Here is a 57671-nt window from a genome sequence, read left to right as displayed (position 1 = left end):
TTTGCATCGGCAAATTCAGTTTGCTGACAAAACATTTGAAAGTTCGGATACATTCTTTCACATAGGCTTGCCATGAAAGTTGTATGCTGCCAGCTTTCTAATTTTTCCAACCTCAAATGAATGGGATTTCTTAACATAATTTCTGACTCATCAATCTTAATACTTCGCAGTTTACCTGAAAATCTGTCAATGCCACATATTTTGCTGATAATTAGCTGATTTTCTCATTCATTCGCTTAAAAAACGTTCGATTTGATGCAATTCCGTCAGCAAAACGCGTCGGTTCTGGCAACCGATAACCTTTTAGACACTGCTTTACCCACTCTAAGGAAGAGGAAAAACCTACTTTATGACCAGGTGAAACATATAATGGTTTGCAGCGTTTTTTGCTCCGCAATACCCAACCGAGTTGATTTTCACCTGCCATTAATGGCTGAACACTTTCGGGTTCTTCACTTAACTCAACCGCATCACCACATAAACGGCTTTTTGCAACGCCAATTGTGGCTATATTAGCTTGTAACCCAAAATAGCAGGCAACACCAAAGCGCCGTGGGTGTGCAATCCCTTGTCCATCTACGAGTACTAATTCAGGTTTATTTTGTATTTTTTCCCACGCCGCCATTAACCCAGGGACTTCACGAAAAGAAAGTAACCCCGGTATATAAGGCAATTGAGTCGGTATTCGTGCTATTTGATACTCAACAAGTTCTAACTGTGGCCAAGATAATACAGCTACCACTGCACGCGTAATAGCGCCTTGCTGTTCAAAGCCCACATCCGCTCCACCAATCAGTTTGAGTGGTGGAAGTTCATCATGCAAAATGATTTTTGAAGCTTGCCTAGTTTGTTCTTTTCGTAACAATTGAGTATCTAAAACCATCATGCGTCCATTGCTTATGAGATTAAATTATTCTTAATCATAGATGATAATGGTGTACTTACAAGATTCTATAAATACACCACAAACCTAGAAGATCAATAAACGATAATTATTGATGATATTGGCGGGATAAACGGTGAACTGCATCCACAAATGCACCTGCATGCTCAGGTGGAACATCCTGATGAATACCATGGCCTAAATTGAATACGTGCCCTTCACCTTGGCCGAAGCCAGATAGAATATTTTGCACTTCTTCTTCTATACGCGCAGGTGGTGCATATAACATGGATGGATCCATATTACCTTGTAAAGCGACTTTATCACCAACACGACGACGAGCATCAGCAATTTCAGTCGTCCAATCAAGGCCTAATGCATCGCAACCCGTTGCCGCCATTTCCTCTAACCACTGGCCTCCACCTTTAGTAAATAAGGTGACAGGAACACGGCGACCATCATTTTCACGAATTAAGCCATCAATAATTTTATGCATATAATTCAGTGAAAACTGTAAATAATCACGCTTAGTTAACACCCCACCCCATGTATCAAAAATCATCACGGACTGTGCGCCTGCACGAATTTGAGCATTCAAGTATAAAATGATACTGTCTGCCAGTTTATCCAATAACAAATGCAATGTGTTCGGGTCTTCGTACATCATCTTTTTGATTTTAGTGAATGCTTTGCTACTGCCGCCTTCCACCATATAAGTCGCCAGTGTCCACGGGCTACCAGAGAAACCAATCAGTGGCACATTACCTTCAAGGGCTTTACGGATGGCACGAACGGCATCCATTACATAACCAAGTTCCATTTCAGGATCAGGAATAGGGATGTTTTTTACATCTGCCGCGCTCATAATCGGTTTATGAAAACGTGGGCCTTCACCTGTTTCGAAATATAACCCAAGCCCCATTGCATCAGGGATAGTGAGAATATCAGAAAATAAAATTGCAGCGTCTAATGGAAAACGACGTAATGGCTGTAATGTCACTTCACAAGCCAATTCGGTGTTTTTGCACAGAGCAATAAAATCACCAGCTTCAGCGCGAGTTGCTTTATATTCAGGCAGGTAACGCCCTGCTTGACGCATCATCCATACAGGGGTCACATCTACAGGCTGACGTAGCAAAGCACGTAGATAGCGGTCATTTTTTAACTCAGTCATTATTTACTCCATTATTATAAGTGGCCGCCGCAAATGGCTAAGAGCGAAGTTCATTATTGTATCATGTTAATGATAACAATATCAGCGCTGTGCTATTTTCCCGTTTCATAATCACTTTGACGACACAATGCGACCGTATCTTCAATCAAACGCCTAGCTATGGTGTCCGCGGGTGGGATCAAAGGCAGTTCATTGTAATGATACCAATTTGCGCTCACTAACTCCTTCGGGTCTACTTTAATATCACCACTCTCATAATCCGCGAGAAAGCCCATCATTAAAGAATGAGGAAAAGGCCATGGCTGTGAAGATACGTAGCGAATATTTTTCACTTTTATATTGCTCTCTTCCATGACTTCGCGCATAACAGCCTCTTCTAGTGTTTCACCCACTTCAACAAAGCCCGCTAATACGGTAAATAATGGATTTTGCGAATGGCGCCGGTGCTGAGCTAATAGAATATGGTCATCACGTCGGATCCCCACGATAATACAAGGGGCAATCTGCGGGTAATAGCGCTCATGGCAATGGTCACACAAACACGCCCATTCTGTTTCACTATGGCGCATTGCAGTACCACAATAGCCGCAATAACGATGAGAACGATAAAACTCCGCCAATTGCACGCCTCGCCCAGCGAGACGAAATAAACCCTCATCTTGCGCAGCAACAATACGGGGAGATGCCATATCTGATGGCATTTTTTCGGCTATCAACCAGACAATTTCCCCTTGCCACTCACCAATTGGTGTCGCTATTTTTCCTTCTAACAAATAGTCCTTTGCCATGCCTCGTGGAATATCTCCATGAGGTAGCCACAAACGCCCGGAAAAACAGATAAACCACCAACCACTTTCAGTTCCTGATAATTTTAACTTATTCATTTTTCATATCTTTTGTTAGTTTTTATTGTCGAAAAAATAAATCTATTAATGACACAATACACTTCTTTGGCGCAATGTCATTCAAACGTTTGTTTCATTATTTTTCATTATCAATTTTGACACTTTTTAGACGTTCCATTCCATAAAATGTCTAAAAACTGTCATAAAAGGGTCAACTAACTGTCACCTCTTAAAATTAGGATGCTAAGTAACCAATACGGTTCACCGTTCTTCAAAAGTGAGAAAATAATGAAAACTATCGTTCCTGCGATTTTACTATCATTGACTGCATCCAGTGTGACATTAGCTGCTGATGCTAATTTAGCAGAGTTAATCGATGCAGCGAAAAAAGAAGGGCAAGTTTACAGCGTTGGAATGCCTGACTCTTGGGCTAATTGGAAAGGAACTTGGCAAGACTTAGCGACGCAATATGGGTTGAAGCATCAAGATACCGATATGAGCTCCGCCCAAGAAATTGCCAAATTTGCCGCAGAAAAAAATAATGCGACCGCAGATATTGGTGATGTAGGTGCCTCTTTTGGGCCTGTTGCCGTGCAAAAAGGTGTGACTCAACCTTATAAACCAACAACTTGGGCACAAATTCCTGATTGGGCAAAAGACAAAGACGGCCATTGGGCTTTAGCCTATACAGGGTCAATTGCTTTTATGATTAATAATGATCTAGTGAAAGATGCGCCGAAAAGCTGGGATGACCTATTAAAAGGAAAATATAAAGTCACCGTTGGGGATGTTGGAATCGCTGCACAAGCCAATAATGCTGTACTGGCCGCCGCATTTGCTCGTGGTGGTGACGAAAATAACCTAAACCCTGCCATTGAATTTTTTGCTGAACTCGCCAAACAAAAACGCCTATCCGTTAATGACCCAACTGTCGCAAATATCGAAAAAGGTGAAGTCGAAGTTGGCATCTTATGGGACTTTAACGCACTGAATTACCGAGATCAGATCAACCGCGATCGCTTTACGGTTGTGATCCCATCTGACGGTTCTGTCATTTCAGGTTACACCACTATCATCAATAAATTTGCCAAAAACCCAAATGCAGCAAAATTAGCTCGTGAATTTATTTTCAGTGACAAAGGCCAATTAAACCTTGCTGAAGGCTACGCTCGGCCAATTCGTGCACAATATCTAACATTACCTGACGATATTAAAGCCAAATTATTACCAGAAGAACAATATAAAAATGTTCAACCCATTAAGAATGCAGAAGGTTGGGAAAAATCGTCCCGTAATCTCCCTAAAATGTGGCAGCAACAAGTTTTGATCCACCAGCAGTAATTTAATGTATTGATTTTAGGAAAAGTTAATGTCTGAGAAAGTCATACTTGTTGTCCTAGACGGTTTAAGTTATTCAGTAGCCCATCATTGTATGGGCTATCTTAACGGCTTAATTAAAGCCGACAGTGCAACACTTTACCAATTAGAGTGCGAGCTTCCTTCGATGTCTCGCCCTTTATATGAGTGCATACTAACGGGAGTTCCTCCTGTCAAAAGCGGTATTGTGAATAACCAAATTATCCGTTTATCCCATTTTGACAGCATATTCTCTCTTGCGCGCCTTGCCGGCAAAACGACCGCCGCCGCCGCTTATTATTGGGTGAGTGAGCTGTATAACCGAGCGCCTTTCGTCGCAACAAGAGACCGCTTTACTCACGATGAATCGCTAGCTATCCAGCATGGCTGCTTTTATCAAGCAGACCATTACCCTGATGATCACTTATTTGTCGATGCGGAATATTTACGCACTCAATTTAACCCTGATTTTTTATTGATTCACCCTATGAATATAGACGACACCGGGCACAAGTTCGGTTTTGATTCGCCGCAATATCGTAATGCAGCACGCCATGCAGATATCATCCTGTCGAATTATATTCCCACATGGATTAAGCAAGGTTATCAAATCCTGATCACTAGTGATCATGGGATGAATAATGATCGTAGCCACGGCGGGACACTTCCTGAAGAGTGTTTAGTCCCATTATTTGTCGTCGGTTCGCAATTTTCTCATCAACCCTGCGATATTGAGCAAACCGCGATTTGTGGAACCATCTGTCGTTTACTTGGTGCCAACTCTCTCGATAAACCTGTTTGTGATGCGCTATTACGAGGAGGTTTGTAATGGCTGATATCCCTGCCCCCTGTGAGCAGACATTCCAACCACAGGGAAAAATTGCCATGTTAAAAAAACGCTTTGCTCGTTTTCATTGGCGTGCTGCACTGCTACTGCTACCATTCTTTGTACTGTTTAGTTTATTCCAAATCGCCCCAATGATTTGGGTGCTTATTAATAGCTTTATCTACGAAGAAGCATGGTCATTAGGTAACTATCTTGAAGTATTCAATAATGATTTTTACTTGCAAGCGTTTGAAAATACCTTATGGCTTTCCATTATTTGCAGTGTAATTGGCTTATTCATTTCGAGTATCACGGCATTTTCCATTTATAAAATGCAAGGGAAAATTCGCCGAATAATGATTTCCTTCACCACCATGGCCAGTAATTTCAGCGGTGTTCCCCTTGCTTTCGCATTTATTATTATTTTGGGCTTCAATGGGGCGATTACCTTGCAACTCAAGTCATGGGGGATTATCGAAGATTTCAATATCTATAGCGCCAGCGGGTTAATGCTGTTGTATGTCTATTTTCAGATCCCATTAGGTGTTCTGTTGCTCTACCCCGCCTTTGACGCACTAAAACCTGAATGGGAAGACGCAGCAAAAACGATGGGAGCAAGCAAGCTAACCTATTGGCTAAAAGTTGCTATTCCGGTGCTTTCCCCTGCTTTACTTGGCACCTTTATTATCCTAATTGCTAATGCAATGGGCGCATACGCCAGTACCTATGCGTTAACAAGTGGTAATTACAACCTTGTGACTATCCGAATTGCTAGTTTAGTTTCCGGTGATTTATTTCTCGAGCCGAATATGGCTGCGGCTTTATCAATTCTACTTATCGCTATCTTAGCTTTTATCACGGCTATCCATCATTGGTTAATCAAGCGGAGCTACCATGCAAAATAATAATGCGATTAGCCCAGTTATAACCAATAGCAATAAACCCTCTGGATTATTGCTTCATAAGTTAGTACTAATCAGTGTTGCTAGCCTATTAGCGCTACCTATTATTGCCACATTTTTGTATTCCATCGCCAGCTCTTGGGGAGCCACTGTGCTACCTGATGCCTTGTCGATTAAATGGTATCTACAATTGTGGCAAGACCCGCGTTTTCTCATGGCATTTGGTCGTTCATTAATAATTTGCTTTGGTACGTTACTGGTTAGCACATTAATTATTTTACCCATGACGTTTGCGGTATTTTATCGGTTCCCCAAACTCAAAGGGATGATGGATTTACTCATTATTTTGCCTTTTGCGATCCCGCCTGTGGTCTCATCGGTGGGCTTGCTGCAAATATTTGCTGATGAACCATTCATGTTGGTTGGTACACCTTGGATCCTGATTGGTACTTATTTCACCATCACGTTACCTTTTATGTATCGTGCTCTTGCGAATAGCTTTCAAGGCATTAATTTACATGACTTAATGGATGCCGCGCATTTACTCGGTGCCAGTACCTTCCAAGCCTTTATGATGATTGTGTTACCCAATATTCGCAAAGGTATGTTGGTCTCATTATTAATTTCATTTTCATTTTTAATGGGTGAATTTGTGTTTGCCAATATCCTTGTGGGAACACGTTATGAAACCTTGCAAATCTATCTTTTCAATATGCGACAAACCAGCGGGCATTTCACTTCTGCTCTGGTGATGTCATATTTTCTGTTTACCTTATTGCTGACATGGTTAGCAATGCGATTAAATCGTTCAGGAGATGAATGATGAGTTATGTTATTGCGGAAAATTTAGCCAAGTCTTTTGGCACTAATCAGGTATTTGCTGATATTCAATTTACTATCGAAAAAGGCGAATTTATTACCCTACTTGGGCCAAGTGGTTGCGGAAAATCGACTTTATTACGCTGTATCGCAGGGCTTGAACAACTTAATGATGGCGAACTTTATATTAATCGCCAGAATGTAACCCACCAAGCCGCACAGCAACGTGGCGTTGGCATGGTGTTCCAAAGTTATGCGTTATTTCCCAATATGACTGTGGTTGACAATATCGCGTTTGGTTTAAAAATGCGTAAAATTGATAGCCAAGCCAGATCTAAAGCAGTCGCTGAAGTGATTGAATTAGTTGAATTACAAGGAAAAGAACAACAATTTCCCCATCAACTATCAGGGGGACAACGCCAACGAGTAGCACTCGCAAGAGCATTAGTGATGAAACCGCAAATTTTGTTACTTGATGAGCCGCTTTCCGCTCTTGATGCACGGATTCGCAAGCACTTACGCCAGCAAATTCGCCAAATTCAACGTGAATTAGGCTTAACCACCATTTTTGTTACTCATGATCAAGATGAAGCGATGATCATGTCCGATAGGATCTTTTTGATGAATAAAGGGCAGATCGTGCAAAGTGATACGGCAGAGAATATTTATACCCAACCAGCAACAGAATTTGTCGCTCGGTTTATGGGCCATTACAACCTTGTTGATTCCGAAAAGGCCAATACGATGTTAGGCCTTAATTTACAAGGTACACTTGCTATCCGCCCTGAGTCTATATATGTCAAAGAAGCGGGGCGCCAATACGGTAGCCATATTTCTCACCCTGTTGATGCCGTGATATTGGACCATCAGTTGCTTGGCAATATTATTCGTTATAGTGTGAATACCCCTGCAGGTGATATGACGGTGGATTTACTTAACCGCTCATCTGAGCGTTTATTTGAACCTGGAACTCGCCTTGAACTTATGTTTAATAAAAATGAAATTCGCACACTTAGTTAATAAGTAGATAGGAATATAATGCAAAACCGACTGGCCATTTTTGACTTAGATGATACGTTAATTCAAGGTGATAGCAGTGTATTGTGGACACAATATCTGTGGGATAAGCAAATCATTAGCGACCCACAATTTGTGGAGGCAGATAAAGCCATGATGGCGCAGTATAATGCAGGCACTTTGGATATGCCGACTTACCTGCATTTTAACCTACAAACCCTCGCCAATGTAAAAGCTGAGCAAGTGGATATCTGGTTGGATGATTTCGTACAAAACGTGATTTTACCGCGAGTCTACCCTGACGCCATTAGAACGATCGCAAATTATCGAGCTAAAAGGATCCCAATTATTGTGATCTCCGCAACCGTTTCATTTATTGTGAAAAAAATTGCTGCGAAACTAGGTGCGGATGTCGCGATGGGGATCGATATCAAACAACAAGATGGTTGCTACACCACAGAGATCGACGGCATTCCAACCTTTAAAGAAGGTAAAGTCAAACGCCTATTAGCTTGGGTCCGCCACCAACCGATCACTGACGCCTATGTGTATTTCTACACCGACTCCGCCAACGATCTCCCGATGTGCCAATTCGCCGATGAAGTATTTATTATCAACGGTGACGAACGCCTAACGCAAGCCGCACTCGAACACAATTGGCCACAATATACTTGGAGTTTGTAAGCCCAATTTTAATTTCAAACTTGGTTTTAATTTTGGTTTTAACTAACTAATCTTTTCAAAGGTTCCTCTAAATTATTCGTGCTAGAGGAAGGAGATAAATAGAATTATCCCGATGAGCATACATAAGTATGTGACTCGGGTAAATCTATGAAATCGACTCACCTATCGCGCGAAGAATGACGAGGAAGCACTTATCCCTTGAAAAATAACAAGGAAATAACCTTATTCCATTTTACTTTCCTCTAAATTATTCAAGTGAGAAGAAGGCGGCAAATGAGGATATCCCAAGGAGCATACATAAGTATGTGACTTGGGTAGCCGAGAGCAGCCAACGCACTTATCGCTTGAAGAATAACGAGGAAAGCTTATACTGAAATCTCTTGTCGGAGTGCCTAGTATGCAATGCATCAGGCTGAGACCGTTAATTCGGGATCCGCGGAACCTGATCGGGTTAATACCCGCGAAGGGAACAAGAGTAATCACTCAGCGTTAGTTTATCACCTCACATTTGGTGAAAAATTAGCCGCAACGTCTTTTTATTACTCCTCCGAACTCCTGACAAGCAACTTTCTTTCGATAAACCCGCTACACATAAAACTGTGATAGCCGTGACAATGTCAGGAAATTGCTATGTCCAATAATACAGAACAAAATATCATCCCTACTGCTGATTTATCGCCACAAGCAGCACCCGTTCGTACCCGTAAAGCTCAACGTGATGCCGCTGAAAATTTTATTAATACCGTTTCTGGCGTTTCGTTTCCTAATTCACAGCGCATTTATTTACAAGGTTCTAGAGACGATATCCAAGTCCCGATGCGAGAAATCCAACTCTCTCAAACCTTGATTGGTGGCGATAAAGATAACCCTCAATTTGAAGATAACGAACCTGTTCCTATCTATGATACATCTGGCCCTTACGGCGACCCAGTTTCTGAATTGAATGTCCATAAAGGCCTTAAAAAAATTCGTGCGCCATGGATAAGTGAACGAGCTGATACCGTACCTGTCGAAAATTTAAGTTCCGATTTTACCCAACAACGCCTTGCTGATGCAGGTCTTGATCATCTGCGCTTTAACAACCGCCCCCACCCATTAAAAGCCCAAACTAACAAGTGTGTTACCCAATTACACTATGCACGTAAAGGCATCGTAACCCCTGAAATGGAGTTTATTGCAATCCGCGAAAATATGGGGCGTGAACGTATTCGTGGCGAAGTTTTATTGCAACAACACCCAGGCCAAGGCTTTGGCGCAAATTTACCGGAGAATATTACCCCTGAATTTGTTCGCCAAGAAGTGGCGGCGGGTCGCGCCATTATCCCAGCCAATATCAACCACCCCGAATCAGAACCAATGATTATTGGCCGTAATTTCTTAGTTAAGGTTAATGCTAATATTGGTAACTCATCTGTCACCTCATCCATTGAAGAAGAAGTCGAAAAACTGATTTGGTCAACACGTTGGGGGGCAGATACCGTCATGGATTTATCCACTGGCCGTTATATTCACGAAACTCGTGAATGGATTTTACGTAACAGCCCAGTGCCTATTGGTACGGTTCCGATTTACCAAGCGCTCGAAAAAGTGAACGGTGTCGCCGAAAATCTCACGTGGGAAATGTTCCGTGACACATTATTAGAGCAAGCAGAGCAAGGCGTCGATTACTTCACTATCCATGCCGGCGTATTACTACGCTATGTACCAATGACCGCCAAACGTCTAACGGGGATCGTCTCTCGCGGGGGTTCTATCATGGCAAAATGGTGTTTATCCCATCACCAAGAAAACTTTTTATATGAAAACTTCCGTGAAATTTGTGAAATTTGTGCTGCTTACGACGTTTCATTGTCATTAGGGGATGGCCTGCGCCCAGGTTCAATCCAAGACGCCAACGATGAAGCACAATTTGCCGAATTACATACCCTTGGTGAGTTAACCAAAATTGCGTGGGAATATGATGTTCAAGTCATGATCGAAGGCCCTGGCCACGTACCAATGCAAATGATCCGCCGTAATATGACGGAAGAATTGGAACATTGCCACGAAGCGCCATTCTATACCTTAGGTCCACTCACAACCGATATTGCTCCGGGTTATGACCACTTTACCTCTGGTATTGGTGCCGCCATGATCGGCTGGTTTGGCTGTGCGATGTTATGCTATGTCACCCCGAAAGAGCACTTGGGATTGCCGAATAAAGACGATGTTAAACAAGGGCTAATCACTTATAAGATTGCAGCCCACGCCGCTGACCTTGCTAAAGGGCACCCTGGTGCGCAGATCCGTGATAACGCGATGTCCAAAGCCCGTTTTGAATTTCGTTGGGAAGACCAATTCAACTTGGCATTAGACCCTGAAACTGCTCGCAAATATCATGATGAAACCTTGCCACAAGCTTCTGGGAAAATTGCCCATTTCTGCTCAATGTGCGGACCGAAATTCTGTTCGATGAAGATTTCTCAAGAAGTCCGTGATTACGCAGCCCAAAAAGAAGCAAACGAAAAAGAAGCGGGTATGGAACAGATGTCAGAAGCCTTCCGTGCCCATGGCAGTGAGCTCTATCACGGTGCTGAAATTGTGAACGCAGAGGTGGATGAAAATGCCAAAATTGCCTAGTGCTATATCTATTCCAAATACTATAGCTATCCCAAATAACCCTTTTCCTGCGACTGAACAACGCCTAGGTCTTTACCCTGTCGTTGATTCAGTCGAGTGGATTGAACGCCTGCTTAATGCAGGTGTTTCCACCATCCAATTACGCATCAAAGACAAATCTGACGCAGATGTTCGTGATGATATTCAACAAGCAATTGCGCTCGGAAAAAAACATAACGCACGTTTATTCATTAATGATTACTGGCGCTTAGCGGTCGAGTTAGGTGCTTATGGCGTACATTTGGGCCAAGAAGATTTGGAAACTACCGATTTATTAGCAATCCATCAAGCGGGTTTACGGTTAGGAATATCAACGCACGATGAGCACGAACTGGCTATCGCGAAATCCGTGCGTCCTTCTTACATTGCTATGGGACATATCTTTCCAACACAAACGAAAGAGATGCCATCTTCGCCTCAGGGTTTAGAAACGCTTAAGACCATGGTGGAAGCAACGCCTGATTACCCAACTGTCGCCATTGGTGGGATTTCTATTGATAAAGTCCCCGCAGTGCTAGCAACTGGGGTAGGTAGTGTTGCGCTGGTCAGTGCGATTACCAAAGCCGATGATTGGCGCGCTGCAACAGAAACGTTGTTGGATTTAATTGAGCGAAATACTGCCAACTAGCCAATTTTTAATCACATAACTCGCCCTGCTTTATCATCATAAAACAGGGTGAGTGATGATTTAAGGAATTCAATCATGTTAAGTGACCAAGAATTCATGCGTTACAGCCGTCAGCTACTACTCGAAGACATTAGTCCCGAGGGGCAACAAAAACTCAAAAATAGCAAAGTCCTCATTGTCGGCTTAGGGGGATTAGGCTCCCCCGCGTCCCTTTATTTAACGGGGGCTGGTGTCGGCGAATTGTGGCTAGCTGACCACGATGACTTGCACGTTTCTAACTTACAACGGCAGGTACTTTACGATACCGATGATATCGGCCAGCCAAAAGCCCAGCTTGCCGCAGATAGGCTGCATCGGCTCAATCCATTGGTAAGAACCCATGTTGTCGCACAGAAGTTGGATGTTGAGACTTTAATTCCTTTAGCTGAACAAGTCGATTTAGTGCTTGATTGCTGCGATAACATGGCCACTCGCCATGCGGTCAATACCGCTTGTGTCATGACCAATACAACCTTAGTTAGCGGTAGTGCGGTTGGGTTTGGCGGCCAATTAATGGTACTTGAACCGCCATTTAGTACTGGTTGCTATGCCTGTTTATATCCAGACAAAGATGAACCCGAGCGCAACTGCCGCACTGCCGGGGTATTAGGGCCTGTAGTTGGAATTATCGGCACGTTACAAGCACTAGAAGCCATTAAATTACTTGTCGGCCTTCCCTCTTCACTGAGCGGTAAATTGCGTTTATTTGATGGGAAACAGCAACAATGGAATACATTGCAATTAACGCCGTCATTGCAATGTCCAATCTGTCGGGAAGAAACATGCATATCATAATTAACGACCAACCTATGGAATTCGACGCCCCACTGACGGTTAATCAATTATTTTCCACTCTCAACCGGCCAATAGTGGGAACTGCACTTGCTATCAACCAAGTGATCATTCCGAAGAGTCAGTGGGATTCACACCTCATTAATGACCAAGACAATATCTTGTTATTTCAAGCTATCGCTGGGGGCTAATAATGTTAAAAATCGCAGATTTAACTTTTCACTCACGCCTGTTTACTGGAACAGGTAAATTTGCCAGCGCTAACCTAATGCAAGACGCCATTGAAGCATCCGGCAGTCAATTGGTGACAATGGCAATGAAACGTATTGACTTACGTGGGCAAGATGATGGTATTTTACAGCCACTGCAAGAATTGGGTGTGAAGCTATTACCGAATACCTCCGGTGCGAAAAATGCCCAAGAGGCGGTATTTGCAGCGCGCCTAGCTCGAGAAGCCCTCGGTACCAATTGGGTCAAACTTGAGATCCATCCAGATATGCGTTATTTGCTACCCGATCCCATCGAGACATTACTCGCCGCAGAGCAGCTCGTTAAAGAGGGATTTGTTGTATTGCCTTATTGCAGCGCAGATCCAGTACTCTGTCGTCGTTTGGAAGAAGTAGGCTGTGCCGCTGTGATGCCATTAGGCTCACCGATTGGCACAAACAAAGGCTTAGCAACTAAAGAAATGCTCCGTATCATTATTGAACAAGCTTCTGTGCCTGTCGTCGTAGATGCCGGAATTGGTGCGCCAAGCCATGCGGCAGAAGCCATCGAAATGGGTGCCGATGCCGTTTTAGTCAATACCGCAATCGCGGTAGCGAAGCAACCTGCACTTATGGCAAAAGCGTTTAAACTCGCGGTCGAAGCCGCTGAGTTAGCTTATCAAAGCGGGTTAGCTGCACCGAAGCAACAGGCGCAAGCGTCCAGCCCATTGACCCGTTTTTTAGGAGCCTTATCATGATCCCAAGTTTCCAAGAACGCTTACAAGCACTGGATTGGGACGATACGACACTGCGGATAAACAGTAAAACACCTGTCGATGTGGAACACGCTTTGGCGGCAGATATACTCACACTCGATGATTTTATGGCGCTGCTTTCCCCTGCTGCCCGTCCCTACATTGAGCTGATGGCACAAAAAGCCCAGAAACTCACCCGCCAACGCTTTGGCCATGCTGTTGGCTTTTACGTGCCACTTTATTTATCGAACCTATGCGCAAACGATTGTACTTATTGCGGTTTCTCGATGAGTAATAAAATTAAGCGAAAAACGCTAAATGACGCTGAAATCATCAATGAGTGCGAAACCATTCGCAAAATTGGTTTTGATAGCTTATTACTGGTTACAGGGGAGCACCAAAGTAAAGTGGGTATGGACTACTTCCGCCACACATTCCCCATCATTCGCCCTTATTTCAGTTCGTTAATGATGGAAGTGCAGCCACTAAGCACAGATGAATATAAGGAGTTGAAAACTTTGGGGTTAGACGGTGTGATGGTTTATCAAGAAACCTACCATGAGCCCACGTATCAACTACATCATCTCAAAGGTAAAAAGCAGGATTTTCACTGGCGCCTAGCCACTCCAGAACGTTTAGGAGAAGCAGGTATAGATAAAATCGGCCTTGGCGCGTTAATTGGTTTATCAAACAGTTGGCGTACCGATTGCTATATGGTTGCAGAACATTTGTTGTACTTACAGCAATACTACTGGCAAAGTCGTTATTCTATCTCTTTTCCTCGCTTGCGCCCTTGTGCAGGTGGCGTTGAACCAGCATCACTGATGAATGAAGCCGAATTAGTGCAATTGATTTGTGCTTTTCGCCTACTGGCGCCGAATGTCGAGCTTTCACTCTCAACCCGTGAATCACCTTATTTCCGTGATCACGTGGTGCCATTGGCAATTAACAACGTCAGTGCCGGCTCAAAAACCCAACCGGGTGGCTATGCAGATACCAAAGAAGAGCTAGAACAGTTTTCCCCAAATGATAACCGCAGTGCCGCTCAAGTCGCACATGCCCTTGTGCAAGCCGGTTTACAGCCCGTTTGGAAAGATTGGGATAGTTATTTAGGCCGTTAAATTTTACGGGCTAACGCAATGTTAGCCCGTAAATAACGATCAGTAAATGAATTAACATAATGTATAGTTTAATATCATTCATACTGTGTTACTGATCATAAGATATGAACAATACTCATACCATCACTAGGAAAAAATCAATTATATTTTTAACTTTTTGTATTAATTACGTATTATATTCTTATCACTTAATATTATAAATATAAGCACTTAATAGAACATTACTGTATTGTTCTATTAAGTTATAACACCATAATAAAAAATATTTCAAAAGCCATTACCTTTACACCATTATTCCACATAGAAAAAATTTACTATAGGAATATTTAATATGGGGCATCCAAGTATTTATCCTTCAGGAACGACTATTTTCAATAAAGAAAAAACATTTAGTGGTTATACCCTTTTTAACGCACCAGGAAAAGGTGCGCTATTAATTGATATGAATGGTCGAGAAGTGCATTTATGGCAAGGAGTTGATGGTTTCCCTAATAAAATTTTACCTGGTGGATATTTATTTGGTAGTCATGGTTTGCGATCACCTAAATATGGTGTTCAAGATCAAGTTGATTTAGTTCAATTTGATTGGGATGGTAACATTATATGGTCATTCAATAAATTAGAAAAAATACAAGATCCTAATCAAGAAATAATATGGATGGCAAGACAACATCATGATTTTCAACGTGATGGAAACCCTGTTGGTTATTATTCTCCTACATTAACATCACAAACCCATAGCGGAAATACTCTAATACTATGCCATCAAAATATTTACAAACCTGAAATATCAGATAAATGGCTACTTGATGATATTTTTATCGAAGTAGATTGGCAAGGTAATATTATCTGGCAATGGGCATTTAGCGATCACTTTTCAGAATTAAATTTCAGCGAAGAAGCTAGAAATGTTTTATATCGTGATCCAAATATGCGTAGTGCTGGTGGAGGCATGGGAGATTATCTACATATTAATACCATGTCTCGTATAGGGCCAAATCTACATTATGATAATGGAGACGAACGTTTTCATCCTGATAACATTATTTGGGATTCTAGAGAAGCAAATATAATCGGAATAACTAGTCGAAAAACTGGAAAAATAGTTTGGCAATTAGGACCAGATTATAACGACAAACAAGTTCATCATCTTGGTTGGATTATCGGACCTCATCATGCTCATATTATACCTCATGGCCTCCCAGGTGCAGGAAATCTGTTAATTTTTGATAATGGAGGTTGGGCTGGTTATGGAGCACCAAACCCTTCATCTGTATATGGCTTAAAAAATGCATGGCGAGATAGTTCTCGAGTATTAGAAATAAACCCAGTTACTCTCGAAATTATTTGGCAACATGATGCAGAAAAACTAGGTTTTGCATCTCCCATGGATTCGAGTCGATTCTATAGCCCATATGTAAGTAGCGCTCAGCGTCTACCAAATGGTAATACTTTAATTACCGAAGGCTCAAATGGGCGATTGATTGAAATAACAGCTGAACATGAGATTGTGTGGGAATATGTCTCACCTTACTGGCGAGAAGGAAAAAAACGCAATAATATGATCTATCGTGCTTATAGAATCCCTTATGATTGGATCCCTCAATTAGATATACCTGAAGAAAATAGCATAGCACCTATGGATGTCTCTCAATTTCGATTACCAAATGCAGCCCCTAAAGATACAATTACAGGAGTGTATATCGAAGGGATAATAAAACATAAAATTCCAGATGATGATATCTTATGTATTGCTCGCACTGGAGATAATCATTCCTCCAAAAAATCTGACATATTTTTCTTTTCCGATAAAATATATGAAATAGATAGTGAAACATTCGATTCAATTATTAATGAAAATAAAAATAATTTGATTTTCTTCGGTGCTAATTGGTGCAATAAATGTAAAGTATTGAATGAGTTATTACCTTCATTAGTAAAATTTTACTCAATAAATAAAATCAATTATCTCTCTGTAGATAATTCTGTTGAAATTCTTCAAAAGTATTCACTTAGAAGTATACCTATTATTGCAGTCTCAAATAATGGGAAATTAGTGGATAAACTCGTTGGATTACAGGATACAAAAACATATGTGAGCTTCCTCAATCAATATTTCGATAAAATAAGTTGAGGTTTATATATCATGTTGAAAAACAGTTTTTTTTTACTTCTACTTCCAGTCATTATTTTTACAATTTGGTATATTACAACAACAATTGGAGGTGTTTCTCCTGTTATTTTTCCATCTATTCCGCAAGCATGGCATTCTTTGAATTTCCAATTATATTCTGGGCAATTATGGCAAGATTTATCAATTAGTTTATCCCGAGTATTAATAGCCTTTGCTATCGCTGCTATTTTTGCTTTTTTTCTTGGTATTATCATGGCATTGTCGCTACGAACAAACCAAATTTTCAACCTAACATTAAATGCTATACGTCAAATTCCTCCACTAGCATGGATACCATTATTAATTTTATGGTTTGGGATTGGTGAAGTAACTAAAATTATTCTTATTATAAAAAGTGCCTTTTTCCCTATATTACTAAGTACCATCAATGGAATACAAACGACACCTATGACTTATATTGAATTAGGTAATCTTTATCAATTCAATCTCTGGCAAAAATTACGAAAAATTTATATTCCATCACTACTTCCCAACCTATTTACAGGTTTAAGGCTTGCAATGGGGTTATCTTGGGCAACAGTCGTTGCAGCAGAAATGATCGCAGCTAACTCAGGTATTGGCTATCGCATCAATGATGCCCGAATTATGCTAGATTCTCCAGTCGTTATAGTGGGTATTCTTGTTATCGGTATAGTCGGTTTATTATTAGATAAGATTTTATTAATTATATCTTATTACCTGCTGCCATGGTTAAGAACAGAAAGGAAATAAATATGCTGTCAATCAAAAATGGATTTAAAAACTTTACTATCAATAATAAGTTACTTCCTGTTTTAGAAGATATTAACCTTCAAGTTCAACAAGGTGAATTTATTGCTATCGTTGGCCATAGTGGTTGTGGGAAAAGTACTTTACTACGCATAATTGCAGGCTTAAACCAATTCAATAGTGGAAGTGTACTATTTAAAAATAAAGAGATAACCGAACCAAATATAGAAAGAGGAATGGTTTTTCAAGAAAATAGGCTTCTACCTTGGTTAACAATTGCTGATAATATCGCTTTCGGATTAGACCATATAGATAAAAAAACGAAGAAAATTCTAGTTGAAAATTATTTAAAACTCGTAAACTTGACTGAGTTTGCTAATGCTTATCCTAAACAACTCTCAGGAGGAATGGCACAACGTGCAGCAATTGCCCGTACAATAATCACCCAACCTGAACTATTGTTATTGGATGAACCGCTTGGCGCACTTGATGCTTTAACCAAAATTGAAATGCAACGAGAGATTTTATCTATCAAACAAGAAAAGCAACTGACGATGATTTTAGTTACCCATGATATTGAAGAGGCAATATATTTGGGAAATCGAGTAATTATAATGTCATCCCGCCCTGGAAACATAAAAAAAATAATTGATATTAATCTTCCTTATCCACGAAATCGAGGTAGTTCTGATTTTGCATATTATAAGAGAATTATTCTTCAAGAATTTTTTGATAATTCTGCAGAACTTTTTTCAAGTGAATATGAAATCTAGAAGGAACATATCATGACATTATTAAATTATATCAAATTTCCTATCATAGTATTAATTTCCTTCATTTTAGTTGGTTGTGGGGATGAAAGGCTACCTGACAGTAAAAATAATGAAAAAATTGTTCGTATTGGTACAGCAGATAATAATGGTCGTTTAAGTGGTTTGCTCGGTTTAGCAAAACAGCTAGGATATCTTGAAGAAGAGCTACAAAAAGTTGATTACCAATATTCTATTTCTGGTTTTGCAGGAGCAGGTCCAGCCGTCAATGAAGGCCTAGCGACAAATGCTATTGATATTGCTGTTTATGCTGATTTTCCGGGAATTATAGCCACATCGAGAGGTGTTCCCTTAAAATTAATCATGTCAGAGGATTCTTCCATCAATGCTAATATCGCAGTAAGAAAAGAGAGCAATATTCACTCGTTAGCTGACCTTAAAGGCAAGAAAGTTGCATTACCACGAGGAACGTATATGCAACGGTATTTCACGCTATTTATTGAACAACAAGGATATAAATTATCTGACTTCAATATTATTCAAATGACAAATGATGCTGAATCCGCATTATTAAACGGAGCAATTGATGCGATGGTATGGACTGAGCAAAGTACCGCCCGTTTAGAAAATAAATCTCCGACGATTACAACACTTTATTCAACCCGTACTGAACCTGAACTCTCAGGTATTTCTGTTATCGTAGGGCGAGAAGCATTCATAAATCAAAATGAGAAGGTGATTAAAGCAATGAATATTGCTTTATTAAAAGCAAGTAAATATGCGCAAAATAACCCCGATCAGGCAGAAATTTTACTTGCTAAAGAAAGCGATACTAATATTGAAATCATAAAAAAAATACATGATTTTCATAGTATAGATAGTTTTTCTAAACGCTATTCTGTTAATATTACGGATAATGACATCCGTAAGTTAAAGCAAACTCAACAATTTTTGATTGATGACAAAATTATCACTAAGCCTATTGATATAAAAAATTGGGTTTATACTAAAAAATAAATGCCCAAATGAAATCACATCCCTTTTTATTTCTTTTCTAGCAAAGATTTTCCTTCATCTTTGCTTTTTTTATCAAAACATTAAGCAATGTTATCCCACTTGATCGTATTTTCTAAAATAAGTGCCAATATAATGCCCATGAGTAACCCATTGCCCAATAAAGAACTAAACATTGTTGGCAAAGAATTTAATACCGCAGCAGGTGCTGACATCAAAAAGATGCCAATAAAAATAGGTAATGCGAGGCGATAAATATTACGTGCATTCAGTTTCATATCCGCAAGAAATGAAAATGAAGAAAATAGCAGCGGTAAATACGTCGCTAACATAACCGCGCTACCAATAGCTAACGGTAAAGAGCGGAAAAATTGAGTCAATACCGCAACGCCCCCCACACATAAGAAAATCAAGCTGCCAATAGTAAAAGAGATACGTGAACTGTCTTTTGTTTGAGTAATTAGACCAATAGATGAGACAAACGGTGAAAAAGGCACTACGCCTATCGGCGCGGCTAATATTGTTACAATCCCTGACATCATGAAACTACGCCGATATAAGGATTTAACGGGTAATGAATTGGGATAAAAAACATCAGTTCCTCGCATCGCTCCAAACGTATTGGATGTGTTTAATATTCCAGCCAAAATCGCTGTCAGCACAATACTTATATTGATTTCATCGGATCTACCTAATGGAAATAACACCCATTGCCCTGATGAAACAGGTGATACCGTGCTGCCAAATAACCCACTATAAGCAAGCCATCCGGTAATTGTTCCAATCAATAATGCATATTTACTGATACTCATAGGTAAATAAATGATCATCGCGATGACGAATATCAGTACTGCGAGGGCTAAAAAGAAGACAGGATAATTAACTGTAATATTTTCACTGCCAACACCAAATGGTAGTCCTAACATCCCTTTTAAAAAAATAGTGACCAGTTGAGCACCAAGTAAAAACATAAACACCACAAGCACTCCCGGCTTGAACAAACCAGCTAACCAACCACCAAGACCGCTTAAACCAATAAAAATGGTAATAATCCCAGATAGAAAAATCCCTATAGCCAAGCTCCATCCTATCGTCTCAAGAGAAGTTCCTTGCATAGATTCTGACAAGGTTACGGTTAAAATTGTTGCCCACCACAGCCCAGTTGGCCCTTCCATCACAGAGCGTTTATGGCCTATAAACGCTTGCAACAAGCAAGCCAGAGCCGTTAATAAAAAAGCATATTGGGTTATTACAAACGTGGTTTGTGGTGATAAATGAAACGCAGATTGTAAAGTCGGAGGAATAACAACCGTATTACAAAAGATAAAAAAGAACCATTGAAAACCAGAAATAATATTATTTTTTGTAATAGCAATATTCCGCATATTCATTCCTTACCGGCGATTATATATCTGACCAGCTTAATGTTTATAACGGAAAATTTCTAATTTAAATCCAGCTGTTATAATACTGATAAATTACAATTAATTCTTATCATGATGAGAACTAGCTTCATACACTATTAACTCTGATTTTTGATCATTATTCTGCTATTTAATATTAATAAAGCGGGAAAAAATATCATTCCCGCTTTATTTTTTATCTTGATCACCGATAAAAGTTATAGATAGGGAAGTGGCCAATGTTTAAAATATATATGCTTAGCTTGCCAATCCACTTTATCAACATTGTCAGCCAGCAAATGTTTTGCGACGGTAAATGCAAATTCAAAGCTTACACCAAGCCCTTTTGCACTGATAAGTTTCCCATCAACAACAACATCTTGGTCAACATAGATGCCATCATCAAATTTCTCAGCCAACTTGTCCCCTGTACTATAATGCCTTCCTTCCAGTAACCCATGAGCTGCTAATACTTTCGCACCAGAAGAACATAGCGCACAAATATACTTATCCTCATGTATATGCCGCCGAAGGAAATCAACTACTTTTTCATTCGCATACAAACGGTCAGTTCCTTTTGGCCCACCAGGCATCATCACTGCATCATAAGTATGGGATAACTTTTCGACTAACAGATAATCTGCACTAATTTTAGTACCAAAATACGTATTTAAAATAAGCGAATCCATGCAAGATAAGACATCGACATGAATATCTAACCGACGCATGATATCAATGAAAACGACCGCTTCCCCTTCCTCGAAGCCATCTGCGAGCAAAACAGCAACTTGTTTCATAATATTCCTTTTATTTTCAAAACGATTTATTGCGGTCTATCAACAATAAATTTGGGTTATACCCCAGCAAATCTAGATGATTTTTACTTGTTAAAGTGTTCCATCACTTTTGCAAACACGAATTTTATCCATCACCACCGCTTTCATCGCTGCCTTTCCTGGAACCAGATAATGGCGAGGGTCAGTAGCTTCTGGGTTCTCAATGAAATACTGCTTGATTGCATCAGAAAACGCGATTTTTAGCTCTGTCGCGACATTGACTTTACAAATTCCAAGCTCAATACAATGCCTGACATCTGTATCAGGGATCCCCGAAGCACCATGAAGAACTAAAGGCAAATTCGTTTTCTTACGGATTGCGTCCAGCCTAGCAAAATCCAAATGTGGCTCACTTTTATACATGCCATGAGCGGTTCCAATTGCAACAGCTAAGGAATCAATACCAGTTCTTTGAATAAAAGTAATCGCAACGTCAGGGTCGGTGAAAAGTGCATCTGCGGCATCAACAACTAAGTCATCTTCTTGCCCCCCTAGACGCCCCAGCTCAGCCTCAACTGTGCAGTCCCATTGATGGCAAAAATCAACAACCCGTTTAACTATTTGAATATTTTCTTCAAACGGAAAATGAGAAGCATCAATCATCGCAGAGCGCACACCCGCGGAGACTTTCTGGAAAATATCTGGAATATCTTCATGATGATCTAGATGCAAAGCCACTGGGACTTTATAGCGCTCAGCCGCTTGCTGGCAAATAGCTATCAAGTAGTCACTTCCTGCATAAGAAAACGTACTCGGGGTTCCTGCTAAAATAACGGGAGATGCCATTTCTGCAGCAGTTTCCATAACAACTTGAATGGTTTCTAAATTATGAATATTAAATGCAGGAACTGCATAGCCTCCCAGTTGGGCTCTGTTCAACATATTACGGGTAGATACCAAGTACATAATCGCCTCTCAGCTTTCGATTAATTTCGAATAATATTAAACGAAAGAAACAGAAAGGTAAAAGATCTAAATCACATTTCTATTTCTTTCGCACTGAAAGCAAATGAAAGGAAGATTAGAAGTAGTGAGTCATTTTAGAGCTATAACTTGTCACTCCTTTACGTAACAAGTTGTTTTTAGGTCGTTTTGATTGGCCTAGTAGCGTTTCAATTACTTTCTGAGAGCATAATTGTTTCTCTAAGCGACGCGTCAATGGGGATTGCTGTTTGAGGTAATCTTCACGAAATATCACGGTGACCTCTTGTGTTTCTTTCACACCAATAACCGTTACCGCAATTGATGGTATTTCGAAATGAAAGTCTGAGCTTTCAACTGGCAGTGGGCTACAAGGGCTATCCCAAAGTTGAATTCGATTGCCACAATACAAAGCAATAATTACAGCACGTAATGACCAAAAACTACTCGCAGGACCGCTGTAATTATCAACTAGGCGGGCATCATAGCTAAATAAACCTTGAGTTGGCGCTCCCGCTTTTAAGGCACCATGACCAATAAAATAACGCAAAGTACTTTCTAGTGCGTTTTTAGCCTCCCCCACACTCACAGCATCCCCACCTAAATCAACACCGGCTAATAAAGGCGCGGACACCGCGAGGCGATAACATGCACTGCGGCCAAAAAATGGAATGCCTTGCGGTGTCATAAAATAACGATAATGATGGTTAAACTGATTTAATGAACTACGAATGAATTCATCATCGAAGTGGGGGCAAATTTGGTTCAGCCAATATAATGAATAGTAAAAGCCCCATGCATTATAGTAATCAAAGTTACCTTTCGCGCCATCCCGAAACCAGCCATCACCCACGTAAAATTGTTTCACTCTTTCATACCGCCACATTGCAATGGTATCTCGACCTGTGAGAGCTCGGATCACAAATTGCACGGTAAGAGGGAAAAGGTGCCAGTTGTTATCAACGATATCGCAATGATTAACCTGTTCAAACCACTCAATAATGCGTTGTTGCGCAGAGTTATCCAATTTATCCCATACCCACTCACGACTCAACCAGAGAGTCAGCGCTAAATCTGCAGATTCACAAATTTTTTGGTCATAATTTTCAAGCCTTCCCCAATAGCCTTTATGAGCAGGGTCTGTACCATGTAAAAATGCATTTTTGATGATTTCAGAAAGGTCAATTGATGCTAAATTTAACCCATTCAATATTGCTTTTTGGCTATGAACTAGCCATGAAGCAAGTAAAGGCAGTACCCTACTAACCCCTTCAAGGGCATCTGTCCGCACCGTTTGCTGGCCTGGGCTGCCAGGATAGTATGCGTGAGAGTAACCCCATGTTTGATAATGAACAAAAGCTTCCGTGGTATAGCGCACTAATAATTCGCAAAGAACTGAAAGTGGTTGATTTTCATCTTGAAAGGCTTTGATGATGTGGTTATCGTTACATTGATAGGCTGACTTTCTAATTAATCTTCGAATGATATTCTCTTTGAATAACTTCTGATAAATTTTTATATCTGGGTGCTCATAAGGCAGCTTTGGGCGTTCAGTCGGTATTGTCATACGTGTTTCTCTATGATGCAAACTGGCGCATCCTTGCGCGCAGATTAGAACAAAAGTTTGTATTTATTTTGCTGATTCAATCAGGACTTGGTAACGGTCTTGTCCCCATACGACAGGTTTTGGTTTATCCTTAATCCATTGATAATAAGCAGATTTCAACTCTTTTACTTTTTCTGGGTATTGAGCTGCTAAATTATTCGATTCGGCTGGATTTTGTTTATCATTGAATAATTGGAGCTGGTTAGAACCATCATCATAAAAATAAAGCGCCCATTCCCCATCGCGGATAGCCCATGAGCCTTTCGATAGTTTTTCTAAATTAGGGTTGTTTGGAATTTCTTTGCGTTGATAAGTGATCCATTCATGGTAGCCATGCCAAAAATCTTGGTTTTCTTCGCTGTAATGTTTCGTCCCTGGACCTGTCCAATACAGATAGTCATGTGGTGACTTTTCTGTTTTACCCGTTAATAGTGGCATAATATTTTTGCCTTCTACTTTCATGCTATCGGGTATGGTGATCCCTGCACTTTGTAATGCAGTTGGTAAGATATCAATCGCAGAAACCATCGCATCACTGTGTTTACCTGCGGGAATATGCCCCGGCCAATAAGCAACAAATGGAACGCGTACGCCACCATTAAACATTTGCCCTTTAAAGCCTTTATCCATCGCATTCATTGGCATTGGCGACTCATGCACCGCACCATTGTCAGAAATAAAGAAAATTAGCGTATTATCTAATTCACCATTTTCCTTTAGTGTATTGATAATTTTACCAATTCCCTCATCGGCCGCATTTAGCGCAGCAAAATATTTATCGGCTTCAACATTACCAGTATTGAATTTATCCATGTATTTCGCTGGTGAAGCTTCTTCTAATGGGATGTGTGGTACGCTGTATGAAAGATTGATAAAGAAAGGTTTGTCTTTGTGCCCATCAATGAAATTAATGGCTTCATCCGTTAACAAATGCGTAGTATAGCCAGGAGCTGGCACATTTTCACCATTTCGCCACATTGCGGGGGAATTCCAAAGTGCCGCCCCTGATGCATAGAAACTATATGCATAATCGAAACCTCTTTCATGAGGTGCGAAACCTGGCTCCGGTGTCGAAATCATATTATCGTGATAATCGCGAGTTTGCTTTTCTGGTGCAATTTTAGGTTTTTTCAATACCTTCGCATTATGCCATTTTCCAATACTGGCTGTGGCATAGCCATTTTCTTGGAATAATGCGGGTAATAGTTTGATATCTTGAGGAATACCTAACATCGCATCATCGTTACTGTAAGTGCCAAAACTTGCAGGAGAGCGCCCAGTAAAAATACCCGCTCGTGATGGGCCACAAACAGGATGAGCCACAAATGCATTGGTCATCTTAATTCCGCCTGCAGCCATGTCCGCAACATTTGGCATCGCCGTTCTGGCCGCTTCCACCATCTTATTAATATCACCTTGATAACGCTGTGGTGATGGGCGCTGCGCAAGCTCTTTGACATCAAGGCTATCAAGCACAAAATCGAGCTGCCCTGTTCCTAAGTCATCCATAATAATCAGTAAAACATTCGGCTTTTCCGGTGTACCACCTGCATTCGCTGCAATGGGAGGTACTAAGCTACTTGCTGCTATCAGCCCTGCTAAGAGGCTTTTCTTCATAGAAGGTAATCTCACAAAAATATCTCCAGATAATATTATTATTGCTTGTAAGCACGCTGTATTACGCCAAGTGCATCACTAGCTAAAGCACCACCAGATATCGCTTGACGCATTAACTGCATACCTAAAGCGGTATGATGAAAAATCTTTTTATATGAACGACATAAATAGTTATGGCGATATTTTTCACCTTCTATCGCCGTGATCCGGTGCTTAGGGCAGCCGCCATAACAAAGGCTTTGAACCTCACAGCGCTGGCAAAGACTCGTTAGCTTGTCATATTTATTTTGTCCAAAACGGACTTGCTGTTTAGAGGAGACAATACGAGAAAGGGAGTGTTGTTGTACGTTACCTAACCGATTGGCAGGATACACATAGTGATCACAGGAGTAGACATCCCCATTAGATTCAATAATCAGCGCTTGCCCACACGTTTTAGATTGCACACAGGTTGATGCCGGATAGCCCATCCAAGTGCCTAATAAGCTATCAAATAGACGAATATAAATTTTGCCAATGTCTCCTTGGTGGATCCATTCATCAAAAACATCAGTCATAAACTGCCCATATCCCTCAGCGGGTACTGAAAATGGTGCCATCGCGGCATTTGGCCCAGGGGCATAATGGCCACCTTGAGTATGTGGAAAGCGCCTATCCACCTCAACAATGGGGATGAACTGAAAGAAAGTGGAACCCAATGCTTTCAAAGCTCGATACGTTTCTTTTCCTTTTCGCCAATTTTGGTCATTAACAACGGTTAAGGTATTAAATTCAACACCATATTCAATCAGGAGCTGAATCGCTTTCTTCACACGCTCAAAAGTTGGGTTACCATTAACGGAAATTCGATATTTATCATGAACAGCTTCTAAGCCATCAATAGATACACCGATTAAAAAACCGTGGTCTGCAAAAAACTGCGCCCATTGTCGGTTAATCGCAATAGCGTTAGTTTGCACACTATTCGTGATGATTTTTCCTTGGGCATATTGCTTTTGGTACTTAACAACACGCTCAAAAAATTCTAGCCCTGCAAGGGTTGGCTCCCCACCTTGCCATGAAAAGTCTACCTGTTCACCAGCATGGGACTGGATATAGTCTTTGATATAACGACGTAGTACGTTATCAGGCATAACGTCATGCAGGTCTTCCTTTGGTTGCTCGTGAAACACATTTTCTTTTTCAAGATAAAAACAGTATTCGCATTTAATATTGCAGCGATAACTGGTGGGTTTCGCCATCATATGAAAATAAGTGGGTTGGTTTGCAGGCATTTAAATTAATCCGAAACAGTCAGGTTATTTTTATAGCATTACGCAAAACACGAAAAACCAAAAGAGATTGAAATCACAAAATCAAAAAATGAAAGAATTTGAAAGCGTTTAATTTGAGTCAGAAACGTTGAAAAGCATATAAATAACACACAGTAGCCCAGTAACTTTTGTTTTTGCTTTAAAGAAACTTCTATTCCTTTCGAACTTCAATTACCACCATCGCACTTTATGCCAATTTTTGAGCTTATATTTAGCGAATTTTTTGCAAATATTGCTAATATTTATGCAAAACACAGGGGTTGCTTAGTAAAAGTACAATTATTGCTACTTTATTGATTGGATACTTTCTTATTCGAAGATATGATATTTAAAATTTGAAAATATCCGTAAGCAAACAACACACAAATCGAAACTTTGTGAAAGAGATCAAAAGTTTTGTTTTTTTTCGTTGTCGGTATTTTTTAGCGTAGTAAACTTAATTCGAAATCAAATGAAAGTAAATCATTTGGTTTCGTAAGGAGATGAAAGTGAAAGCGGCAGTTGAACGGCGCATGGAAATCCTCGACATGATTAACCAACAAGGTAAAGCACGAGTCGAAGATTTAGCCGAAATATTTAAAGTTTCAAGTGTCACCATCCGTAGCGATTTAAGCTTTCTTGAAAAGAATGGTTATGTGGTCCGCTCCCATGGGGCAGCAATTCCAAATACTGGGTTTATTGCTGAACTTAGCATCCATGAAAAACGTGGGCAGAATGCGGGCACAAAAACATTAATAGGGAAAGCAGCCGCCGCGCTCATTAATGATGGCGATACGATCATTTTAGACTCGGGGACAACGACACGAGAAATTGCGACACACTTAAAGTCGCGGGATAGCGTCGTTGTCATGACTAACGGTTTAGATGTCGCAATGGAGTTAGCAACAGCCGCTGGCGTTGATGTACTAATGACTGGCGGCGCATTGCGCAAAAATGCTTTATCGTTTTCTGGCTCACAAGCAGAAAATAGCCTCAGAAATTATCGTTTTGACAAGGTTTTTCTTGGGGTTGATGGGTTCGATTTACGCGTTGGTATCACGACACACAATGAACAGGAAGCTAGCCTTAACCGGTTAATGTGTGAAATCTCGGAAACTGTTATTGCGGTTGCTGATTCTACGAAATTTGGTAAACGCAGCTGTCATATGATCCGTGAATTCGCTGATATTGATGTTTTGGTGACAGACTCTGGGATCCCTGATGAATATGTCCAAGAGTTGAAAAACCATAAAATTGAAGTGATCATCGTCGATAAAGAGCAATAACTCGCTAACTCCATTAACAATACAACCGTGTTGATTGTGGAGTTAGTATTAATGCATCCTTTAGAAAAGATTGTTCAGCAAAATAAACTTGGTAAACAGAATGGCATTTATTCTGTTTGCTCAGCCCACCCATTTGTTATTGAAGCTTCATTGCACCAAGCGCTGGATAATGATTCCTTTCTTTTAATTGAAGCCACATCCAATCAGGTTGACCAATTTGGTGGCTATACGGGTATGACTCCGGCTGATTTTTTCAATTATGTGGTTGAGAAAGCAGAAAAAATCAATTTTCCTCTGAATAAGTTAATTCTTGGTGGTGACCATTTAGGTCCTAACCGTTGGCAAGGGCTTAATGCCGCTGACGCCATGGATAATGCCGATATCCTAATTGAACATTACGTTGCCGCAGGGTTCAAAAAAATCCACCTTGATTGCAGTATGTCCTGTGCAGATGACCCTGTTCCACTCACGGATGAAATCGTTGCACAACGTGCCGCCCGACTCGCAGTTATTGCAGAAAAAACCGCCAAAGAAAAATTTGGCTACAGCGATATCGTTTATGTTATTGGTACGGAAGTCCCCGTACCAGGTGGAGCAACTGAAGCGCTTGAAGGTGTTGAAGTCACAGACCCACAAGCCGCGAGAAAAACCTTAGACTGCCATGCGAAAGCGTTCGAAAAAGCAGGTGTCGGTGACTGCTGGACACGTGTTATTGGCCTCGTCGTTCAACCTGGCGTGGAATTTGACCATACCGGTGTTATTGATTATCAACCCGAAAAAGCACAAGCATTAAGTAAAGTTGTTGATGACTACCCTCATCTTGTTTTTGAAGCACACTCAACCGATTACCAAACACCAGATGCTTATAAGCAACTCGTTCAAGACCACTTTGCTATTTTAAAAGTGGGCCCGGCTTTAACATTTGCTATGCGAGAAGCCCTCTATTCTCTGTGTGAAATTGAGAATGAAATGTTCCCAGCAGAACAGTGTTCTCACTTAAAAGAGAAAATGGAACAGTTGATGTGCCGTGAGCCCGAATTTTGGCAAAAATACTACCATGGTGATGCCCAGCAGCAAGCTTTTGCACGCGTTTATAGTTTTAGTGACCGTATTCGTTATTACTGGCCTGATAAAGAAATTAACCAAGCCATAGAAACGCTGATGGCTAACTTATCTTCAAAACCGATCCCGTTACCACTTTTAAGCCAATACATGCCACATCAATTCCAACAATTAAGAGAAGGCATGATCGATGGCTCAGCGAAATCCTTTATTTTTGCAAAAATTCGCGACGTACTTTCGGTATATGCCGATGCATGTAAATTTAGTCACTGAGGTTTGACATGGAATATTTAAGCTATCAAACACCTGAACTCGAAAAGCTAAACGCATTCTGGACAGCAAAAGAAATTGAGCAACAACCTGAATGCTGGGAAAAAACAAACCAGCTAATACAAGAACAACGTGCTGAAATTGATACATTTTTAGCTAAAGTGCTTCAGGCACCAGACGCACGCATTATCATGACGGGAGCTGGAACATCGGCTTTCGCAGGCCGCGCCCTTGCCCCCGTTCTAACAGGCCATTTAAAACGCCGTATTGATGCCATTGCCACCACGGATCTAGTCGCCGACCCAAAAGAATATTTAGCGGAAAACGTACCAACGTTACTAATTTCTTTTGCTCGCTCTGGCAATAGTCCCGAGAGTGTTGCTGCTCTTAATGTGGCAGAAAAATGCCTAACTCAGTGTTACCACTTAGTTTTAACCTGCAACGAGCAAGGGCAGCTATATCGTTATTGCCAAAATAATACCAATGCATTAGCCATTTTAATGCCAGAAGAATCAAATGACCGTTCATTAGCAATGACGTCAAGCTTTTCATCCATGATGATGGCTGCGCTGTGTATTTTCTTAACCGAATCCTTCTATTTGAATGAAATTAAACCCTATTTCCAAGATTATCACGACAGTTACACTCAGTTTAACCGCCGTATCCGTGAAGATTATGCAGGTAAATTTAAACGAGTCATTTATTTAGGTAGTGGTGGCTTACAAGGCCTTGCACAAGAAGCTGCCCTAAAAATGTTGGAATTAACGGCTGGTAAGGTCGTTGCTAACTTTGACACGCCTTTAGGGTTTCGCCATGGACCGAAATCTATCGTCAATAAAGAAACGTTAGTCGTGCTGTTTCTGTCAAACGATAAATACACCAGACAGTATGAGACTGACTTATTAAGAGAGGTAATTCACGATAATGCTTCAGCAAAAGTGATCGCGGTCACCTCCTCTTCTGATGACACACAAATAGAGGAAAGTTTCGTTTATATTAAAAAAATGGAGCGGTGCTCAGACTCAGCCCTATTTTTTCCTTATTTAATGTTAGCGCAGGCCTTTGCATTCCATAGTTCCATTGCACTGGGGAATACACCAGATAACCCATCTCCAACTGGAGAAATTAATCGGGTTGTTCAAGGTGTCACTATTTACCCGTTCTCATATCAAGAAGATGGCTTCATGCCTTCTTAATGATAAATATAGCTAATAATAAGAGAGCAATTATATGCACACACCAAATATTGTCTGGACCCGAATCGATGAGCGTTTATTACATGGGCAAATTCGAATCACTTGGGGTAAACACACTGAAGCAAATTTAATTCTTGTCGCTAATGATGATGCTGCGGAAGGTCCTAATTCTGCTTTTATGCAAGCAGGGATGAAAGCGTCCGCAGGTGGAGAATATGCTGTCCGATTTTTCTCTATCGAAAAAACTATCGATGTCATTCACAAAGCGTCTCCTCGTCAAAAAATCTTTATTCTTTGCAATAACCCAACAGATGTTGCTCGCCTTGTCGAAGGTGGAGTTCCTATCACTCACTGCAATGTCGGCAATATGCATTTCCATGAAGGAAAGCGCCAAATTGCCAAAACAGTGTCTGTGGATGAGCGCGACTTAGAAGCATTTCGTCGGCTTGTCGACAAAGGAGTAGCTTGCACAATTCAAAATACTCCAGACCAAACCCCCGTTAATGTTCTTACTCTCGCAACAGCATAAGCAGATTGAGATAACAACTTAACACTAAGGCGTTTAAGGAAAACTATTATGATTTATGAAGCTTCTCTCGTGGCTTTATGGGCCTTCTTTTGCGGTATAGATAAGTATGACGTTGCACTCAATATCCATCGTCCACTGATCACAGGGCCTGTTGTCGGCCTGATTATGGGTGATATGCAAGTCGGTTTAATTGCGGGTGCAACATTAGAATTAGCTTGGCTGGGGCTTGTTCCAAATGCAGGGGCTCAGCCACCTGATGTTACCTTAGGCACTATCGCCGCCGTTGCATTCGCCATTATGACCAATCAATCACCAGCGGTAGCAATGGGAATTGGTATGCCAATTGCCGTTCTCATGCAAATGATCATTATCGGTTTTTTTGCAATCACCGCATTCACTATGGGGAAAGCTGATCGCTACGCTGAAAAAGCCGATGCGGCGGGGATCTCCCGGTTATTAATCGCCACAATTACCGTTCGTTCTTTACTCTACGCGATCGTCGCCTTTGTAACGGTTTACTTCGGTGAACACGCGGCACAGTGGATTGATGAAAATACACCAAAAGTACTCCTCGAAGGCTTAGGTATTGGCGCCAAAATGGTTCCAGCAATTGGCTTCGCGATGTTGTTGAAAATCATGTGGTCAAAAGAAGTGGCTGGTGTGTTCTTTGTTGGTTTCGTTATGACCACTTATCTCAAACTGCCAATTATGGCAGTAGCAATACTCGGCGCATCTGCGGCAGCCCTGTATTACTTCTTCAGCGGTAACAACAACAAGAATAACTCACAACAAAATGAGGATTTTGAAGATGGTATCTGATAACAAAACAGCAGTAGAAACCAAAAACTTACCAGTGGAATCCTACGTTGATGGCATTGATGAGTACCAAGATACCACTGTCCGCAAAGTCATCACGAAAGGCGATCTATGGCGTTGTGCATTTCGCGGGCTATTTATGGAAGGTAACTTTAACTTTGAACGTATGCAAGGGGGAGGCTTTGCATTCTCCATCATCCCAGCCCTACGCAAAATTCATGGTAATAACAAACGCGATTATGCAACTGCACTGAAAAATCACTTACAGTTTTTCAATGCAAGTCCAAAATTATTTACTTTCTTACTTGGTACTGCCGTTGCCATGGAAGAGAACAAAGAGAAGCCTTCTACTGTCAACGTAATGAAAGTGGCAGGCATGGGACCAACAGGTGGAATTGGCGATGCTATCGACCATATGACATTGATGCCACTGACTTTAGCATTAGGTGCATCTATCGCAATGGAAGGCTCAATTGCCGGCCCATTTGTTTTCTTCTTTTTGTACCAAATTGTTCACTTTTTTGTCTATTTTGGCTTGATGTTCATGGGATATCGCGCAGGTACTGCGGCGATGGTTAACATGAGCGACGCAACAGAAAAATTAGCGAAAGCCGCCAACATCATGGGGATTTTTGTGATTGGGGCACTTTCCGCCACTTTCATAAAAGTACAAACCACCGCTGCTGTTGAGGTAGGTGGCAAGGTGGTCGAACTACAAACCGCCTTGTTCGACAAAATCATGCCTAACTTACTCCCTCTGTGCCTTGTCTTTTTGATGTTCAAAATGGTGAAAGGGACAGGTTTCTGGGCAAAACCGCCGGTGCTTATCTTCTCTGTCTTGGCCTTCGGTGTTATTGGCCATGTACTCGGTGTGATGTAACAGAATCGTATTAAATTGTTTTTAGGTGGGTAGCCAAGTTACCCACCAGCAAGGAGTTATCAATGATTGGTTTGATTGTTTCTGGGCACATTAATTTTGCGAGCGGTATGGCTTCCGCTGTCAAAGCCATCGCAGGTGAACAGGAAAATATGGTGTTTATTGATTTTGTTGAAACCCTTTCTCCCGACGAATTGGAACAACAAATGCGAGCAGCAATGAGTGCCATGAATTGTGAACAAATACTTTTTCTCACCGACCTTCCTGGTGGAACCCCTTGTAACCGCGCTATGGCAATTATGATGGAAGATAAATCCGTTGAAGTTTTAGCTGGCGTTAATCTACCGATGATTGTCAATGCGGCATTGGAACGTGAAGGGGTTGGTGCAAAAGAACTTCTTTCTATCTTACACGATATTGGCACGAGTAGTATTCAAGATCTACGCCAACAACTGGCTATGATGTCAGAGCCTGAATGTGAAGAAGATGGCCTATGAAACAGCAATATGCCATTTTAGCGGATCGTACCTTTACACCTGAGGGAATTCGCTATCAGCAGTATGTTCGAGTGTGCAACGGTGTTATACAGGAAATTACGGATACCGCCCCCGAACACTGCCCAGTCATCCGTCTTGAAGGGCGCTCCTTACTACCGGGGTTTGTTGATATCCATATTCATGGTCGTGCTGGCGCAGACGTCATGGATGCAAGCCAACAAGGGTTGCAAACCATCGCTGATGCATTAGTCAAAACCGGTGTTGTGGCTTGGGTGGGAACCACCGTCACCGCACCAATGGATGATATCAAACGCGCACTCACCCAAGTGAGTGACTTTATCGCCAAGCCGCAAACATCAGGAGCCCAGTTAGTCGGCAGTTTTTTAGAAGGCCCTTACTTCACTGAACGTCATCGAGGCTCGCATCCTGTTAAGTACTTAAAATCGCCGACCATTCATGAATTGGAAGACCTTGTGCAATGTGCTAATCACACACTTTTGCGAGTTGCTGTTGCACCTGAAGCAGAAGGTGCCATTGAGGCTATTGATTGGCTAGTACAACACAATATTAAGACCAGTGTTGCACATACTGCCGCTGATTTCATACAAACCAGTCTCGCATTTTCACATGGTGCAGATTGTGGCGTGCATCTTTATAACGGCATGACGGGTTTACATCATAGAGAGCCCGGTTGCTGTGGCGCAGTGTTGTACCACGATGTCCTTGCAGAGCTGATTGCCGATGGCATTCATGTTCACCCCGTCATGATGCAGCTAGCTTATCGAATGAAAGGTTATCAGCAGCTCGCTTTAATTACGGATTGTATGCGAGCTGGTGGGCTACCGGATGGTGATTATGCCCTTGGGGCACAGACGGTGAAGGTCACTCAAGGGCAAGCTCGCACAGCTGATGGCTCTCTTGCGGGTAGTACATGTAGCCTTGATAAAGCATTGCGCAACATGGTGCAACTCGCGCATGTTCCTGAATGGGAAGCCGTACAAATGGCTACTTCGGTTCCCGCTCAATACCTTGGAATCGATGACCAATTTGGTTACATCCGAGTTGGGGGTCAAGCTAATTTTGCCGTTGTTGATAACAATTTTTATCTAACAGACACATTCATCAGAGGTGAACACGTTCACTCTGTATTCGGGGATACCGACCATTAAAGTCGGTTACCTATCAGTAAATCATGAGGTATTTATAATGGAAATTCGTCAACCAATTCACAGTGAGCATGCAAAAACACTTGATACTGAAGGCTTACGCAAACAGTTCCTGATCGAGAATTTGTTCCGTGAAGGGGAAATGAATCTCACTTATAGCCATATCGACCGCATTATTGTGGGTGGCATTGTTCCAACACAAAAACCACTCGCTCTAATGGCAGGAAAAGCATTAGGCGTTGAGTTCTTTCTTGAGCGTCGTGAGCTGGGTGCAATTAATATTGGGGGCGCAGGTCAAGTTATCGTTGATGGCCAATCCTATGATATCGCACCAAAAGAAGCTATTTATATTGGTATGGGAGCCAAATCTGTCGAGTTTATCAGTACTGATGCGATTACCCCTGCACGTTTTTATATGAACTGTGCACCTGCACACCATACCTACCCAACACGCAAAATTACTATCGAACAAGCTTCACCAGAAAAATTAGGTAATGTAGAGAATTGTAACGTTCGTACCATCTATAAATTCTTACACCCATCTATTTTACCAACCTGCCAATTATCAATGGGCATGACAGTACTCGAGCCCGGTAGCTTATGGAATACCATGCCATGCCATACCCATGAACGTCGCATGGAAGTGTATCTGTATTTCAATATGAAAGAAGACAACGTTGTTTTCCATTATATGGGTGAGCCTTCGGAAACACGCCACATTGTTGTTCGTAATGAACAAGCCGTCATTAGCCCAAGTTGGTCTATTCACTCAGGCGTGGGAACTGCTGCTTATACATTTATTTGGGGAATGGTTGGCGAAAATCAGGTGTTCCACGATATGGATCATGTCGCCATGAAAGATCTGAAATAACCCTTTTATCTTTTTTAACATAATAAAAAACGATGTGGCAGTACTGTCACATCGTAAGTGAGGTACAGATGAACTTATTTGATTTAACAGGAAAAGTTGCGATTGTCACTGGATGTAATACCGGTTTAGGTCAAGGAATGGCAATTGGTTTAGCACAAGCAGGCGCAGATATTGTTGGAGTTGGCATCCAAGATGCTCCTGATACACGCGCTCAAGTCGAAGCTTTAGGCCGTAAGTTTCACTACATTATTATGAATTTAATGGAACAAGACGGGTTACAAACTTTGGTTGATGATGCGGTATCCGCCATGGGTCATATCGATATTCTTGTTAATAATGCAGGTATTATTCGCCGAGAAGATTTATTAGAGTTTAGTGAAAAAGATTGGGACGATGTGATTAATATTAATCAAAAAACCTTATTCTTTTTATCTCAACGTGTTGCACGCCAATTCGTGAAGCAAGGTAATGGTGGGAAAATTATTAATATTGCCTCAATGCTCTCGTTCCAAGGTGGTATTCGGGTTCCATCTTACACTGCAAGTAAGTCAGCCGTCATGGGGCTCACTCGTGCTCTCGCTACCGAGCTTTCCCAATACAACATTAATGTGAATGCGATTGCCCCAGGTTACATGGCAACAGACAACACGGCAGCACTGCGCGCTGATGCAGATCGCAACGCAGCTATCTTAGAGCGCATTCCTGCGGGCCGTTGGGGAACTCCTGAGGATTTAGCAGGGCCAGCCATCTTTTTAGCCTCCAAAGCAAGTGACTATATTAATGGTTATACCATTGCTGTTGATGGTGGCTGGTTAGCTCGCTAACCCATCTGGAGAAAATAATGGAACAATCATCATTACCAAAACCATTACAACGTAATACGGTTTTAGATGATATGAAACGGGTTTACCGTTATCAATCAAAAAACCAAGTACGCAGTGTACTTCGTCGTAGTGGCAAAACCCGTTTTATTAAAGATACGGACTGGGAACGTGGTGTTCTGTGGTCTTGTGTTGCTGCTGCATGGCAAGCAACACAGGATAACGAATATCTCGCTGGTGTATTGGATTACACATTACATACTGGATTTCGTACAGGACCTAACCCACGTTTTGCCGATGACCATGTCTGTACTCAAGCCTATTTAGCTGTAAGTTCGCAATTTGATCATCCAGAAGTCCTTGAACCCACTATTAATGCATTCAACCTTATGTTAGCAGAGCCAAAACCAGGTCGAGAAGACTGGTGGTGGTGTGATGCACTCTTCATGGCTCCCCCTGCTTTTGCCGCGTTATCAGCTAAAACAAATGACAATCGCTACTTAGACTACATGCATACCGCTTATTGGGATGCGATAGAACATTTGCGTGATCCTGAAACTGGCTTAATTTATCGCGATTATCGCTACATTCCTGATGGCAAGGGTGGTGAATTACGTGAAAAAAATGGTGAAAAAGTATTTTGGAGCCGAGGTATTGGTTGGGTCATTGCGTCTATCCCACGTATTTTACAATCGTTACCTAAAGAGTTCCCTGCCCGCCAGCAATATGTAAATTTATTTACCGAGCTAATGGAAACTGTCATTCAATACCAACAAGAAGACGGTTTCTGGCGCACTAGTTTACTTGATCCCCAAAGCTTCCCTGCCCCTGAAAGTAGTGCCGCTGCATTATTTTGCTATGGATTAGCGTGGGGCTTAAACCAAGGTTTACTGGAAGAAGCACGCTACTTGCCTTTGCTCGAAAAATCATGGTGTGCACTACAAAGCTGTATTCACCCCAATGGAATGCTAGGTTGGGTACAGCTTCCGGCGTTCAACCCACGAGATGTCAAATATGACCATAATATGGATTATGGAGCTGGAGCCTATTTATTAGCAGCAAGTGAAGTTATTAAACTCAAAATTTAATTCATTACAACCCGATTTACCATTGCTCAAGTTGTCATTTCATTACTTTCTTTTGGCCAATTTATTGGCCATTTTTCTTGTTTTTCAGTATTTATTCTTTTCTCTTCTTTGCAAACCGGCAATAAAAAACCCACGATCACTCGTGGGCAAATATATATTTATATGACAAATGATATTACCAAGTATATTGAATACCCACACGGAATCGTGTTTGACGGTCACTTGAAAACCTATTTTCTTTCACATTGCCCACTTCAACAAATGGGCGCCATAAAGCACCATCATCTGCTTTAATATCATAACGAAGGCGAACGTTGTGTTGATAATCGAATTTTTTATCATTGTAAAGAGGTTGAGCGTTGTCAGCCATTTCCCACATTAAATCCAATTGATACTGTAAATCTAAGTTACCCCATTTGTAACCTATCCAGCTATCAAACTCTTGGATTTTAGAGTGATAATTACTGCCATTTTCTCCTACTTGACCATAATCCCACACTTTCCATTTATAACGGCCTTGTAAACGAATACCATTATCGAATGTATAATTTAAACGAACATAAGGAACATAAACTAAACCTAATTTATCGAAATCAAGAGAAGCACCGACAAGCCCCACTAAATTTGGATTCAATTTTGTATAATAAAAAGCTGAAAATTCCGAACCATCAATTTTCATTGCGTCATAAGCACCATCTTTATTTCCATAGCGTGCATCTAACTCAAATCCAATATTTTTCCCTGTATCCAAAAAAGCTTTAATTCTATCTCCGCTTTTCCCTGATGCATCTAAATATTGATGACGATATTCAATTGTTGTTTTATAGTTATTTGCGAGAGCATATTGTGATGAAATTGAAAATAACACTGCACTAGCAATAATTAATTTTTTCATTATCTTTATTCCAAAGCTGTGTACTATTTAAGCACGAGGATAGTGATTCCCTGTTTTATTAGAGAATAATATTTTCATTTTTTTAATTAATGCCACCTAGTTTATTAGGTGGCAAAAAATGATTTATTTAACTTCACAAGCTGAAACTTTTTTATTTAATTTATTTGTTGTTGCTGTAATAAACTCTGTTGGTCTCCAAGAATCACCGGTTTTTTCTAACCACGGTATAAGCTCTTCTTTAATTAATTTATCAATAATGGGTTTGTTCTCATCTGCCACATTTTTCATTTGATAAGGATCATTTACATTATCATAAAGCGTATATTTCAGTGGTTGCCCATCCTGACGGTCAATAACCAATGTATGTGTTTTCGTTCTCACGCCACGTTTACCAAACGAAGGTTCACCATACGGAATAAATAAATAAAGTTGAGAGTTAGCGACTTCCCCCTCACCAGTGACTACACGTTCAGCTAAATTACTTCCTTCAACTGAGCCAGGGATCCATTGCTCTAACCCCAATAAACCTAGAATCGTTGGGTAGATATCCGGCGCTGACATTAATGCATCATCTTGCCCTGGTTGAATTTTACCCGGTAACCGAAACATCATCGGAACACGCATCGACTCATCATAAGGGTTATTTTTTGTCGGCTGGCCATTTGCACCAAGACAACTACCATGATCAGAGAAGAAAACAACCAATGTATTATCCGCAAGCCCTTGTTTTTCAAGCTCATCAACGATGCGACCAAATTGTTCATCAACGCCGTTTACCATCGCCAGATATTCTTTGAAATATTGAGGTCCATAGCCTTCTTGGTATTCCACATCCCATTTAACATTTGGCCGAGTATTTAACTCTTGCGAGGTTTTTCCTTTATAGGCATCGAGATACTTTTGTGGAACTTGGTCATACGGTGAATGCGGAGGGTTCATAGAAACAACCAGCGCAAATGGCTTGGTATTATCACGGTACTGCCCATTTTTATTTTGTAAGAATTTTATGGCTATATCCGCTTCGTGCTCTGGCCCCCATTGGTCTACATAAATCGGTTTTTCCCGTGGTGTATTATTGGCCCAATACATCGGTTTCATATGCAGATCATATGTGCCGTAGGAGTACCAAAAATCAAAGCCATGGCGGCGGTTTGGAGCAGCCCATTCATTCCAATAACGACCTTCCATTGGGTTATTATAGCTTTCAATAAAAGGTGCATATGGCGCATCTAAATGCCATTTACCAATATACCCCGTGCTGTAATCCAATGATTTCAAAACATCAGACCAACAATTGGCATAAGGTGATAAATCAATCCCTACCTTTCCACCATAATCATGTGCGTTGCCTGTAATACCGTTACGAACAGGATATTGCCCAGTCATAAACATGCCACGGAATGGGGAACATAATGGGTAATTGGATGCCATCTGCGTCATGACTTTCGCTTGTTTGGCAAACTTATTTAAATTAGGGGTAATTGACGGATCTTCTCTCATAAATTGTAATGCGTGGGCACGCATCTCATCAGGAAATACTATCAATAAGTTAGGAGCGTTATCGGGTCGGTAAGGCTTAATATTTGAAGGTTTTCCATCATTGGCTAAAATGGGACTAGAAACCGACATTGCTGCACCGCTGGCTGCTAATCCTTTTATAAAGGTTCTGCGCGAAACAGTCATTGCTTCATCCTCTTTTGTTTACGTTTTCTTTCGTTTTTGATTAATACATATTATTTATACTTTTGCATAATATCAAAAAGTAAGTGATCGAAAATATCAGAATTCAAGTAGAGATCACAAAAAGTAATCAATTCGTAGAAAATAAGTCAATTTCCCCACAATAAAGATATGATGCAAACTTATGACAATCAAAATTAACATGCTGATTTTTAATAAAAATAAATAATTCAGAGATGCTGAGCACAGAAGTAAAATTTTGCTTGAAAATTACATATCAAATGACGAAGAAATACCTGCCAGTAAATCTTCATTTGCTTTCAATGCAAAAAAGTAGAGGTAATACGAAACAAGACAAAAGAAAATTTTTATCACCATCCTGCAAAAAACAGTCAGTATAAAATTGATTCAATTATCTAAATGAAAGGCAAAGAAATAAAATATCAAAATATGATTTTAAGCATTCATTCCATCTAATTTTCTATTAATTTTGCTAATTAAAAATTTTTATTTCTAGGAAAAATTATCTTTTGAACATCTAACAGCAATATATATTAATTAAATTTAAGATAGGATAAGTTTAAAATAAGGTGTTAAATAAAAAACACATTACGAAAGAATATTCTTACGATTTAATATCAATAATTTAACAATATTATTTAAGACGAAAAATAAGGCAGGAGTAAAGTCGTCCATTTTAATTCATTATTCGAATAATGCTACTATTAATTATCAATTTTATATTCTCACTAGCATTTCTTAGAAAAATTCAACAGGTCTGATATTCAGAATATCTTTAATTGTGATACAAGAATAATACTGTGAAATTAAATTACAGCCACAGATATAACTAATGTAAAATGCATTCTATAAGATGCTGGGGAATAAAAAGAATGAATATTGTTGAGCGGTTTATTTCTTATACCAAAATTAACACCACCACTGATAGGGAAAAGGGTGCGGCAGGAATTATGCCTTCCTCAGAAGGACAACGCGTCCTTGCGAAACAGCTGGTCCAAGAGTTAGAAGCTCTGGGCGTTGAAGATATTAAGCTGCGTGACACCGCTATTGTCACCGCAACTTTGCCTTCCAATCTTGATTATGATGTCCCAACCGTCGCTTTCTTCGGCCATTTAGACACTAGCGCAGAACAAACCAATGATACTAAAGCACAAATTTTGCCATACACCGGTGAAGATTTATGCATGAATAAAGAACTTAATATTTATCTACGTAAGAGTGAGTTCCCTGAATTAGTGAATTACATTGGTGATGACATAATTGTCACTGATGGAACTAGCCTATTAGGTGCTGACGATAAAGCGGCAATTGCCTCTATCATGGATATGCTGCAATACTTTAAGCAAAATCCAGAAATTAAGCACGGCACCATTAAAATTGGTTTCGTTCCAGATGAAGAGCAAGGCCTCCGTGGCGCAAAAGTCTTTGATGTTAAAGAGTTTGGTGCTGATTTTGCCTATACCTTGGACTGCTGCGGTATCGGTGAACTGGTGTATGAAAACTGGAACGCAGGTGATGCCGAAATCATCTTTACGGGTAAATCGGCTCATCCAATGTCCGCAAAAGGCAAACTGGTTAACTCATTATTAATGGCACAAAAATTTATTGCCATGTTACCGGGTGGTGAAGCTCCTGAGTATACCGATGGACGCGAAGGCTATTATTGGGTGAAACAAATGTCAGGTAACAGCGCCCGTACTGTTTTAAAAATGGATGTGCGTGATTTTACCGAAGACGGCTATCGCAAACGTATGGCTTTCTTAAAACAATTAGCAGAGAGCTGCGAAAGCCTTTGGGGAAGCGAAAGTGTTGTTTGTAAGCTATCAGACCGCTACTCTAACGTTTACAATAGCCTACAAGGAGATAACCGTTACCCTATTGATATTGCCGTTGATGCCTACCAAGCTTGTGGTATCACTCCAAAAGTCATTCCTATGCGTGGGGGTTATGATGGAGCTGCATTATCGCAAAATGGATTGCCTTGCCCTAATATCTTCACAGGCGCACATAACTTCCATTCAATCTATGAATATTTACCCGTTAAATCCCTACATGCCGCCAGCGATGTATTAAAACAAGTGGTACAAATCACCGCAGAACGCTTCAAACCAGGAGCTAAAGCATGATCCCAATTCTAACGGTTCTGATTATCGTTGTTTTGGTTGCGCGATTTATTTTGAAGGGGTACAAAGCTGAGCCAGTACTATTAATCGCTGGCTTAGTATTGATGATATTCACCCTAGCCCTTGGTTGGGGTCCTATCCTCCCTAAAAATGTCGCCACCACCGGTATCACTTGGCTCGACCCATTTGAAGTCATGCGAGATTTATTCAGTAGCCGCGCAGCGGATCTCGGTTTAATGATCATGGCATTGATGGGCTTTGCGCACTATATGGACCATATCGGTGCCAATGAAGCGGTAGTACGTGTTGCAACTAAGCCACTGAAAAATATGCGTTCACCTTATGTACTGCTATTTTTCTCTTTCTTACTGGCGAGTATCTTGCAGTTAGCTATCCCATCAGCAACAGGCTTAGCCGTATTATTAATGGGAACCATGTTCCCAATTATGATTGGTTTGGGATTATCACCTGCTTCTGCGGCTGGGGTTATCGCAACTTCTCTTGGGGTGGCTTATACACCAACCGCGATTGATGCCATTCGTGGTGCGAAAGCGGTCGATATGTCTGTCGTTGAGTATGTGCTTTACTATCAAGGGCCAGCGGCATTAGCCACTGTATTGGTCGTCGGTATTACCCATATTTTCTGGCAACGTCACTGTGACCGAAAACAAGGTTTCGTACCTGAAATTGGTAAAGCCGTTCAGTCACATGAAAAAGAAGAAATTACTAAGTCAGTTCCTGGATATTATGCACTTCTTCCTATGCTCCCCATTATTATGGCGGTGGGAACGTCCAATTTGTTCTTTTCCGGTATTCACTTAGATGTTGTGACTATCGTGCTGATTGCGATGGCCATTTGCATGGTGATTGAAACACTTCGCGTACGTAATTTTAAAGCGGTTTGTAATGGCTTCCAAACATTTCTAAATGGTATGGGTCATGCATTCAGTAATGTAGTTGGCTTATTGGTTGCCGCTGGAGTGTTCGCTCATGGTATTAAAGTCAGTGGAGCAATTGACCAACTGATTTTAGGTGCTGAATCCGTCGGCTTGCCACCATTTGCCATGGCGATTGTGTTCGCTCTCGTCACACTTGCCGCTGCTATTATTATGGGTTCAGGTAATGCGCCATTCCTCGCGTTCGTTGAGTTAATCCCACAAATTGCACATAGTATGGGCGTTAACCCTATTGCAATGATTTTACCAATGCAACAAGCCTCACACATGGGCCGAGGTATGTCCCCAGTCGCGGGGGTAATCATTGCCGTATCCAGTGGTGCAAAACTGCAGCCATTTGATGTGGTAAAACGAACCGCCGTGCCGTTGATGGTAGGTTTTGTGGCTCACTGTGCGATCATTGGTATTTTTTACTAATTACTATATTTACCATTCACATAATTAAAGCGGGAAATATTCCCGCTTTTACTTTTTCTAGCAAACCAATTCTAATGTTTACACTGACAATCTGAGTGGTCATCATGCTTGGGATCAGGGCAGCAAGAATCTATGGTCTTTTTTATAATATCAGACAATGTATTCACAGTATTTATAATGAGTGGCAAGTTTTCACAGACAGAATCACACTCTGAAAGCCTTCTATCTGGTTTGGATGGCGGTATTAAGCTATCACATAATATTTCCTGTAAAACTAACGAGAAATTTGCAATTCCAGTGGTGTAAATGTACGCACGTCCGTCGGTTTCTTTGGCTAGTCGTTCATACTCTCTCGTCACGTTATCTCTATCAGCAAGAGTCGGAAAACGATCTAGATTTGTTGGGCTATCATCCGGTGTACCTTGGTAGGTATACACCTTAATTCCTCTTTCTTGAGCGACAGATATGGCTTCATTATTTTTTGCAATCGCAGCACGAGTAAGAATTCCACCGCCACCTTCCATCCCTTCATCACCCAGCACAAAAATAGCCCTACGCGCATCATCTCGCCAATCAAAGTGTTTACTAATATCAATAACCGCACGACATAAATCTTCTTTATTTCCAGCATGATCTCGTCCATCGGATTCTTTAAACGGTAATCTTGCTTGTAAATCCCTTTCGTTCGCACCGATCTTAATTAAATATTCACTGGCAGATTGATCAAACTTCGTATTTGCCCAAGTCCCTTCGATACCTAAAAATGTCGCCCGAAGGTGAGATGGACACTTTGCTGATGCCGCCTCAATCGTCGCATCAATCTGTTTACTTAAATCCCCTGCTTCATCAGACATTGAGCCACTAGTATCAATAACAACAACTAAATCTAATGCAATTTGCCCATTTCCCGTCACTATCTGAGATGTATTTATGGCCCCTAATGAGTCTGATAATATTCCATGATAAGCCGAGAGATTAGCTTGATTCACATCAACCTGTTCATTTGTCTTTTTTTTATCCATCGCATATTCCTATTAAATAATTTAAAAATAATTTTTATTACCGTTTATTTTTAGCCAAGCAATTTATTATTCATTTTTTTTACTGCTGGATATATTTTAAAAATAGAAATACGCGTTACATATTCAGATAAACCTAAGACATAAAAAAAGCCAGTACCTTTCGGCACTGGCTTTTGTCAGGCGTTTTACAGTGAAATCAGAAATTAGTTCTGGTTGTCACTGCTAAAACCTGCATTTAACAGCTCAGCTAAGTTTGCTGTTGCTTCGTCTGCACTGACTTGTGGTGCATCCACAACGTCGTTCAGATGGCGGCGGCGGATACGGTCTTGGTGATACGCAAAACCAGTACCTGCTGGGATCAGGCGTCCAACAATTACGTTTTCTTTCAGACCACGTAATTCGTCACGTTTACCCGCAACTGCGGCTTCAGTCAGTACGCGTGTCGTTTCTTGGAACGATGCTGCTGAGATAAAGGATTCTGTTGCCAGAGATGCCTTAGTAATACCCAACAGGTCACGAGCAAAGTTCGCTGGAATTTTGCCTTCTTGTTCCAGTTTACGGTTAGAAACTTTAACACGTGAGTACTCGACTTGTTCACCTTCGAGGAATTCAGAACTTCCTGCATCCGCGATAGTCACTTTACGCAGCATCTGACGAACGATAACTTCAATGTGTTTATCGTTAATCTTAACGCCTTGTAAGCGGTAAACTTCCTGAACCTCATTAGTGATATAACGCGTAACAGCATGGACACCACGCAGACGCAGAATATCGTGTGGAGATTCTGGACCATCGGAAACCACGTCACCACGTTCAACGATCTCACCTTCGAACACGTTGAGTTGACGCCATTTAGGGATCATCTCTTCGTACGGATCGCTACCATCTAATGGTGTGATAACCAGACGACGTTTCCCTTTGGTTTCTTTACCAAACGAGATAATACCGCTGATTTCAGCCAAGATTGCAGGCTCTTTCGGACGACGTGCTTCGAACAAGTCAGCTACGCGTGGTAGACCACCCGTGATATCTTTAGTACCCACAGATTCTTGTGGAATACGCGCTAAGGTATCACCGACGTTGATTGCGATGCCATCATCTAACTGAACAATTGCTTTACCCGGTAAGAAGTACTGAGCAGGCATGTCCGTGTTAGGAATAAGAACATCGTTACCATTTGCGTCAATAACACGTAGTGCTGGACGCAGGTCTTTACCACCACTGGTACGTTCCGCAGTATCCAGAACAACGATTGAAGACAGACCGGTTAATTCGTCAGTCTGACGCGTCATTGTTTGGCCATCAAGCATGTCAGAGAAGCTGATAATACCCGATACTTCACTGACAACTGGCATTGTATGTGGATCCCAGTTCGCAACAGTTTCACCGCCCGTTACTGCATCGCCATCGCCTTTCGTCAAGTGCGCACCGTAAGGGACTTTATAGCTTTCTTTCGTACGACCGAATTCATCAATCAGACGCAGTTCTGTATTACGTGAAGTAATAACCAGTTTGCCTTCTGAGTTCGTAACGAATTTAGCGTTAACCAGTTTCAGGGTACCTGTGTTACGGACTTGAATGCTAGATTCTGCCGCCGCACGAGATGCCGCACCCCCGATGTGGAACGTACGCATCGTTAACTGTGTACCCGGCTCACCGATTGACTGTGCCGCGATAACCCCGATAGCTTCACCTTTGTTGATGATATGACCACGAGCAAGGTCACGACCATAACAGTGAGCACACACACCGAAGTCAGTTTCACAACTTACAACTGAACGAACTTTAACGCTGTCGACTGAGTTAGCTTCTAACAGGTCACACAGTTTTTCGTGCAGTAATGTATTACGTGGAACCAGAATGTCTGCCGTTCCTGGGATCAGGATATCTTCTGCAGTCACACGACCCAATACACGCTCACGCAGTGGTTCTTTAACGTCGCCACCCTCGATAACCGGAGTCATCAGGATACCTTCGTGAGTTCCACAGTCGTCTTCAGTCACAACCAAGTCCTGTGCAACGTCAACTAAACGACGAGTCAGATAACCGGAGTTCGCTGTTTTCAATGCGGTATCGGCAAGACCTTTACGCGCACCGTGCGTAGAAATAAAGTACTGGAGAACGTTCAGACCTTCACGGAAGTTTGCCGTGATTGGTGTTTCGATGATGGAGCCATCTGGCTTAGCCATCAGACCACGCATACCTGCTAGCTGACGAATCTGAGCTGCAGAACCACGAGCACCGGAGTCGGCCATCATAAAGATACTGTTGAAAGAAACTTGTTGTTCTTCGACGCCATCACGGTTAATAACCGCTTCAGTCGACAAGTTTTCCATCATCGCTTTAGCAACACGTTCGTTTGCTGCTGCCCAGATATCGATAACTTTGTTGTAACGTTCGCCTGCTGTTACCAGACCAGACTGGAACTGTTCCTGAATTTCTGCAACTTCAGCTTCTGCTTCGGCGATGATCCCAGCTTTTTTCTCTGGAATAACCATATCGTCGATACCAACTGATGCACCAGAACGTGCCGCATAGGCAAAACCGGTATACATGATTTGGTCAGCAAAAATAACAGTAGGCTTCAGGCCCAGAACACGGTAACAGGTGTTCAGCATTTTGGAGATAGCTTTCTTACCTAACGCTTGGTTTACCAGAGCATAAGGCAGACCTTTCGGTACGATCATCCATAAAATTGCACGACCAACAGTGGTGTCAACTAAACCAGTGTTGATTGTAATGTTACCTTCCGAATCTTTTACTTCTTCAGTGATACGGACTTTAACGCGGGCATGCAGTGACGCATGACCTGAACGGTAAACACGCTCAGCTTCTTTAGGACCGGCTAATACCATGCCCTCGCCTTTCGCGTTTACGCAGTCACGTGTCATGTAGTAAAGACCCAATACAACGTCCTGAGAAGGAACGATGATCGGCTCACCACTTGCAGGTGACAGGATGTTGTTAGTCGACATCATCAACGCACGTGCTTCTAACTGAGCTTCCAGAGTCAGAGGAACGTGTACCGCCATTTGGTCTCCATCGAAGTCGGCGTTATATGCCGCACAAACGAGTGGGTGCAATTGGATAGCTTTACCTTCGATAAGAATAGGTTCGAAAGCTTGGATACCCAGACGGTGAAGTGTTGGTGCACGGTTCAACATGACTGGGTGTTCACGGATGACTTCATCCAAGATATCCCAAACAACCGCTTCTTCGCGCTCAACCATTTTCTTCGCAGCTTTAATGGTTGTAGCCAGACCACGTAATTCTAATTTGCCATAGATAAATGGTTTGAATAACTCAAGAGCCATTTTCTTCGGCAGACCGCACTGATGCAGGCGCAGGTATGGACCTACGGTGATAACAGAACGACCTGAGTAGTCAACACGCTTACCAAGTAAGTTCTGACGGAAACGACCTTGTTTACCTTTGATCATATCTGCCAAAGATTTCAGAGGACGTTTGTTAGAACCAGTGATTGCGCGACCACGACGACCGTTATCTAACAGGGCGTCAACCGCTTCTTGCAGCATACGTTTTTCGTTACGTACGATGATGTCTGGCGCAGCCAGATCCAGAAGACGTTTCAGACGGTTATTACGGTTGATTACGCGACGATACAGATCGTTCAGATCTGATGTTGCGAAACGACCACCATCCAGTGGAACTAATGGACGCAGATCCGGTGGTAATACTGGTAATACGTTTAAGATCATCCACTCTGGTTTGTTACCAGATTGAATAAATGCTTCCAGCAGTTTGATACGCTTAGTCAGCTTCTTACGCTTAGTTTCAGAGTTAGTTTCATTTAACTCTTCGCGCAGCGTTTCACACTCGTTCTCAAGATCGAGGTTTTTCAGCAGGCCTTGGATAGCTTCCGCACCCATTTTCGCATCAAATTCGTCACCGAACTCTTCCAGCGCATCTAAATATTGCTCTTCTGTCAGAATCTGTGCACGCTCAAGGCTAGTCATACCGCCTTCAACAACTACATATGATTCAAAGTACAGAACGCGTTCAATATCACGCAGTGGCATATCGAGCAGCAAACCGATACGGGATGGCAGTGATTTTAAGAACCAAATGTGTGCAGTCGGAGATGCAAGTTCAATGTGACCCATGCGCTCACGACGGACTTTGGTCTGTGTAACTTCTACGCCACACTTCTCACAAATCACACCGCGGTGTTTTAAACGTTTGTACTTACCGCACAGACATTCATAGTCTTTTACTGGCCCGAAAATACGCGCACAGAAAAGACCGTCACGCTCAGGTTTGAACGTACGGTAGTTAATGGTTTCTGGCTTTTTAACTTCACCGAATGACCATGAACGGATCATATCAGGTGATGCCAGAGCAATCTTGATAGCATCAAACTCTTCGGTCTTGGTTTGCGCTTTCAGAAACTTTATTAAGTCTTTCACAAAATGCTCCTGTCGGAGTTAGACCTGTCAGGTGAGTGTTCAAAGACACTCTCCCCAAATCCCAGTGCTTACATGTGCCGGAAAGCAAGCTTTCCGGCATAAAACGAATTACTCGTCTTCCAGCTCGATGTTAATACCCAGTGAACGGATTTCTTTCAGCAATACGTTGAAAGATTCCGGCATACCAGGTTCCATCTGATGGCTACCATCGACGATGTTTTTATACATCTTCGTACGGCCGTTAACGTCATCCGATTTAACTGTAAGCATTTCTTGAAGAGTATAGGCTGCACCGTATGCTTCCAGTGCCCACACTTCCATCTCCCCGAAACGCTGACCACCGAACTGCGCTTTACCACCCAGCGGTTGCTGAGTAACCAAGCTGTAAGAACCTGTTGAACGGGCGTGCATCTTATCGTCAACCAAGTGGTTCAGTTTCAGCATGTACATGTAGCCGACAGTAACTTGACGCTCAAAACGCTCGCCAGTACGACCATCGAATAATGTAATCTGACCTGAAGTCGGCAGACCGCCCAGTTTCAGCAGTTCTTTGATTTCTTTCTCTTTCGCACCATCAAATACTGGTGTTGCAATTGGCATACCTTTTTTCAGGTTCTCAGCCAAACGCATAACTTCTTCGTCAGTGAAAGTGTTCAAATCAACTTTCTGGCGTGGATCATCACCTAAATCGTATGCTTTTTGGATAAACTCACGCAGTTTGGCAACTTCTTCTTGCTGTTTAAGCATAGCATTGATTTTCTCACCAATACCTTTCGCTGCCATCCCTAAGTGGGTTTCCAAAATCTGACCGATGTTCATACGTGATGGTACGCCCAGCGGGTTCAGAACGATATCAACTGGGTTACCGTTTTCATCGTAAGGCATGTCTTCAACTGGGTTGATTTTTGAGATAACACCTTTGTTACCATGGCGACCCGCCATTTTATCACCCGGTTGGATCTGACGTTTAACAGCCAGATAAACCTTAACAATTTTCAGTACACCCGGAGCTAAGTCATCACCTTGAGTAATTTTACGACGTTTTGCATCGAGTTTTTTCTCGAACTCAGATTTCAGTTCGTCATACTGTTCAGCTAATTGCTCTAACTGGTTTTGCTTCTCTTCGTCTGCTAAAGATAACTCTAACCAACGGTCGCGAGGCAGTTTGTCCAGTTTTTCAGCTTCAATTCCGCCGTTAACCAGTACAGAACGGATACGTGCAAACAGGCCAGCTTCGAAAATACGCAGCTCTTCTGTTAAGTCTTTCTTCGCATCACGTAACTGAGTTTCTTCGATCTCTAATGCACGTTTGTCTTTCTCTACACCGTCACGGGTAAATACTTGTACGTCAATAACCGTACCAGATACACCGTTAGGAACACGTAAAGAAGAGTCTTTAACGTCTGATGCTTTTTCACCGAAGATAGCACGTAACAGTTTCTCTTCTGGAGTCAGTTGAGTTTCGCCTTTAGGTGTTACTTTACCAACCAGAATGTCGCCGCCTTTCACTTCCGCACCAATATACACGATACCGGATTCGTCAAGTTTAGACAGAGCAGCTTCACCGACGTTTGGAATATCTGCAGTGATTTCTTCAGGCCCTAATTTAGTGTCACGAGACACACAAGAGAGCTCTTGAATATGAATAGTTGTAAAACGGTCTTCTTGAACAACACGCTCAGAAACTAAGATGGAGTCTTCGAAGTTATAACCATTCCATGGCATGAATGCCACGCGCATGTTTTGACCAAGTGCTAATTCGCCGAGGTCTGTTGAAGGACCATCCGCTAACACGTCACCACGTTCAACAGGTTCACCTAAAGATACACAAGGCATCTGGCTAATACAGGTGTTCTGGTTAGAACGGGTATATTTAGTCAGGTTATAAATATCGATTCCAGCTTCGCCTGGGTACATCTCATCTTCGTTAACTTTGATAACGATACGAGAAGCATCAACGTACTGAACCGAACCACCACGTCTTGCAACAGCAGTAACACCAGAGTCAACCGCTACTGCACGTTCCATACCTGTACCAACTAATGGTTTGTCGGCACGTAAAGTAGGAACCGCTTGACGTTGCATGTTCGCACCCATCAATGCACGGTTGGCGTCATCGTGTTCAAGGAATGGGATCAGTGACGCACCAACAGAAACAACCTGTTGAGTCGAAACGTCCATATATTCAACCTGTTCACGGCTGAATAAGCTTGATTCACCTTTGTTACGGCAAGTAATCAGTTCTTCAACAAAGCTACCATCATCACCTAAAACGGTATTCGCCTGAGCAATGATGAAGTTACCTTCTTCAATTGCAGACAAATAATGGATTTCGTCTGTTACTAAGCCATCGCGGACTAAACGGTATGGGGTTTCTAAGAAACCGTACTCATTGGTCTGTGCATAAACAGATAATGAGTTGATCAGACCGATATTTGGACCTTCAGGCGTTTCGATTGGACAAACGCGACCGTAGTGAGTTGGGTGAACGTCACGTACTTCGAAGCCCGCACGCTCACGAGTCAGACCACCTGGGCCTAACGCAGAGATACGACGCTTGTGCGTAATTTCAGACAGCGGGTTGTTCTGGTCCATAAATTGGGACAGCTGGCTGGAACCAAAGAACTCTTTAACTGCGGCTGAAATTGGTTTCGCGTTGATCATATCTTGTGGCATTAATGCATCGAGGTCGCCCAGAGAAAGACGCTCTTTCACTGCACGCTCAACACGAACCAGACCGACACGGAATTGGTTCTCTGCCATTTCACCAACGGAACGAATACGACGGTTACCTAAGTGGTCGATATCATCCACTTCGCCTTTACCATTACGGATATCGATGAGTTTACGCATAACATCAATGATGTCTTCTTCACTCAGGATACCTGAACCTTCGATTTCTTCACGGTTCAGTGAACGGTTGAACTTCATGCGACCTACTGCAGACAAGTCGTAACGATCTTCAGAGAAGAATAAGTTATCGAACAGGTTTTCAGCGGCTTCACGGGTTGGTGGCTCACCAGGACGCATCATGCGGTAGATTTCTACCAATGCACTCAGACGATCGTTAGTTGGGTCGACACGAACGGTTTCAGAAATGTAAGCACCATGGTCTAAGTCATTGGTAAACAATGTTTCGATTGTTTTATGACCAGACTGGCTCAGACGTGCCAACATATCTAAAGAAAGTTCCATGTTCGCTGCACAAATCAGCTCACCAGTACTTTCATCAATATAGTCTCTAGCAACGACTTTACCTGCGATATATTCAACAGGAACTTCGATGCTATTCACTTCTTCTTTTTCTAACTGACGAATGTGACGTGCAGTGATACGGCGGCCTTTTTCTACATAGACTTTACCGTTCGCTTCGATATCAAATGAAGCTGTCTCACCACGTAAACGCTCAGGAACCAGCGTCATCATCAGTTTATTATCACGGATTTGGAATACAGTTTTTTCGAAGAACAGATTTAAGATTTCTTCGGTATTGTAATCCATTGCACGCAGAATAATGGTCGCAGGTAATTTACGGCGACGGTCAATACGTACAAACAGGTTATCTTTCGGGTCAAATTCGAAATCAAGCCATGAACCACGGTAAGGGATAATACGTGCGTTATATAGCACTTTACCTGAAGAGTGTGTTTTACCTTTATCGCTGTCGAAGAATACACCAGGACTACGGTGTAACTGAGAAACGATAACACGCTCAGTACCGTTGATAACGAAAGTTCCGTTTTCAGTCATGAGTGGGATTTCACCCATGTAGACTTCTTGTTCTTTGATGTCTTTAACAGTTCCTTCCGGTGCTTCACGCTCATAAACGATGAGACGCAATTTCACACGTAAAGGCGCAGAGTAAGTTACACCGCGAATTTGACATTCTTTAACATCAAAAACAGGCTCGCCTAAACGATAGCTGACATATTGTAATTCAGCATTACCGCTGTAGCTCTGAATTGGAAACACAGAACGGAAAGCTGCTTCCAGCCCATTCTGGCCATCTGGATCTTGCTCGATAAACTTCTGGAACGAGTCAAGTTGGATAGAAAGGAGATAAGGTATGTCCAAAACTTGTGGACGCTTACCAAAGTCCTTACGGATACGTTTTTTCTCGGTATAGGAGTAAACCATAGGTTTCCTCAGCTCGTTGATCAGTGACCCAAGTGGTTAGCTCTTAGTATAAGAGACTGAACCGCAACGCGTTTTTTTATAAGAAACGGAAAATGAATACTTTCCTTAATACTCATTGCTATTACTCTTAAATCATTTCATTGCGTTGCCATTGCTACCGAGCTACCCGAGCGGGTCGTAGCGAAGAACACAGTATATTAAGTCGTCAATAGAAAGAAGTATTGGAGGGTTGTTGTTAACATTAAAACTGCGTGAAAAGCTGTTAACACCCATCACGCTTTACAGCGCAAAAAGGCTGGTGATTAAAAAATCACCAGCCGTCAGCCTAATTAGATTAGGCTGCGTTCTTGCAATTGAACTTATTTAAGTTCAACAGAAGCGCCTGCTTCTTCAAGAGATTTTTTCAGAGCTTCAGCTTCGTCTTTGCTCGCGCCTTCTTTGATGGTCGCTGGAGCAGACTCTACCATATCTTTAGCTTCTTTCAGGCCAAGACCGGTTGCGCCACGAACTGCTTTGATAACTGCAACTTTGTTACCGCCAACAGCTGACAGTACAACGTCGAATTCAGTTTTTTCTTCAGCAGCTTCAGCTGGGCCCGCAGCAACAGCAACAGCTGCAGCAGCAGAAACGCCGAATTTTTCTTCCATCATAGTAATCAGTTCAACAACGTCCATTACAGACATTTCTGCAACTGCATCAAGGATTTGGTCTTTAGTGATAGACATAACAAGTGTTCCTAAAATTCAGAAATAGTTTATACGTTAAAAAGCAACGAAGGAAAGGGCTTATGCAGCTTCTTTCTGATCGCGCAGAGCAGCCAGAGTACGAACCAATTTGCCGGCAGCGGCTTCTTTCATGGTTGACATCAGGCGTGCGATTGCTTCATCGTAAGTTGGGAGAGTTGCCAGACGATCGATATCTTTCGCTTGGATTAACTCACCTTCAAAGGCCGCAGCTTTAATCTCAAATGCTGGATTCGCTTTCGCGAACTCTTTGAACAGACGAGCGCCAGCGCCCGGGTGTTCGTTAGAGAAAGCAATTAAGGTTGGACCGACAAACACGTCTTTCAGTACATCGTAAGAAGTACCTTCAACAGCACGACGGATCAGTGTGTTACGAACAACACGGATATAAACGCCTGCTTCGCGACCTGCTTTACGCAGTTCAGTCATTTTTGCTACAGTTACGCCGCGTGAATCAGCAACAACTGCAGAAAGCGCGCCTTTGGCTACTTCGCTGACTTCAGCAACAATCGCTTGTTTGTCTTGAAGATTTAGTGCCATTAGCTTCTTGCTCCTGGATTAACCGGGAAAACCCGGGACTCACATCACTCAAACACAACATTATGTAAGAGCGCTAAAACACGGTGAGCAGAATAGAATCCAGAATTAAATTCTAGGTATCTCTGTCACCGTCTACGCAGGTAAATTAAGTAGCTATTATAACTAATAAACCACACCTGCGGTCTTGGACGGGGTCTGGAAAGGCCAGACTCCATACCGAAATTCGTGGTTTGTTGGATACATTTTGTGTACCCAACAAACTCAAGGCGTCAAATTTTATACAAATTTGACGCAAAGGTAAAGCCTAATTACCAATTAGCCGAAGCTATAGCAATTAAACTGTCGCTGACAGACCAGCTTGGTCAACAGCAACACCTGCACCCATAGTGGTGGACAGGCTAACTTTCTTGATGAAAACACCTTTAGCAGAAGCTGGTTTTGCTTTTTTCAGCGCGATCAGCAGTGCTTCTAAGTTTTCTTTCAGTTTGTTAGCGTCGAAATCAACTTTACCGATAGTGGTGTGGATGATTCCGTTTTTGTCATTACGGTAACGAACCTGACCTGCTTTAGCATTGTTAACTGCTTCAGCAACGTTTGGAGTTACAGTACCAACTTTCGGGTTTGGCATCAGACCACGTGGGCCTAAAACTTGACCTAATTGGCCAACAACGCGCATTGCATCTGGAGAAGCAATAACAACGTCAAAGTCCATTTCACCAGCTTTGATTTTATCAGCCAGATCTTCCATACCTACCAGTTCAGCACCTGCAGCTTTAGCAGCTTCAGCGTTTGCGCCTTGTGCGAACACAGCAACGCGAACTGAACGGCCAGTACCGTGTGGCAGCACAGTTGCACCGCGAACGTTTTGGTCAGATTTACGAGCATCGATGCCCAGGTTGATAGCTACGTCAACGCTTTCTACGAATTTAGCAGTTGCTAATTCTTTCAGCAGTGCAACGGCTTCATTGATGTCATACTGTTTAGTTGCATCAACTTTTTCACGGATATTGCGCATGCGCTTAGTCAGTTTAGCCATTGTCTTAGTCCTCCACTACCAGGCCCATGGAACGAGCAGTACCTTCAATTGAACGCATCATTGCGTCAACATCAGCACCAGTCATGTCCGCAGCTTTAGTTTCAGCGATTTCGCGAATCTGAGCAGAGGTCACTTTACCAACTTTGTCTTTGTTCGGCTTACCTGAACCAGACTTAACGCCAGCTGCTTTTTTCAGCAGAACTGCTGCAGGTGGAGTTTTGGTAACGAAAGTGAAAGAACGGTCTGCGTAAACAGTAATAACAACAGGAATTGGTAAACCTTTTTCCAGGCTGTCTGTTTTTGCGTTGAACGCTTTACAGAATTCCATGATGTTAACACCTTGTTGACCCAGTGCTGGACCAACCGGTGGACTTGGGTTCGCCATACCAGCTGCAACTTGCAGCTTAACGTAGGCTTGAACTTTCTTAGCCATGATATTTCCTCTAGTGGGTGATAGCGCCTTACGGTTTGCAAGGCTCCCCGTTACATTAAACATGCCCCGCACATTAATTTGCGCCGAACATAAAAACAAAAGGCGCGAAATTGTAGTCAAATTTCACGCCTTTTGCAAGTCAGTTTTGTCGTTTAGATTAGGCTTTTTCTACCTGACCAAAATCCAATTCGACTGGAGTTGCACGACCGAAGATAGAAACAGACACTTTCAAGCGGCTCTTTTCATAATCAATTTCTTCAACCACACCGTTAAAGTCAGCAAACGGACCTTCGCTAACACGAACCATTTCACCCGGTTCAAACAGTGTTTTCGGACGTGGTTTATCACCAACTTGTTGTAAGCGGTTCATGATAGCATCAACTTCTTTATCGCTAATTGGCGCTGGACGATCTGACGTCCCGCCAATGAACCCCATTACACGCGGTACACTACGCACTAAGTGCCAAGAGTCATCATTCATGACCATTTGGACTAAGACATAGCCTGGGAAGAATTTACGTTCACTCTTACGGCGCTGACCGCTACGGATTTCAACAACTTCTTCTGTTGGAACCATAACTTCGCCAAAAGAATCTTCCATAGCATGTAATTTGATATGTTCACGTAAAGATTGTGCTACGCGACCTTCAAAACCAGAGAATGCCTGAATGACATACCAGCGCTTTTTAGGTGAATCGGACATTTAGAATAACCTCAGGCTTGTAATAAATGAAACTAAACGCACCAGGATACCATCTAGTCCCCACAGTATTAATGACATTACAGCCGTTACTGCAGCAACAATTAAAGTAGTTTGTAATGTTTCCTGGCGAGTAGGCCAAATGACTTTTCTCATCTCGACGCGAGCTTCGCGTGCAAACGCCAGTGTTGCTTTACCTTTTGTGGTCCATAAAGCGACAGCACCTGCAATAGCGACAACAGCCACAACTGCAAAAGCACGCAGCGCGAGATTATATTGACGGAAGTAATAATTACCAACAATAGCAATTATTAATAAGGCACAGACAATGATCCACTTGAAGATGTCTGCACTGCGTCCACTTCCTTGAGCTTCGCTATTCGCACTCATAATTCAACCTGTTACCATGAAGTATGTACAAAGCTTGCTTGTTTACAAAGGTAAGCCAACCAAGCCAAACCAATAGAATATGCCAACATATCCCTCAATTACTACAAACTAAGCCTGCAAAAATTTGATAGGGATATCAATAGCATCACCTGCGATCTAAAAAGTAATTAGCCTTGTTAATGGAGGTAATTAGCGTTATTCGTTCTGCAAAAATAACAAGTTGCAGTAACATTTTATTTCGCAAGTACTACGTGTACGTCAGTACTATCACTTTACAAGTGCTACCCATTTCACAAGTGCTATTCCATTTTGCAGGAATTTCAGCATGCCCAGTAAATTTTTTAACTACACCAATCAAGAAAGTGACTTTCTTTTTGTGGCAGCAGTAAAATATACCATATCTTCCGAGCAAAACCTTAATAAATCTCATATAACTGCGCAAAGTAGCCCGCACAGTTATCAATTCGTTGTTTCAGAGCCTATCTCACCAATAATTATACAAATGATTGATGAGATAGGTTCTTAATTTTGCAACGTATAAAAAGGACGTCTATTAGACGCCCTTTTTTACTAAGTGGTTCTTTCTTATTCAGAAAGAGCGGTATT

Annotated in this window: 51 protein-coding genes and 1 riboswitch (1 of these 52 running past the window's edge); of the genes, 30 read left to right on the top strand and 21 right to left on the bottom strand. The window is 41.8% G+C overall.

The window, feature by feature from the left end:
• The 4 genes from PSF31_RS17465 to nudC all read right to left on the bottom strand — a co-directional run.
• A protein-coding gene (locus PSF31_RS17465; protein WP_004264521.1) for a YjaG family protein crosses the window boundary here: on the bottom strand, window positions 1–137 show its start. The gene continues 451 nt to the left of window position 1, outside the view; the window shows 137 of its 588 coding nt (coding positions 1–137); it begins with the start codon at window positions 135–137; its stop codon lies off the left edge, out of view.
• Between the two features lie 74 nt (window positions 138–211).
• Window positions 212–883 (bottom strand): deoxyribonuclease V, encoded by a 672-nt coding sequence (gene nfi, locus PSF31_RS17460; RefSeq protein WP_096865023.1) that lies wholly within the window; start codon window positions 881–883, stop codon window positions 212–214.
• Window positions 884–992: 109 nt separating this feature from the next.
• Window positions 993–2057, bottom strand: coding sequence for a uroporphyrinogen decarboxylase (gene hemE / locus PSF31_RS17455; RefSeq protein WP_096865024.1), 1065 nt, complete (start codon window positions 2055–2057; stop codon window positions 993–995).
• Between the two features lie 92 nt (window positions 2058–2149).
• A complete protein-coding gene (nudC, locus tag PSF31_RS17450) occupies window positions 2150–2941 on the bottom strand; it encodes an NAD(+) diphosphatase (RefSeq protein WP_004264517.1) in 792 nt (263 codons plus the stop codon).
• 249 nt (window positions 2942–3190) lie between these two features.
• Here nudC and PSF31_RS17445 point away from each other — a divergent pair, with 249 nt between their 5' ends.
• The 16 genes from PSF31_RS17445 (at window position 3191) to PSF31_RS17370 (ending at window position 19394) form a co-directional block, all read left to right on the top strand.
• Entirely contained in the window at window positions 3191–4243 is a 1053-nt protein-coding gene (locus PSF31_RS17445; protein ID WP_096865025.1) for an ABC transporter substrate-binding protein, read from the top strand.
• A 28-nt stretch (window positions 4244–4271) separates the two neighbouring features.
• Window positions 4272–5087 (top strand): alkaline phosphatase family protein, encoded by an 816-nt coding sequence (locus tag PSF31_RS17440; protein ID WP_096865026.1) that lies wholly within the window; start codon window positions 4272–4274, stop codon window positions 5085–5087.
• Window positions 5087–5989: an ABC transporter permease gene (locus PSF31_RS17435; protein WP_096865027.1), complete on the top strand. Its 903-nt coding sequence runs from the start codon at window positions 5087–5089 to the stop codon at window positions 5987–5989. Before PSF31_RS17440 ends, PSF31_RS17435 begins: the two co-directional genes overlap by 1 nt.
• On the top strand, window positions 5979–6809 hold the full coding sequence (locus tag PSF31_RS17430) for an ABC transporter permease (protein ID WP_004264512.1): 831 nt from the start codon (window positions 5979–5981) through the stop codon (window positions 6807–6809). Before PSF31_RS17435 ends, PSF31_RS17430 begins: the two co-directional genes overlap by 11 nt.
• A complete protein-coding gene (locus PSF31_RS17425; protein ID WP_036958879.1) occupies window positions 6809–7825 on the top strand; it encodes an ABC transporter ATP-binding protein in 1017 nt (338 codons plus the stop codon). The genes PSF31_RS17430 and PSF31_RS17425 overlap by 1 nt, the downstream gene beginning before the upstream one ends.
• A gap of 18 nt (window positions 7826–7843) precedes the next feature.
• Window positions 7844–8506 carry an HAD family hydrolase gene (locus PSF31_RS17420; RefSeq protein WP_096865028.1) on the top strand — a complete coding sequence of 221 codons (663 nt, stop codon included), beginning with the start codon at window positions 7844–7846 and terminating at the stop codon, window positions 8504–8506.
• A 374-nt stretch (window positions 8507–8880) separates the two neighbouring features.
• A riboswitch (TPP riboswitch) is annotated at window positions 8881–8992 on the top strand.
• A 144-nt stretch (window positions 8993–9136) separates the two neighbouring features.
• A complete protein-coding gene (thiC, locus tag PSF31_RS17415; RefSeq protein ID WP_096865029.1) occupies window positions 9137–11125 on the top strand; it encodes a phosphomethylpyrimidine synthase ThiC in 1989 nt (662 codons plus the stop codon).
• Window positions 11109–11792 carry a thiamine phosphate synthase gene (gene thiE / locus PSF31_RS17410; RefSeq protein WP_164561245.1) on the top strand — a complete coding sequence of 228 codons (684 nt, stop codon included), beginning with the start codon at window positions 11109–11111 and terminating at the stop codon, window positions 11790–11792. The genes thiC and thiE overlap by 17 nt, the downstream gene beginning before the upstream one ends.
• Window positions 11793–11867: 75 nt before the next feature.
• The gene (locus PSF31_RS17405) at window positions 11868–12626 is read left to right on the top strand and encodes a HesA/MoeB/ThiF family protein (protein ID WP_096865030.1); all 759 of its coding nucleotides are present in this window, start codon (window positions 11868–11870) and stop codon (window positions 12624–12626) included.
• On the top strand, window positions 12614–12814 hold the full coding sequence (gene thiS / locus PSF31_RS17400) for a sulfur carrier protein ThiS (protein ID WP_004264499.1): 201 nt from the start codon (window positions 12614–12616) through the stop codon (window positions 12812–12814). The genes PSF31_RS17405 and thiS overlap by 13 nt, the downstream gene beginning before the upstream one ends.
• Before the next feature lie 2 nt (window positions 12815–12816).
• Complete coding sequence (locus PSF31_RS17395) at window positions 12817–13587, top strand: thiazole synthase (RefSeq protein WP_004264496.1); 771 nt, start codon at window positions 12817–12819, stop codon at window positions 13585–13587.
• A complete protein-coding gene (thiH, locus tag PSF31_RS17390; protein WP_004264492.1) occupies window positions 13584–14705 on the top strand; it encodes a 2-iminoacetate synthase ThiH in 1122 nt (373 codons plus the stop codon). The genes PSF31_RS17395 and thiH overlap by 4 nt, the downstream gene beginning before the upstream one ends.
• A 331-nt stretch (window positions 14706–15036) precedes the next feature.
• A complete protein-coding gene (locus PSF31_RS17385) occupies window positions 15037–16839 on the top strand; it encodes an arylsulfotransferase family protein (protein ID WP_096865031.1) in 1803 nt (600 codons plus the stop codon).
• A gap of 12 nt (window positions 16840–16851) precedes the next feature.
• On the top strand, window positions 16852–17610 hold the full coding sequence (locus tag PSF31_RS17380; protein ID WP_096865032.1) for an ABC transporter permease: 759 nt from the start codon (window positions 16852–16854) through the stop codon (window positions 17608–17610).
• Between the two features lie 2 nt (window positions 17611–17612).
• On the top strand, window positions 17613–18380 hold the full coding sequence (locus PSF31_RS17375; RefSeq protein ID WP_228677527.1) for an ABC transporter ATP-binding protein: 768 nt from the start codon (window positions 17613–17615) through the stop codon (window positions 18378–18380).
• 12 nt (window positions 18381–18392) lie between these two features.
• Complete coding sequence (locus tag PSF31_RS17370; RefSeq protein ID WP_096865033.1) at window positions 18393–19394, top strand: ABC transporter substrate-binding protein; 1002 nt, start codon at window positions 18393–18395, stop codon at window positions 19392–19394.
• Between the two features lie 80 nt (window positions 19395–19474).
• Here the strand turns inward: PSF31_RS17370 and PSF31_RS17365 are convergent, their stop codons facing one another.
• The 6 genes from PSF31_RS17365 to PSF31_RS17340 all read right to left on the bottom strand — a co-directional run bounded on the left by PSF31_RS17365 (window position 19475) and on the right by PSF31_RS17340 (window position 27048).
• Window positions 19475–20776 (bottom strand): uracil/xanthine transporter, encoded by a 1302-nt coding sequence (locus PSF31_RS17365; protein ID WP_176489331.1) that lies wholly within the window; start codon window positions 20774–20776, stop codon window positions 19475–19477.
• 236 nt (window positions 20777–21012) lie between these two features.
• Complete coding sequence (locus PSF31_RS17360; RefSeq protein ID WP_096865035.1) at window positions 21013–21594, bottom strand: DJ-1/PfpI family protein; 582 nt, start codon at window positions 21592–21594, stop codon at window positions 21013–21015.
• A gap of 87 nt (window positions 21595–21681) precedes the next feature.
• Window positions 21682–22536, bottom strand: a complete 855-nt coding sequence (locus PSF31_RS17355; RefSeq protein WP_096865036.1) for a tagatose bisphosphate family class II aldolase — start codon at window positions 22534–22536, stop codon at window positions 21682–21684.
• 115 nt (window positions 22537–22651) lie between these two features.
• A complete protein-coding gene (locus PSF31_RS17350) occupies window positions 22652–24118 on the bottom strand; it encodes a DUF2264 domain-containing protein (RefSeq protein WP_004264467.1) in 1467 nt (488 codons plus the stop codon).
• Between the two features lie 63 nt (window positions 24119–24181).
• Window positions 24182–25789 carry a sulfatase family protein gene (locus tag PSF31_RS17345; protein ID WP_094962829.1) on the bottom strand — a complete coding sequence of 536 codons (1608 nt, stop codon included), beginning with the start codon at window positions 25787–25789 and terminating at the stop codon, window positions 24182–24184.
• Window positions 25790–25812: 23 nt separating this feature from the next.
• Window positions 25813–27048, bottom strand: a complete 1236-nt coding sequence (locus tag PSF31_RS17340; protein WP_096865037.1) for an anaerobic sulfatase maturase — start codon at window positions 27046–27048, stop codon at window positions 25813–25815.
• A 527-nt stretch (window positions 27049–27575) separates the two neighbouring features.
• Between PSF31_RS17340 and agaR the strand changes: the two genes are divergently transcribed.
• From agaR to PSF31_RS17285, 11 genes are all read left to right on the top strand, one after another.
• Window positions 27576–28352, top strand: a complete 777-nt coding sequence (agaR, locus tag PSF31_RS17335) for a transcriptional repressor AgaR (RefSeq protein WP_036958927.1) — start codon at window positions 27576–27578, stop codon at window positions 28350–28352.
• A 51-nt stretch (window positions 28353–28403) separates the two neighbouring features.
• The gene (kbaZ, locus tag PSF31_RS17330) at window positions 28404–29687 is read left to right on the top strand and encodes a tagatose-bisphosphate aldolase subunit KbaZ (protein WP_004264449.1); all 1284 of its coding nucleotides are present in this window, start codon (window positions 28404–28406) and stop codon (window positions 29685–29687) included.
• Between the two features lie 8 nt (window positions 29688–29695).
• The gene (locus PSF31_RS17325; protein ID WP_096865038.1) at window positions 29696–30880 is read left to right on the top strand and encodes an SIS domain-containing protein; all 1185 of its coding nucleotides are present in this window, start codon (window positions 29696–29698) and stop codon (window positions 30878–30880) included.
• A 34-nt stretch (window positions 30881–30914) separates the two neighbouring features.
• On the top strand, window positions 30915–31409 hold the full coding sequence (agaV, locus tag PSF31_RS17320; RefSeq protein WP_004264439.1) for a PTS N-acetylgalactosamine transporter subunit IIB: 495 nt from the start codon (window positions 30915–30917) through the stop codon (window positions 31407–31409).
• Between the two features lie 48 nt (window positions 31410–31457).
• Window positions 31458–32228, top strand: a complete 771-nt coding sequence (agaW, locus tag PSF31_RS17315; RefSeq protein ID WP_094962833.1) for a PTS N-acetylgalactosamine transporter subunit IIC — start codon at window positions 31458–31460, stop codon at window positions 32226–32228.
• Window positions 32218–33105, top strand: a complete 888-nt coding sequence (locus PSF31_RS17310; protein ID WP_036958865.1) for a PTS system mannose/fructose/sorbose family transporter subunit IID — start codon at window positions 32218–32220, stop codon at window positions 33103–33105. The genes agaW and PSF31_RS17310 overlap by 11 nt, the downstream gene beginning before the upstream one ends.
• Before the next feature lie 62 nt (window positions 33106–33167).
• Complete coding sequence (gene agaF, locus PSF31_RS17305; protein WP_096865040.1) at window positions 33168–33599, top strand: PTS galactosamine/N-acetylgalactosamine transporter subunit IIA; 432 nt, start codon at window positions 33168–33170, stop codon at window positions 33597–33599.
• Complete coding sequence (gene nagA, locus PSF31_RS17300) at window positions 33596–34768, top strand: N-acetylglucosamine-6-phosphate deacetylase (RefSeq protein ID WP_096865041.1); 1173 nt, start codon at window positions 33596–33598, stop codon at window positions 34766–34768. Before agaF ends, nagA begins: the two co-directional genes overlap by 4 nt.
• A gap of 37 nt (window positions 34769–34805) precedes the next feature.
• A complete protein-coding gene (kduI, locus tag PSF31_RS17295) occupies window positions 34806–35636 on the top strand; it encodes a 5-dehydro-4-deoxy-D-glucuronate isomerase (RefSeq protein ID WP_096865042.1) in 831 nt (276 codons plus the stop codon).
• Window positions 35637–35704: 68 nt separating this feature from the next.
• A complete protein-coding gene (gene kduD / locus PSF31_RS17290; protein ID WP_036958862.1) occupies window positions 35705–36460 on the top strand; it encodes a 2-dehydro-3-deoxy-D-gluconate 5-dehydrogenase KduD in 756 nt (251 codons plus the stop codon).
• A 17-nt stretch (window positions 36461–36477) separates the two neighbouring features.
• Window positions 36478–37545: a glycoside hydrolase family 88/105 protein gene (locus tag PSF31_RS17285; protein ID WP_096865043.1), complete on the top strand. Its 1068-nt coding sequence runs from the start codon at window positions 36478–36480 to the stop codon at window positions 37543–37545.
• A 175-nt stretch (window positions 37546–37720) separates the two neighbouring features.
• Here PSF31_RS17285 and PSF31_RS17280 read toward each other — a convergent pair whose 3' ends face one another.
• Window positions 37721–38440 carry an oligogalacturonate-specific porin KdgM family protein gene (locus PSF31_RS17280; protein ID WP_004264412.1) on the bottom strand — a complete coding sequence of 240 codons (720 nt, stop codon included), beginning with the start codon at window positions 38438–38440 and terminating at the stop codon, window positions 37721–37723.
• Window positions 38441–38563: 123 nt separating this feature from the next.
• Window positions 38564–40123: a sulfatase-like hydrolase/transferase gene (locus PSF31_RS17275; protein WP_096865044.1), complete on the bottom strand. Its 1560-nt coding sequence runs from the start codon at window positions 40121–40123 to the stop codon at window positions 38564–38566.
• An 890-nt stretch (window positions 40124–41013) separates the two neighbouring features.
• Here PSF31_RS17275 and pepT point away from each other — a divergent pair.
• A complete protein-coding gene (pepT, locus tag PSF31_RS17270) occupies window positions 41014–42267 on the top strand; it encodes a peptidase T (protein ID WP_004264401.1) in 1254 nt (417 codons plus the stop codon).
• Window positions 42264–43637 (top strand): C4-dicarboxylate transporter DcuC, encoded by a 1374-nt coding sequence (gene dcuC, locus PSF31_RS17265; protein ID WP_004264398.1) that lies wholly within the window; start codon window positions 42264–42266, stop codon window positions 43635–43637. The genes pepT and dcuC overlap by 4 nt, the downstream gene beginning before the upstream one ends.
• A gap of 71 nt (window positions 43638–43708) precedes the next feature.
• Here dcuC and PSF31_RS17260 read toward each other — a convergent pair whose 3' ends face one another.
• The 9 genes from PSF31_RS17260 to secE all read right to left on the bottom strand — a co-directional run bounded on the left by PSF31_RS17260 (window position 43709) and on the right by secE (window position 57065).
• Window positions 43709–44659, bottom strand: coding sequence for a hypothetical protein (locus PSF31_RS17260; protein WP_096865045.1), 951 nt, complete (start codon window positions 44657–44659; stop codon window positions 43709–43711).
• Between the two features lie 203 nt (window positions 44660–44862).
• On the bottom strand, window positions 44863–49086 hold the full coding sequence (rpoC, locus tag PSF31_RS17255; RefSeq protein WP_004264390.1) for a DNA-directed RNA polymerase subunit beta': 4224 nt from the start codon (window positions 49084–49086) through the stop codon (window positions 44863–44865).
• 108 nt (window positions 49087–49194) lie between these two features.
• The gene (rpoB, locus tag PSF31_RS17250) at window positions 49195–53223 is read right to left on the bottom strand and encodes a DNA-directed RNA polymerase subunit beta (protein WP_004264386.1); all 4029 of its coding nucleotides are present in this window, start codon (window positions 53221–53223) and stop codon (window positions 49195–49197) included.
• A gap of 359 nt (window positions 53224–53582) precedes the next feature.
• Window positions 53583–53948 carry a 50S ribosomal protein L7/L12 gene (gene rplL, locus PSF31_RS17245; protein ID WP_004264384.1) on the bottom strand — a complete coding sequence of 122 codons (366 nt, stop codon included), beginning with the start codon at window positions 53946–53948 and terminating at the stop codon, window positions 53583–53585.
• Window positions 53949–54008: 60 nt separating this feature from the next.
• Window positions 54009–54506 (bottom strand): 50S ribosomal protein L10, encoded by a 498-nt coding sequence (gene rplJ, locus PSF31_RS17240; RefSeq protein ID WP_004264381.1) that lies wholly within the window; start codon window positions 54504–54506, stop codon window positions 54009–54011.
• 334 nt (window positions 54507–54840) lie between these two features.
• Window positions 54841–55542, bottom strand: a complete 702-nt coding sequence (gene rplA / locus PSF31_RS17235; protein WP_004264380.1) for a 50S ribosomal protein L1 — start codon at window positions 55540–55542, stop codon at window positions 54841–54843.
• Between the two features lie 4 nt (window positions 55543–55546).
• Window positions 55547–55975 (bottom strand): 50S ribosomal protein L11, encoded by a 429-nt coding sequence (rplK, locus tag PSF31_RS17230; RefSeq protein WP_004264379.1) that lies wholly within the window; start codon window positions 55973–55975, stop codon window positions 55547–55549.
• Window positions 55976–56132: 157 nt separating this feature from the next.
• Window positions 56133–56678, bottom strand: a complete 546-nt coding sequence (gene nusG, locus PSF31_RS17225; protein WP_004264378.1) for a transcription termination/antitermination protein NusG — start codon at window positions 56676–56678, stop codon at window positions 56133–56135.
• Complete coding sequence (gene secE, locus PSF31_RS17220; RefSeq protein WP_004264377.1) at window positions 56679–57065, bottom strand: preprotein translocase subunit SecE; 387 nt, start codon at window positions 57063–57065, stop codon at window positions 56679–56681.
• Between the two features lie 325 nt (window positions 57066–57390).
• On the opposite strand from secE, the gene PSF31_RS17215 reads away from it, so the two are divergent.
• Window positions 57391–57591, top strand: coding sequence for a hypothetical protein (locus PSF31_RS17215; RefSeq protein ID WP_036958857.1), 201 nt, complete (start codon window positions 57391–57393; stop codon window positions 57589–57591).
• Window positions 57592–57671: the final 80 nt, after the last annotated feature.

The organism is Providencia sp. PROV156, from assembly GCF_028480905.1.
GTDB classification, from domain to species: Bacteria; Pseudomonadota; Gammaproteobacteria; order Enterobacterales; family Enterobacteriaceae; genus Providencia; species Providencia hangzhouensis.
The sequence above is the reverse complement of the archived record's forward strand: the minus strand, read 5'-3'. Positions and strand labels throughout refer to the sequence as shown.

Coding starts and splice junctions, on each gene's coding strand:
- nfi (WP_096865023.1), bottom strand. CDS start 883: ATGGTTTTAGATACTCAATTGTTACGAAAAGAACAAACTAGGCAAGCT.
- hemE (WP_096865024.1), bottom strand. CDS start 2,057: ATGACTGAGTTAAAAAATGACCGCTATCTACGTGCTTTGCTACGTCAG.
- nudC (WP_004264517.1), bottom strand. CDS start 2,941: ATGAATAAGTTAAAATTATCAGGAACTGAAAGTGGTTGGTGGTTTATC.
- PSF31_RS17445 (WP_096865025.1), top strand. CDS start 3,191: ATGAAAACTATCGTTCCTGCGATTTTACTATCATTGACTGCATCCAGT.
- PSF31_RS17440 (WP_096865026.1), top strand. CDS start 4,272: ATGTCTGAGAAAGTCATACTTGTTGTCCTAGACGGTTTAAGTTATTCA.
- PSF31_RS17435 (WP_096865027.1), top strand. CDS start 5,087: ATGGCTGATATCCCTGCCCCCTGTGAGCAGACATTCCAACCACAGGGA.
- PSF31_RS17430 (WP_004264512.1), top strand. CDS start 5,979: ATGCAAAATAATAATGCGATTAGCCCAGTTATAACCAATAGCAATAAA.
- PSF31_RS17425 (WP_036958879.1), top strand. CDS start 6,809: ATGAGTTATGTTATTGCGGAAAATTTAGCCAAGTCTTTTGGCACTAAT.
- PSF31_RS17420 (WP_096865028.1), top strand. CDS start 7,844: ATGCAAAACCGACTGGCCATTTTTGACTTAGATGATACGTTAATTCAA.
- thiC (WP_096865029.1), top strand. CDS start 9,137: ATGTCCAATAATACAGAACAAAATATCATCCCTACTGCTGATTTATCG.
- thiE (WP_164561245.1), top strand. CDS start 11,109: ATGCCAAAATTGCCTAGTGCTATATCTATTCCAAATACTATAGCTATC.
- PSF31_RS17405 (WP_096865030.1), top strand. CDS start 11,868: ATGTTAAGTGACCAAGAATTCATGCGTTACAGCCGTCAGCTACTACTC.
- thiS (WP_004264499.1), top strand. CDS start 12,614: ATGCATATCATAATTAACGACCAACCTATGGAATTCGACGCCCCACTG.
- PSF31_RS17395 (WP_004264496.1), top strand. CDS start 12,817: ATGTTAAAAATCGCAGATTTAACTTTTCACTCACGCCTGTTTACTGGA.
- thiH (WP_004264492.1), top strand. CDS start 13,584: ATGATCCCAAGTTTCCAAGAACGCTTACAAGCACTGGATTGGGACGAT.
- PSF31_RS17385 (WP_096865031.1), top strand. CDS start 15,037: ATGGGGCATCCAAGTATTTATCCTTCAGGAACGACTATTTTCAATAAA.
- PSF31_RS17380 (WP_096865032.1), top strand. CDS start 16,852: ATGTTGAAAAACAGTTTTTTTTTACTTCTACTTCCAGTCATTATTTTT.
- PSF31_RS17375 (WP_228677527.1), top strand. CDS start 17,613: ATGCTGTCAATCAAAAATGGATTTAAAAACTTTACTATCAATAATAAG.
- PSF31_RS17370 (WP_096865033.1), top strand. CDS start 18,393: ATGACATTATTAAATTATATCAAATTTCCTATCATAGTATTAATTTCC.
- PSF31_RS17365 (WP_176489331.1), bottom strand. CDS start 20,776: ATGCGGAATATTGCTATTACAAAAAATAATATTATTTCTGGTTTTCAA.
- PSF31_RS17355 (WP_096865036.1), bottom strand. CDS start 22,536: ATGTACTTGGTATCTACCCGTAATATGTTGAACAGAGCCCAACTGGGA.
- PSF31_RS17350 (WP_004264467.1), bottom strand. CDS start 24,118: ATGACAATACCGACTGAACGCCCAAAGCTGCCTTATGAGCACCCAGAT.
- PSF31_RS17340 (WP_096865037.1), bottom strand. CDS start 27,048: ATGCCTGCAAACCAACCCACTTATTTTCATATGATGGCGAAACCCACC.
- kbaZ (WP_004264449.1), top strand. CDS start 28,404: ATGCATCCTTTAGAAAAGATTGTTCAGCAAAATAAACTTGGTAAACAG.
- PSF31_RS17325 (WP_096865038.1), top strand. CDS start 29,696: ATGGAATATTTAAGCTATCAAACACCTGAACTCGAAAAGCTAAACGCA.
- agaV (WP_004264439.1), top strand. CDS start 30,915: ATGCACACACCAAATATTGTCTGGACCCGAATCGATGAGCGTTTATTA.
- agaW (WP_094962833.1), top strand. CDS start 31,458: ATGATTTATGAAGCTTCTCTCGTGGCTTTATGGGCCTTCTTTTGCGGT.
- PSF31_RS17310 (WP_036958865.1), top strand. CDS start 32,218: ATGGTATCTGATAACAAAACAGCAGTAGAAACCAAAAACTTACCAGTG.
- agaF (WP_096865040.1), top strand. CDS start 33,168: ATGATTGGTTTGATTGTTTCTGGGCACATTAATTTTGCGAGCGGTATG.
- nagA (WP_096865041.1), top strand. CDS start 33,596: ATGAAACAGCAATATGCCATTTTAGCGGATCGTACCTTTACACCTGAG.
- kduI (WP_096865042.1), top strand. CDS start 34,806: ATGGAAATTCGTCAACCAATTCACAGTGAGCATGCAAAAACACTTGAT.
- kduD (WP_036958862.1), top strand. CDS start 35,705: ATGAACTTATTTGATTTAACAGGAAAAGTTGCGATTGTCACTGGATGT.
- PSF31_RS17285 (WP_096865043.1), top strand. CDS start 36,478: ATGGAACAATCATCATTACCAAAACCATTACAACGTAATACGGTTTTA.
- PSF31_RS17280 (WP_004264412.1), bottom strand. CDS start 38,440: ATGAAAAAATTAATTATTGCTAGTGCAGTGTTATTTTCAATTTCATCA.
- PSF31_RS17275 (WP_096865044.1), bottom strand. CDS start 40,123: ATGACTGTTTCGCGCAGAACCTTTATAAAAGGATTAGCAGCCAGCGGT.
- pepT (WP_004264401.1), top strand. CDS start 41,014: ATGAATATTGTTGAGCGGTTTATTTCTTATACCAAAATTAACACCACC.
- dcuC (WP_004264398.1), top strand. CDS start 42,264: ATGATCCCAATTCTAACGGTTCTGATTATCGTTGTTTTGGTTGCGCGA.
- PSF31_RS17260 (WP_096865045.1), bottom strand. CDS start 44,659: ATGGATAAAAAAAAGACAAATGAACAGGTTGATGTGAATCAAGCTAAT.
- rpoB (WP_004264386.1), bottom strand. CDS start 53,223: ATGGTTTACTCCTATACCGAGAAAAAACGTATCCGTAAGGACTTTGGT.
- rplL (WP_004264384.1), bottom strand. CDS start 53,948: ATGTCTATCACTAAAGACCAAATCCTTGATGCAGTTGCAGAAATGTCT.
- rplJ (WP_004264381.1), bottom strand. CDS start 54,506: ATGGCACTAAATCTTCAAGACAAACAAGCGATTGTTGCTGAAGTCAGC.
- rplA (WP_004264380.1), bottom strand. CDS start 55,542: ATGGCTAAACTGACTAAGCGCATGCGCAATATCCGTGAAAAAGTTGAT.
- rplK (WP_004264379.1), bottom strand. CDS start 55,975: ATGGCTAAGAAAGTTCAAGCCTACGTTAAGCTGCAAGTTGCAGCTGGT.
- nusG (WP_004264378.1), bottom strand. CDS start 56,678: ATGTCCGATTCACCTAAAAAGCGCTGGTATGTCATTCAGGCATTCTCT.
- secE (WP_004264377.1), bottom strand. CDS start 57,065: ATGAGTGCGAATAGCGAAGCTCAAGGAAGTGGACGCAGTGCAGACATC.
- PSF31_RS17215 (WP_036958857.1), top strand. CDS start 57,391: ATGCCCAGTAAATTTTTTAACTACACCAATCAAGAAAGTGACTTTCTT.